Annotated in this window: 43 protein-coding genes and 1 tRNA gene (1 of these 44 cut by a window edge); 28 read left to right on the plus strand and 16 right to left on the minus strand. The window is 65.2% G+C overall.

From position 1 onward, the window contains the following. From ACUY1T_RS14310 to ACUY1T_RS14355, 10 genes are all read right to left on the minus strand, one after another. Nucleotides 1-160 carry the beginning of an ABC transporter ATP-binding protein gene (locus tag ACUY1T_RS14310; protein WP_446023892.1) on the minus strand. The gene continues 593 nt to the left of window position 1, outside the view, so 160 of the gene's 753 nt are visible here — the first part of the coding sequence; it begins with the start codon at nucleotides 158-160; its stop codon lies beyond the left edge, outside the window. Then, the gene (locus tag ACUY1T_RS14315; protein ID WP_446023893.1) at nucleotides 153-1,199 is read right to left on the minus strand and encodes a branched-chain amino acid ABC transporter permease; all 1,047 of its coding nucleotides are present in this window, start codon (nucleotides 1,197-1,199) and stop codon (nucleotides 153-155) included. The genes ACUY1T_RS14310 and ACUY1T_RS14315 overlap by 8 nt, the downstream gene beginning before the upstream one ends. Further along, on the minus strand, nucleotides 1,192-2,106 hold the full coding sequence (locus tag ACUY1T_RS14320; RefSeq protein WP_446023895.1) for a branched-chain amino acid ABC transporter permease: 915 nt from the start codon (nucleotides 2,104-2,106) through the stop codon (nucleotides 1,192-1,194). Before ACUY1T_RS14320 ends, ACUY1T_RS14315 begins: the two co-directional genes overlap by 8 nt. Before the next feature lie 63 nt (nucleotides 2,107-2,169). After that, nucleotides 2,170-3,312 carry an ABC transporter substrate-binding protein gene (locus tag ACUY1T_RS14325; protein WP_446023897.1) on the minus strand — a complete coding sequence of 381 codons (1,143 nt, stop codon included), beginning with the start codon at nucleotides 3,310-3,312 and terminating at the stop codon, nucleotides 2,170-2,172. A 72-nt stretch (nucleotides 3,313-3,384) separates the two neighbouring features. Next, nucleotides 3,385-5,022 carry a benzoate-CoA ligase family protein gene (locus ACUY1T_RS14330; protein ID WP_446023899.1) on the minus strand — a complete coding sequence of 546 codons (1,638 nt, stop codon included), beginning with the start codon at nucleotides 5,020-5,022 and terminating at the stop codon, nucleotides 3,385-3,387. A gap of 227 nt (nucleotides 5,023-5,249) precedes the next feature. Continuing rightward, nucleotides 5,250-6,401, minus strand: a complete 1,152-nt coding sequence (locus ACUY1T_RS14335) for an acyl-CoA dehydrogenase family protein (protein WP_446023901.1) — start codon at nucleotides 6,399-6,401, stop codon at nucleotides 5,250-5,252. Next, nucleotides 6,401-7,210 carry an enoyl-CoA hydratase family protein gene (locus ACUY1T_RS14340; protein WP_446023903.1) on the minus strand — a complete coding sequence of 270 codons (810 nt, stop codon included), beginning with the start codon at nucleotides 7,208-7,210 and terminating at the stop codon, nucleotides 6,401-6,403. The genes ACUY1T_RS14335 and ACUY1T_RS14340 overlap by 1 nt, the downstream gene beginning before the upstream one ends. Continuing rightward, entirely contained in the window at nucleotides 7,207-7,677 is a 471-nt protein-coding gene (locus ACUY1T_RS14345; protein WP_446023905.1) for a MarR family winged helix-turn-helix transcriptional regulator, read from the minus strand. The genes ACUY1T_RS14340 and ACUY1T_RS14345 overlap by 4 nt, the downstream gene beginning before the upstream one ends. Further along, on the minus strand, nucleotides 7,674-8,432 hold the full coding sequence (locus ACUY1T_RS14350) for an SDR family NAD(P)-dependent oxidoreductase (protein WP_446023907.1): 759 nt from the start codon (nucleotides 8,430-8,432) through the stop codon (nucleotides 7,674-7,676). Before ACUY1T_RS14350 ends, ACUY1T_RS14345 begins: the two co-directional genes overlap by 4 nt. Further along, nucleotides 8,429-10,714 (minus strand): bifunctional salicylyl-CoA 5-hydroxylase/oxidoreductase, encoded by a 2,286-nt coding sequence (locus ACUY1T_RS14355; protein WP_446023908.1) that lies wholly within the window; start codon nucleotides 10,712-10,714, stop codon nucleotides 8,429-8,431. Before ACUY1T_RS14355 ends, ACUY1T_RS14350 begins: the two co-directional genes overlap by 4 nt. Nucleotides 10,715-10,937: 223 nt before the next feature. Between ACUY1T_RS14355 and rsd the strand changes: the two genes are divergently transcribed. The 7 genes from rsd (at nucleotide 10,938) to ACUY1T_RS14390 (ending at nucleotide 15,645) form a co-directional block, all read left to right on the plus strand. Further along, nucleotides 10,938-11,426, plus strand: a complete 489-nt coding sequence (gene rsd, locus ACUY1T_RS14360; RefSeq protein ID WP_446023910.1) for a sigma D regulator — start codon at nucleotides 10,938-10,940, stop codon at nucleotides 11,424-11,426. Between the two features lie 264 nt (nucleotides 11,427-11,690). Beyond that, a complete protein-coding gene (locus tag ACUY1T_RS14365) occupies nucleotides 11,691-13,490 on the plus strand; it encodes a phospholipase effector Tle1 domain-containing protein (protein ID WP_446023912.1) in 1,800 nt (599 codons plus the stop codon). Beyond that, nucleotides 13,483-14,088 carry a DUF2931 family protein gene (locus ACUY1T_RS14370; protein ID WP_446023914.1) on the plus strand — a complete coding sequence of 202 codons (606 nt, stop codon included), beginning with the start codon at nucleotides 13,483-13,485 and terminating at the stop codon, nucleotides 14,086-14,088. Before ACUY1T_RS14365 ends, ACUY1T_RS14370 begins: the two co-directional genes overlap by 8 nt. Beyond that, nucleotides 14,082-14,264: a hypothetical protein gene (locus tag ACUY1T_RS14375; RefSeq protein ID WP_446023916.1), complete on the plus strand. Its 183-nt coding sequence runs from the start codon at nucleotides 14,082-14,084 to the stop codon at nucleotides 14,262-14,264. The genes ACUY1T_RS14370 and ACUY1T_RS14375 overlap by 7 nt, the downstream gene beginning before the upstream one ends. A 16-nt stretch (nucleotides 14,265-14,280) precedes the next feature. Continuing rightward, on the plus strand, nucleotides 14,281-14,862 hold the full coding sequence (locus ACUY1T_RS14380) for a DUF2931 family protein (RefSeq protein ID WP_446023918.1): 582 nt from the start codon (nucleotides 14,281-14,283) through the stop codon (nucleotides 14,860-14,862). Further along, nucleotides 14,856-15,038, plus strand: coding sequence for a hypothetical protein (locus ACUY1T_RS14385; protein ID WP_446023919.1), 183 nt, complete (start codon nucleotides 14,856-14,858; stop codon nucleotides 15,036-15,038). Before ACUY1T_RS14380 ends, ACUY1T_RS14385 begins: the two co-directional genes overlap by 7 nt. Then, nucleotides 15,031-15,645: a DUF2931 family protein gene (locus ACUY1T_RS14390; protein ID WP_446023921.1), complete on the plus strand. Its 615-nt coding sequence runs from the start codon at nucleotides 15,031-15,033 to the stop codon at nucleotides 15,643-15,645. The genes ACUY1T_RS14385 and ACUY1T_RS14390 overlap by 8 nt, the downstream gene beginning before the upstream one ends. 169 nt (nucleotides 15,646-15,814) lie before the next feature. Here ACUY1T_RS14390 and ACUY1T_RS14395 read toward each other — a convergent pair whose 3' ends face one another. Next, a complete protein-coding gene (locus ACUY1T_RS14395; RefSeq protein WP_446023923.1) occupies nucleotides 15,815-18,898 on the minus strand; it encodes an efflux RND transporter permease subunit in 3,084 nt (1,027 codons plus the stop codon). 2 nt (nucleotides 18,899-18,900) lie between these two features. Further along, nucleotides 18,901-20,007, minus strand: a complete 1,107-nt coding sequence (locus ACUY1T_RS14400) for an efflux RND transporter periplasmic adaptor subunit (protein WP_446023925.1) — start codon at nucleotides 20,005-20,007, stop codon at nucleotides 18,901-18,903. Nucleotides 20,008-20,237: 230 nt separating this feature from the next. Between ACUY1T_RS14400 and ACUY1T_RS14405 the strand changes: the two genes are divergently transcribed. Next, nucleotides 20,238-21,212: a malate dehydrogenase gene (locus tag ACUY1T_RS14405; RefSeq protein ID WP_446023927.1), complete on the plus strand. Its 975-nt coding sequence runs from the start codon at nucleotides 20,238-20,240 to the stop codon at nucleotides 21,210-21,212. Nucleotides 21,213-21,295: 83 nt separating this feature from the next. On the opposite strand, the gene ACUY1T_RS14410 is transcribed toward ACUY1T_RS14405, so the two are convergent. Further along, nucleotides 21,296-21,952, minus strand: coding sequence for a histidinol-phosphatase (locus tag ACUY1T_RS14410; RefSeq protein ID WP_446023929.1), 657 nt, complete (start codon nucleotides 21,950-21,952; stop codon nucleotides 21,296-21,298). 220 nt (nucleotides 21,953-22,172) lie between these two features. On the opposite strand from ACUY1T_RS14410, the gene ACUY1T_RS14415 reads away from it, so the two are divergent. From ACUY1T_RS14415 to ACUY1T_RS14470, 12 genes are all read left to right on the plus strand, one after another. Then, nucleotides 22,173-22,664: an RNA pyrophosphohydrolase gene (locus tag ACUY1T_RS14415; protein ID WP_197566048.1), complete on the plus strand. Its 492-nt coding sequence runs from the start codon at nucleotides 22,173-22,175 to the stop codon at nucleotides 22,662-22,664. A 156-nt stretch (nucleotides 22,665-22,820) separates the two neighbouring features. Continuing rightward, a complete protein-coding gene (ptsP, locus tag ACUY1T_RS14420) occupies nucleotides 22,821-25,082 on the plus strand; it encodes a phosphoenolpyruvate--protein phosphotransferase (RefSeq protein WP_446023981.1) in 2,262 nt (753 codons plus the stop codon). A gap of 10 nt (nucleotides 25,083-25,092) precedes the next feature. Next, entirely contained in the window at nucleotides 25,093-25,914 is an 822-nt protein-coding gene (locus ACUY1T_RS14425) for an NRDE family protein (RefSeq protein ID WP_446023932.1), read from the plus strand. A gap of 38 nt (nucleotides 25,915-25,952) precedes the next feature. Next, nucleotides 25,953-27,329, plus strand: coding sequence for a response regulator (locus tag ACUY1T_RS14430; protein WP_446023934.1), 1,377 nt, complete (start codon nucleotides 25,953-25,955; stop codon nucleotides 27,327-27,329). Next, nucleotides 27,326-28,120: a sulfite exporter TauE/SafE family protein gene (locus tag ACUY1T_RS14435; protein WP_446023936.1), complete on the plus strand. Its 795-nt coding sequence runs from the start codon at nucleotides 27,326-27,328 to the stop codon at nucleotides 28,118-28,120. Before ACUY1T_RS14430 ends, ACUY1T_RS14435 begins: the two co-directional genes overlap by 4 nt. 7 nt (nucleotides 28,121-28,127) lie before the next feature. Next, entirely contained in the window at nucleotides 28,128-28,922 is a 795-nt protein-coding gene (gene lgt / locus ACUY1T_RS14440; protein WP_446023937.1) for a prolipoprotein diacylglyceryl transferase, read from the plus strand. Nucleotides 28,923-29,002: 80 nt separating this feature from the next. Further along, a complete protein-coding gene (locus tag ACUY1T_RS14445; protein WP_446023939.1) occupies nucleotides 29,003-29,857 on the plus strand; it encodes a thymidylate synthase in 855 nt (284 codons plus the stop codon). Continuing rightward, nucleotides 29,854-30,372, plus strand: coding sequence for a dihydrofolate reductase (locus ACUY1T_RS14450; protein ID WP_446023941.1), 519 nt, complete (start codon nucleotides 29,854-29,856; stop codon nucleotides 30,370-30,372). Before ACUY1T_RS14445 ends, ACUY1T_RS14450 begins: the two co-directional genes overlap by 4 nt. A 114-nt stretch (nucleotides 30,373-30,486) precedes the next feature. After that, complete coding sequence (locus tag ACUY1T_RS14455; protein WP_446023943.1) at nucleotides 30,487-31,635, plus strand: ProQ/FINO family protein; 1,149 nt, start codon at nucleotides 30,487-30,489, stop codon at nucleotides 31,633-31,635. 681 nt (nucleotides 31,636-32,316) lie between these two features. Further along, nucleotides 32,317-33,489: a porin gene (locus tag ACUY1T_RS14460; protein WP_446023945.1), complete on the plus strand. Its 1,173-nt coding sequence runs from the start codon at nucleotides 32,317-32,319 to the stop codon at nucleotides 33,487-33,489. Nucleotides 33,490-33,725: 236 nt separating this feature from the next. Then, nucleotides 33,726-34,487: a fumarate/nitrate reduction transcriptional regulator Fnr gene (fnr, locus tag ACUY1T_RS14465; RefSeq protein WP_446023947.1), complete on the plus strand. Its 762-nt coding sequence runs from the start codon at nucleotides 33,726-33,728 to the stop codon at nucleotides 34,485-34,487. A 74-nt stretch (nucleotides 34,488-34,561) separates the two neighbouring features. After that, the gene (locus tag ACUY1T_RS14470; protein ID WP_446023949.1) at nucleotides 34,562-35,368 is read left to right on the plus strand and encodes a sulfite exporter TauE/SafE family protein; all 807 of its coding nucleotides are present in this window, start codon (nucleotides 34,562-34,564) and stop codon (nucleotides 35,366-35,368) included. Nucleotides 35,369-35,433: 65 nt separating this feature from the next. On the opposite strand, the gene ACUY1T_RS14475 is transcribed toward ACUY1T_RS14470, so the two are convergent. Both ACUY1T_RS14475 and ACUY1T_RS14480 read right to left on the minus strand, forming a co-directional pair. Continuing rightward, nucleotides 35,434-35,691 (minus strand): hypothetical protein, encoded by a 258-nt coding sequence (locus ACUY1T_RS14475; protein WP_446023951.1) that lies wholly within the window; start codon nucleotides 35,689-35,691, stop codon nucleotides 35,434-35,436. A 247-nt stretch (nucleotides 35,692-35,938) separates the two neighbouring features. Beyond that, nucleotides 35,939-36,015 (minus strand) — tRNA-Arg (locus ACUY1T_RS14480). Nucleotides 36,016-36,133: 118 nt separating this feature from the next. Here ACUY1T_RS14480 and ACUY1T_RS14485 point away from each other — a divergent pair. The 3 genes from ACUY1T_RS14485 to ACUY1T_RS14495 are packed head-to-tail and all read left to right on the plus strand — an operon-like array spanning nucleotide 36,134 to nucleotide 39,494. Next, nucleotides 36,134-37,642 carry an amidase gene (locus ACUY1T_RS14485; protein WP_446023952.1) on the plus strand — a complete coding sequence of 503 codons (1,509 nt, stop codon included), beginning with the start codon at nucleotides 36,134-36,136 and terminating at the stop codon, nucleotides 37,640-37,642. A 35-nt stretch (nucleotides 37,643-37,677) separates the two neighbouring features. Continuing rightward, entirely contained in the window at nucleotides 37,678-38,484 is an 807-nt protein-coding gene (locus ACUY1T_RS14490; protein ID WP_446023954.1) for a methyltransferase domain-containing protein, read from the plus strand. Beyond that, a complete protein-coding gene (locus tag ACUY1T_RS14495) occupies nucleotides 38,484-39,494 on the plus strand; it encodes a methyltransferase (protein ID WP_446023956.1) in 1,011 nt (336 codons plus the stop codon). The genes ACUY1T_RS14490 and ACUY1T_RS14495 overlap by 1 nt, the downstream gene beginning before the upstream one ends. Here ACUY1T_RS14495 and greB read toward each other — a convergent pair. Further along, the gene (gene greB, locus ACUY1T_RS14500) at nucleotides 39,464-40,012 is read right to left on the minus strand and encodes a transcription elongation factor GreB (RefSeq protein ID WP_446023958.1); all 549 of its coding nucleotides are present in this window, start codon (nucleotides 40,010-40,012) and stop codon (nucleotides 39,464-39,466) included. The two genes, ACUY1T_RS14495 and greB, sit on opposite strands and share 31 nt — an antisense overlap. Nucleotides 40,013-40,184: 172 nt before the next feature. Between greB and ACUY1T_RS14505 the strand changes: the two genes are divergently transcribed. The 5 genes from ACUY1T_RS14505 to cysD all read left to right on the plus strand — a co-directional run. Next, on the plus strand, nucleotides 40,185-40,820 hold the full coding sequence (locus ACUY1T_RS14505; protein ID WP_446023960.1) for a hypothetical protein: 636 nt from the start codon (nucleotides 40,185-40,187) through the stop codon (nucleotides 40,818-40,820). A gap of 112 nt (nucleotides 40,821-40,932) precedes the next feature. Further along, nucleotides 40,933-41,577, plus strand: a complete 645-nt coding sequence (locus tag ACUY1T_RS14510) for an NUDIX domain-containing protein (RefSeq protein WP_446023962.1) — start codon at nucleotides 40,933-40,935, stop codon at nucleotides 41,575-41,577. A gap of 1 nt (nucleotide 41,578) precedes the next feature. Beyond that, nucleotides 41,579-42,028 carry a DUF1249 domain-containing protein gene (locus ACUY1T_RS14515; RefSeq protein ID WP_446023964.1) on the plus strand — a complete coding sequence of 150 codons (450 nt, stop codon included), beginning with the start codon at nucleotides 41,579-41,581 and terminating at the stop codon, nucleotides 42,026-42,028. Beyond that, a complete protein-coding gene (locus tag ACUY1T_RS14520) occupies nucleotides 42,028-42,762 on the plus strand; it encodes a phosphodiesterase (RefSeq protein WP_446023982.1) in 735 nt (244 codons plus the stop codon). Before ACUY1T_RS14515 ends, ACUY1T_RS14520 begins: the two co-directional genes overlap by 1 nt. 119 nt (nucleotides 42,763-42,881) lie before the next feature. Further along, a partial coding sequence (gene cysD, locus ACUY1T_RS14525) for a sulfate adenylyltransferase subunit CysD (RefSeq protein ID WP_446023966.1) occupies nucleotides 42,882-43,394 on the plus strand: 513 nt, incomplete at its 3' end.

Raw genomic sequence — 43,394 nt, forward strand, 5'->3', positions numbered from 1 at the left:
CACCGGCGATCTGGCCGATCAGGGTCGACTTGCCGGCTCCGTTGGGGCCGATCAGCGCATGGATCTCGCCCGGGCGCAGGTCCAGCGACACGTCGCGGGTGGCCTGCAGGGCGCCGAAGCGCTTGTTGAGCTGGCTGAGGGTCAGCACGGCATCATTCATGGCGCTCCCTCCCGGCCAGCCAACCCATCACGCCATGCTTGGCGAACAGCACCACGAACAGCAGCACCAGGCCGAGGAACAGCTTCCAGTACTCGGTCATCCCGCCCAGCAGGGTCTCCATCATCACGAACAGGACGGCCCCGGCCAGCGGGCCGTAGAGCCGGCCCACGCCGCCGAGTATCACGATCACCATCAATTCGCCCGACATGTGCCAGCTGAACATGGTGGGGCTGACGAAGCCGTTGAGATCCGCATATAGCGCCCCGGCGAGCCCGGTGATCATGGCCGAGATGACGAAGGCGACCAGGCGGATGGGGTAGGGGGCGATGCCGGCGGTGGCGAGGCGGGTGTCGTTGAGCCGGGCCATGGTCAGGGCGGCACCGAAGCGCGACTTCATGATGCGTGACGTCAGGGCAAGCGACAGCGTAAGTCCGCCGAAGCAGATCAGAAAGAAGGTCAGGGCATTGTTCGTATCCACCAGGGGCAAGCTGTTGCGCAGGTAGATCGGCAGCCCGTCCTCGCCGCCGTAGGTGGGCCAGGAGTTGGCGAAGTAGTAGATCATCTGGGCGAAGGCCAGCGTGATCATGATGAAGTAGACCCCGGTGGTGCGCAGCGAGATGGCGCCGATGACCAGTGCCAGCAGACCGCACAGCACGATCGCCGCGAGCCAGATCGCCAGCATGCTGTCGCTGCCGGGGATCGCCATCGGCCAGCCGATTACCGGGGTGAAGTCGAAGGCGTGGTAGGCGCTGATACCGGCCACGTAGCCGCCCAGGCCGAAGTAGGCGGCATGGCCGAAGCTCACCATGCCGCCGTAGCCGATCGCCAGGTTCAGGCCCACCGCGGCCATGGCGATCAGCGTCATGCGCGAAGCCAGGTTGACGTAGTAGACGTGGCCCAGGAAATAGGCTGCCAGTGGTACCAGCAGCAGCGCGGCCAACAGGCCGATCTGTACCAGCCCCTTGCGGTCGTGCCAGCTGGTCGTCTGCGTCGGCAGCCCCGGCTGTGGCGCGAGAGTCGTGGTGTTGGACTTATTCATTGGCGGCAAACAGTCCCTTGGGTTTGAAGGCCAGAATGGTGGCCATCATGATGTAGATCAGCATCGCGGCAACGGCCGAACCGACCCCTGCAGCCTCCGAGGGGCTCATGAACTGGCGGAAGAAGGCTGGCATGAACACCCGCCCCAGGGTATCCACCACGCCGACCAGGATGGCGCCATACAGAGCCCCCTTGATCGAGCCGATACCGCCGATCACGATCACCACGAAGGCGAGTATCAGCACCGGCTCGCCCATGCCCACCTGCACCGACTGCAGGGCGCCGACCATGGCGCCGGCAAGGCCGGCCAGCGCCGCGCCCATGGCGAATACCAGGGTATAGAGCCGAGCGATGTTGACCCCCAGTGCGCCGATCATTTCGCGGTCGCTCTCGCCGGCGCGAATGCGCATGCCGAGTCGCGTGCGCGAAATCAGGAAATACATTCCCACGGCTACGGTGACCCCCACGGCGATGATCACCAGTCGATAAATGGGATAGCGCAGGCCGCCGGGCAACGCGACCGAGCCCGACAGGATTGCCGGCGGGTTGAGCCACAGCGGCGAGGAGCCGAACAGCCAGCGGGTGCCTTCCGAGAAGATCAGGATCAGGGCGAAGGTGGCCAGCACCTGGTCCAGGTGCGGGCGGTGATAGAGCCGGCGGATCACGATCAGCTCGACCAGCGCCCCGACCGCCGCGGCCGCGGTGATACCGGCCGCGAGGCCGACGAAGAACGAGCCCGTGGCAGCAGTGACCGCGGCCGTGGCGTAGGCGCCGACCATGTAGAAGGAGCCATGGGCCAGGTTGATCAGCCCCATCACGCCGAATACCAGCGTCAGGCCGCTTGCCATGAGAAACAGCATGGTGCCGAGCTGCAGGCCGTTGATGAGCTGTTCGATGAGTAGGGTCATGTCGTGGTCAACCGTAGAGCGTTGCAGAAGCGCCGCCGGGCCGAGTGGCCCGGCGGCGTAGGCTTACATCTCGCACTGGGTGTGGTAGACGTCCTGGATGTCCTCCACGGCGATACCGACCAGGCGGTTGGTGGGCTGGCCATCGTCGCCCTCGACCACTTCACGCACGAAGATGTCCTGGATCGGATGGTGGTTGGGGCCGAAGCGGAACTTGCCGCGAACCGAGTCGAAGTCGGCTTCGCGCAGTGCCTCGCGGAAGGCGTCCTGGTCGTCCGGGTGGGCCTTTTCCAACGCGCTGAGGATCAGGTTGGCGGTGTCGTAGCCCTGGGCCGCATAGAGGGTCGGGGTGCGGCCGTAGGTGTCGCGGAAGGCCTCGACGAAGGCGTGGTTGGCCTCGTTGTCGAGGTCGTAGGCCCACTGTGAGGTGTTCATGGCGCCGATGGCCGCGCTGCCCACCGCCTTGATGATGATCTCGTCGAAGGAGAAGGCGGCGCCGAACACCGGCATGTCCACGCCCGAGTTCTCCCACTGCTTCATGAACGAGATGCCCATGCCGCCCGGCAGGAAGAAGAACAGGCTGTCGGCATCGCTGGCACGGATCTGGGCGATCTCGGCGGCGTAGTCGGTCTGGCCCATCTGGGTGTAGATCTCGTCGGCGACTTCGCCCTCGTAGAGATGCTTGAAGCCGGCCAGGGCGTCGGTGCCGGCGGGGTAGTTCGGCGCCATGATGATGGGTTGCTCGTAGCCCTGCTCGCGCATGTAGGCGCCCATGGCGCCGTGCAGGTTGTCGTTCTGCCAGGCCACGTTGAAGTAGTTCTCGTGGCACATGCGTCCGGCCAGGTCCGACGGCCCGGCATTGGGCGAGATGTAGAAGGTGCCCTGACGCACGGCGGCCGGTACCACCGCCATGGCCAGGTTGGAGAAGATGATACCGGTGAGGATGTCGACGCTGTCGCGCTGCATGAACTCGTTGGACAGGCTGCGGGCCAGGTCGGGGCGGTTGCCGTCGTCCTGCACCAGCACCTCGACGTCGTTGCGGCCGGAGCGCTCGATGGCCAGCATGAAGCCATCACGCACGTCCACGCCCAGGTGCGAGCCGCCGCCGGAGAGCGTGGTGATCATGCCGATCTTGACCTCCTGGGCCTGGGCCGCCGCCATGGCGGTGGTCATCAACAGGCCGAGGCCAACGCTGACTAGTCTCTTCATGGATTTACCCTCTTCGTTTTCGTTTGTTGTATGCAGCAGCGCGGTATCCAGCGCTGGCCCTACGGTTGCCCGTCAGGTCGAGCCATCCGGGTAATGCTCCTGCCGCAGCCGGAAGCGCTGCACCTTGCCGGTAGCCGTCTTCGGCAGCGTCTCGACGAAGCGAATCGAGCGCGGATACTTGTAGGGCGCGATGCGCTGCTTGACGAACGCCTGCAGTCGCTCGACGCAGGCCGCGTCCGGTTCGACACCGGGAGACAGTACCACGAAGGCCTCGACGATCTGCCCACGCTCACCATTCGGTGCGCCGATCACGGCACACTCGGCTACCGCCTCGTGGGCCAGCAGGGCGGCCTCCACCTCGGGGCCGGCGATGTTGTAGCCGGCCGAGACGATCATATCGTCGTTGCGGGCGGCGAAGTGAAAATAGCCCTCGTCGTCCTGGGTGAAGGCGTCGCCGGTGATGTTCCAGCCGTCGTGTACGTACCTGCTCTGGCGGGCGTCATCCAGATAGCGACATCCCGTCGGTCCACGCACCGCCAGGCGACCCACTTCGCCGCAGGGCAGCTCGTTCATCTCGGCATCGACGATCTTCGCCTCGTAGCCGGTCACCGGCTTGCCGGTACAGGCCGGGCGATGGTCGTCGAGGCGATTGGAAATGAAGATGTGCAGCATCTCGGTGGCGCCGATGCCGTCGAGGATCGGCTTGCCGGTCTTCTCCATCCACTCGTGGTAGATCGGCGCCGGCAACGTCTCGCCGGCCGATACCGCCAGGCGCAGGCTGTCGAATTCGCGGCCGCTTTCCAGCGAGGCGAGCATGGTGCGGTACGCGGTAGGCGCGGTAAATACCACGGTGGCACGATGCTCGCGGATGATTTGCATCATGTTGGGCGGCGTGGCTTTCTCCAGCAGCACGGCACTGGCGCCGAAGCGCAGCGGGAAGATGGCGAGCCCACCTAGGCCGAAGGTGAAGGCCAGCGGTGGCGAACCGACGAAGACGTCGTCGGGCGTGACCTGGAGCACCTCACGGGCGTAGCCGTCAGCAATGATCAGCAGGTCGCGGTGGAAGTGCATGGTCGCCTTGGGCATGCCGGTGGTGCCGGAGGTGAAGCCAAGCAGGGCCACGTCGTCGGCGGCGGTGGCCACCGCCTCGAACTCGGTCGGCTTGCCGAGTGCCAGGCGGTCGAGTTCGGCATCGTGGTTGGCGGTGCCGTCGAAGCCCACCACGCGCTTCAGGAAGGCGCTGTCGGCGGCGCAGGCGTCGAGTTCGTCGAGCAGGCGCGTATCGCACAGGGCCAGGGCGATCTCGGCCTTGTCAACCACCTGGGCCAGCTCGCCCGCGCGCAGCATGGGCATGGTATTGACCACTACCGCACCGGCCTTGGTGGCGGCGAGCCAGCAGGCGACCATCGCCGGGTTGTTGGCCGAACGAATCAGCACCCGGTGGCCGGGGCGCACGCCGAGGTCTTCCACCAGCGCATGGGCGAGACGGTTGGTCCACTCGGCGAGCTCGCGATAGGTGCGCTGGCGGCCGTTGCCGACCAGCGCCACGTGCTCGCCGTGGCCACGCTCGACCCAGCGGTCGGTCAGCTCCACCGCGGCGTTGAGGCGCTCGGGGTAATCGAAGCCGTCCAGCTTCAGGTCTGGCCACTCCTGTGCGGGCGGCAGGCGATCCCGCGTGAAGGTATCGGCATGGGCCGATGGTGTGTTCATGACCATTCTCCGTACATCGTTGTTGTTGTGCGGCGCGGAAGCGTCGACAGGGGATACGGGTCTGGCGTGTCTTGGGAAACGCTGCACAAATGCCTGCGCGAGCGAATCGCTGCGTTGCGCGGTGCTCGGAATCCTCACATATACCCCATATGCTCCGGTTCCTGTGCTCCGTGCGCCTTGCGCTTCATCTCGCTCGGCGATTTGTACAGCGTCTCCCCCTTACTGTTTTATTCATGTCGGGTGTTGTTCTGTTGTGCCAAGCAACTGCGGGCGATAACTACTTTCTGCACGTCCGAGGCGCCCTCGTAGATGCGCAGCGCGCGGATCTCGCGATACAGGCTCTCGACGATGTGGCCCTTGCGTACGCCATCGCCGCCGTGCAGCTGCACCGCCTTGTCGATCACGTCCTGGGCGCGGTCGGTGGCGTAGAGCTTGGCCATGGCCGCTTCGCGGGTGACGCGTTCGGCGCCCATGTCCTTGGTCCAGGCGGCGCGATAGACCAGCAGTGCCGCGGCGTCCACGTCCAACGCCATCTCGGCCAGGTGGCCCTGCACCATCTGCAGGTCGGCCAGGCTGGCGCCGAACAGCTCGCGGTTGCGGGCGCGGTCGAGGGATTCGTCCAGCGCGCGGCGGGCGAAACCCAGGGCGGCGGCACCCACCGTGGAGCGGAACACGTCGAGCACGGACATGGCGATGCGAAAGCCCTGGCCGGGCTGGCCGATCATGGCGCTGGCCGGCAGGCGCATGTCGCGGAAGCCGAGCCGCGCCAGCGGGTGCGGCGAGATCGTCTCCAGCCGCTCGCGAATATCGAGCCCCGGCGTATCGGCGGGTACCAGGAAGCAGGAGAGCCCCTTGGCCCCCGGCCCCTCGCCGGTGCGCGCGAACAGGGTATAGAGATCGGCGATGCCGCCGTTGGAGATCCAGGTCTTCTCGCCGTTGAGGCGATAGTCGTCGCCGTCGCGCTCGGCCAGGGTGTCGAGCTGGGCCACGTCGGAGCCCGAGCGCGGCTCGCTCAGGGCGAAGGCCGCGAGCGCCTCGCCGCGGCGGGTCTTGTCCAGCCACTGCTTCTGCTCGGCACTGCCGAACAGGCTGATCGCCCCGGTGCCCAGCCCCTGCATGGCGAAAGCGAAGTCGGCCAGGCCGTCGTGACGGGCCAGGGTTTCGCGAATCAGGCATAGACTGCGCACGTCGATGGCGTCGCCCGCGGTGCCCTCGAGAAAGCCGGCCTGGCCCAGGTCGCGCACCAGCTGGACGCAGGTGGCGTCGACGTCGCTATGGTCGCGGGGCAGCTCGCGCTGGCACCAGGCCTCCAGGCGCTTGGCCAGGTCGCGGTGTTTTGCCTCGAGGAACGGCCAATTAAGAAAGCTCGTGTCGCTCATCAATCCCCCTCGAAGACCGGCTTCTGCTTGGCGGCGAAGGCGCGGTAGGCGCGCTCGAAGTCGCGGGTCTGCATGCAGATCGCCTGGGCCTGGGCTTCGGCCTCGATGGCCTGCTCCAGGCTCATCGACCACTCCTGGTTGAGCTGGGTCTTGGTGATGCCGTGAGCGAAGGTGGGCCCCTGGGCCAGGCGGGTGGCGTAGGCGATGGCCTCGGCCTCCAGCGTGTCCGCTTCCACCAGGCGGTTGTAGAACCCCCATTGATGGCCCTCTTCCGCACTCATGCTGCGACCGCTGTAGAGCAGGTCGGCGGCACGGCCCTGGCCGATGATGCGTGGCAGCATGGCGCAGGCGCCCATGTCGCAGCCGGCCAGACCCACCCGGGTGAAGAGGAAGGCGGTGCTGGCTTGTGGCGTGGCGAAGCGGATGTCCGAGGCCATGGCGATGATGGCGCCGGCGCCGACGCAGACGCCGTCGACGGCGCTGATCACCGGCTTGGTACAGTGGATCATCGCCTTGACCAGATCGCCGGTCATGCGGGTGAATTCGAGCAGCCCCTTCATGTCGCGCCCGACCAGCGGGGCGATGATTTCGTGCACGTCGCCGCCGGAGCAGAAGTTGCCACCGTTGGAGGCGAACACCACCGCCTTGACGTCCTCGGCGTAGACCAGGTCGCGGAAGGTGTCGCGCAGCTCGGCGTAGCTGTCGAAGGTGAGCGGGTTCTTGCGCTCGGGGCGGTCGAGGCGGATCACCGCCACCTCGCCCTCCATGCGCCACTGGAAATGACGCGGCGTCAGCTTGGCCAGTTTCATCGTTGTTGTGCTCCCGTGTCGGCCGGCAAGCGGTGCAGCAGCTCGCCGATATGATGGGCATCCTCTGCGCTGACACCTTCCAGCAGCTCGTCGACCCAGCCCTCGTGGGCCGCCGCCATGATGGTGAAGGCGTCGCGCCCGGCAGAGGTCAGGCGTACCAGCGTGGCGCGGCGGTCGCCCTCGATAGCGATGCGCTCGACCAGGCCGTCGTCGGCCAGGCGGTCGACGATGCCGGTGACGTTGCCGTTGGAAACGCGCAGTCGCTTGGAGAGTTCATTCATCTTCAGCCCGTCGCGGTCGCGAAGGAGGGCAGCCATGACGTCGAAGCGCGGCAGGGTGGAATCGAACTCTACGCGCAGCCTCTCACGCAGCGCCGCCTCCACCTGGCGCGTTACCCGCAGCATGCGCAGCCACAGGCGCAGGCGCTCCTTGCTCAGGGTTTCCTGCTTCGAGAGCGGGGCGGTCATATTTCGCCTCCCGAGATCGAAATGGCCTGGCCGTGGATGGCGCCGCTATGGGGGCCGCACAGCCACAGCGCCGTGGCGGTGACCTCGGCGGGCTGGATCAGGCGCCCCGTGGGATTGGTCGACTGCAAGTGAGCCCTGGCCTGCTCCGGGCTCTGGCCGGTCTTGGCTACGATATTGGCAACGCTGGCTTCGAGCAGCGGGGTTTCGGTGAAGCCGGGGCACAACGCATTGACGGTGATATCGCGGCCCGACACCTCCTGGGCCAGGGCGCGCACCAGTCCCACCACGCCGTGCTTGGCGGCGCAGTAGGGCGCCACGTAGGCGTAGCCCTTGAGCCCGGCAGTGGAGGCCACGGCGATCAGTCGCCCACCGTCGCGCAGGTGCTTCAGCCCTTCGCGCAGGGTGAGGAATACGCCGGTCAGGTTGACCTCCAGCATGCGCCGCCACTGGTCGAGCTCGGTCCTGGCCAGCGGTGAACTCTCCGCCGCCCCGGCGTTGGCGATCACGACATCGACCTGGCCGAGATGGTCGAACAGCGATGCCATGTCATCTTCCTGGGTGACGTCGGCGACAGCGAAGGAGATCGCCGGGTGGCGAGCAGCCACCTCTTCGAGCGGCCCGGCCCGACGCCCGGTAATGACGACATTGGCACCGGCCTCGGCGAAGGCCTGTGCCATATCGGCACCGATACCGCTGCCGCCGCCGGTGATCACTACGTGCTTGCCCTGCATCGTGACGTTCCCATTCATGCTCATGTCCAGCCCTCGCCGCGCTCGGCCAGGCGCTGCAATTGGTCGCGTCCGGCGCGGTAGGGTGCCGGCCAGTCGCACTCGCCGTCGCCGATGCCGGCGGCGGCGTGCAGCGTCCAGTAGGGATCGGCCAAGTGCGGCCGGGCCAGGCACACCAGGTCGGCACGGCCGGCCATCAGGATCGAATTGACGTGATCGGCCTGGTAGATGTTGCCCACCGCCATGGTCGGCATGCCGGTCTCATTGCGGATACGATCCGAGAAGGGGGTCTGGAACATGCGGCCGTACATCGGCTTGGCGCGGGTCGAGGTTTGCCCGGCGGAGACGTCGACGATGTCGACCTCGGCGGCCTTCAACAGGCGCGCGATTTCCACCGCTTCGTCAGGCGTCACGCCTTCGTCGCCGACCCAGTCGTTGGCCGAGATGCGCACCGACAGCGGCTTGTGGGCGGGCCATGCCTGGCGCACCGCGCGGATCACCTCCAGGGGGTAGCGCATGCGGTTCGAAAGCGAGCCGCCGTATTCGTCTTCGCGACGGTTGGTCAGCGGCGTGATGAACGACGACAGCAGGTAGCCGTGGGCGGCGTGCACCTCGAGCATGTCGAAGCCGGCGCACTCGGCCATGTGTGCGGCGGCGACGAACTCGTCGCGCACCCGGTCCATGTCGGCGCGATCCATCGCCTTGGGCACCTGGTTGCGCTCCGACCAGGGCACGGCGGAGGCCGCCATGATCGGCCAGTTGCCCTCGGCCAGCGGCGCGTCCATCTCCTGCCAGCCGAGCTGGGTCGAACCCTTGGGCCCGGAATGGCCGATCTGGGCACAGAGCTTGGCCGACGTCTCGGCGTGGACGAAATCGCACAGCCGCTTCCACGCCGCCTCGTGTTCGGGCGCATAGAGCCCTGGGCAGCCCGGCGTGATGCGGCCCTCGGGCGAGACGCAGGTCATCTCGATATAGACCAGCCCGGCACCGCCCTTGGCGCGCTCGGCATAGTGCACGAAGTGCCAGTCTGTGGGCCGTCCGTCCACGGCCTTGTACTGGGCCATGGGCGAGACCACCACCCGATTGGCCAGCGTCATCTCGCGCAGCTTGAAAGGGGCGAACATGGGCGCCCGGCGGGAGCCTTCGTTGCCAGCCTGGGCCTGGAACCAACGCTCGGCGCTTTCCAGCCACTGTGGGTCGCGCAGGCGCAGGTTCTCATGGCTGATGCGCTGGGAGCGGGTCAGCAGCGAGTAGTTGAACTGCACCGGGTCGAGGTCGAGGTAGCGCTCCACCTGCTCGAACCACTCGGTGGAGTTGCGCGCCGCCGACTGCAGGCGCAGTACCTCGGTGCGGCGCTCCTCCTCGTAGCGGGCGAAGGCGCTGGCCATGTCGGGCTCGCTGTGCAGGTATTCGGCGAGCGCGATGGCGCTCTCCAGCGCCAGCTTGGTGCCCGAGCCGATGGAGAAGTGTGCGGTGGCCGCGGCATCGCCCATCAGCACCACGTTGTCGAAGCTCCAGCGCTCGCACAGTACGCGGGGGAAGTTGATCCAGGCCGAGCCGCGGATATGGTGGGCGTTGGTCATCAGCGCATGGCCATCCAGATGCCGGGCGAAGATTCGCTCGCACACGGCAATGGATTCCTGCTGGCTCATCTCGCCGAAGCCGAAGGCCTGCCAGGTGGCTTCGCTGCATTCGACGATGAAGGTCGCGGTATCGGCATCGAACTGATAGGCGTGGGCCCACACCCAGCCGTGCTCGGTCTTCTCGAAGATGAAGGTGAAGGCGTCGTTGAAGGTCTGGTGGGTGCCGAGCCAGACGAACTTGCAGGCGCGCACCTCGATGTCGGGCAGGAAATGCTCGGCGTAGCGCTGGCGGGTACGTGAGTTGAGCCCATCGGCGGCCAGCACCAGGTCGAACTCGCGGCGCAGGTCGTCGATGCGCTCCTCGGGAATGTCGCTCTCGAAGCGCAGCTCTATGTCGAGTTCCTGGGCGCGCTGCTGCAGCAGAATGAGCAGCTGGTGGCGGCCGATGCCGCAGAAGCCGTGGCCGGTGGAGACCGTCTTCACGCCGTCGTGGATCACGGCGATGTCGTCCCAGTAGGCGAAGTGCTCGCGTATGCGCGCCGCGCTCACGGCGTCGTTTGCGGCCAGGTTGTCGAGCGTCTCGTCGGAGAGCACCACGCCCCAGCCGAAGGTGTCGTCGGGGCGGTTGCGTTCGATCACCACGATCTGATGGGCAGGGTCGTGCAGCTTCATGCTGATGGCGAAGTAGAGCCCCGCAGGGCCGCCGCCGAGGCAGGCGATTCTCATGGCTTGGAACCGTGTCGTTGTTGTACTGAGTCTCAGGCTAGACCCTGGAATAAATTACTTCAAGCTTAAAATTTCAAGCTTGAACATTATCGGCATGAAGTGAAATTTTTCGCTCGCCTAAGGATTGACACGCAGGGTAGCAACGGCGAGTCTGGGTCTTCAGGCTCGAGGCTCGGCGGGTCCGACGAGCTGCAACAGGCTTCAAAAGGGAAGGAGGCTCACGATGCTGGAAGAGTGCAAGACAGCCAGGGAGCGCTGGGGTGGCGTGCATCAGTTGATCGACCGATGGCTCGATGAGCGCCGTGAACTGCTGGTCAGTTTCCTTGAACTCAAGGAGGCCTGCGATACCGAGCTGGAGGCTGTAAGCAAGTCGCAGATCGATCGCTTCAGCGAGTTGCTGATGGACTATATCAGCGCTGGCCACTTCGAGATCTACCCGCAGTTGCGTGAGGAGGCCAACGCCTTCGAGGATCATGACGCGCTGGAAATAGCCGGTAAGCTGCTGGAGCGACTGGAACTCTCCACCGAGCTTGTCCTGTCGTTCGATGCCGACTATTCCACCCCCGTGCGCTGTCAGCACTTCCTGCCGCGCCTGCCCGCCTGGCTCGATCGCCTGGCCAAGGGTCTGACCGAGCGCTTTGCCCTGGAAGACCAACTGATTGCCCGCCTGCACGCGGCGCATACGCCACAGAAGGAAGTCCAGGCCGAATAGCCGCCTGGTCTTCTGGCCGATTCCTCAGGCGCCGCGCCGGATCGAGTTCCGGGGCGGCGTTTTTCATTCATGCGTCGATGCGGCTCATTCCTCGGTGGGCTTGGCCGCCTGACGTGTCGGGTGTTGCCGGCGGGCGATATTCGTACACTGAATTAAGCCTTTGACCATGGCTTTTGTAGGAAATCGGCCATAGCGTCGCCCTTCACCAGCCCGATACCCTAATTCACTTTCCGTTTTAGGGAAGCCAGGAAGGGGGAGAGGGCAGTGTTCTGGAAACTCATTCGACGCCATGACGTCAGGGATATCGATCTTCCCTTCATCGAGTTGCCCACCTTCGCTGCGAGCAAGGTCGAAAGCAAGCTATCGAGGGAGCACGGCGGCGAAAGTCTCTCCCAATTGTATAAAAGGGCAGGCGGCTACGATCTGTTTCCGGACAAGGAAAAGGCGATCCGAACGATCGTCAAGGCGGTCCGGGACGGTGACCTGCTGCTGGTCCTGAACGACGGTTTCGACCGCCCCTTCTGCCCATTGGTCGAGTGGAACGGCGAGCAGTGGCGCGCGAGTCTATCCGGGGCATTCCTGCGGGGCTCCACGAGCCTGATCGAATGGAACCTCCCGCGCCTGAACGCCCGGGGGCTGGGACCGCAGGCCATAGCCTCGCTGCAACGCTTCGGTGACGTTGGCGTGGCGCGCCCCACCCCCACGCCCGAGCCGAGGCCCTCCCCGCCGCCACCGGTGCCGGAAACGCCTCCCGCTCAGCCGCGCCACCTGCAGATCGGCGTGTTCTTCGATGGCACCGGCAACAACATGCACAACGATCGCCACCTGCCCGACCGCGATATCACCAACGTGGCGAAGCTGCATGATCTGTATCGGTACGACGGTGACGATGGCGATTACCATCGAGTCTATATCCAGGGTGTAGGCACCATTACCGGTCAAGAAAGCGAGGATGGCTTCGTGGCCCCCGAGGATGCCATCGGCATGGGCAGCGGCGTCGGCCCGGCGGGCGGCCATGCGCGTATCGAGCAGGCGTTGAACGAGGTCCGCGAGATTCTGGAGGCCAACCCTCGCGATTCGCTGGTGACCTTCGACGTGTTCGGCTTCAGCCGCGGCGCGGCCCTGGCCCGGCACTTCGTCAACCTGATCCATCGCTGGCCGGAAACCCTGCTGGTGCCGGACTTCCAGCTCAGCGGGCCGGAAAGCGTGACGGTGCCGGATTTCCGCATCGGCGAGTATCGGCCGCCGTTGCGCCTCATTCCGGCCTTTCCGCCCTCGCCGATCCCCTTCGCACAGGTGCGCTTCGTGGGGCTGTTCGATACCGTGGGCAGCTTCTACTGGCCCGGCAACGCCGAAAACCTCGACTTCGATCTCTACCTCGCCTCGGGCAGCGCCGCGCGGGTGGTGCAGCTTACTGCCCATCACGAGATCCGCCGCAACTTCCCGCTCAACAGCATTGCCGATGCCCAGGGCAGCCATCCCGGCAACTTCGCCGAGATCGCCCTGCCGGGAGTGCACGCCGACATCGGCGGCGGCTATGAGAACCCCAGGCACGAGGCGGACTTCGCCAATCTTGAGGAACTAATCGTGCGCCGCCGGGGTGGGCTGGGGGCCAATGGGGAGACGATTCGCCGGGCCCAGGCGGAGGCGCAGGCAAGGGGGCTCGACATCCGCGTGGATGGCATGGACGTACTCGAGGTCGAGCGGCGCGCCACACGCAAGGAGCTGGCCATCTATGCCCTGCACCAGATGCATGACGAAGCAAAGCGAGCCTGGGTGCCTTTGCGTGATCTGGACGACACCGATCCGGATCATGCCATTCCCGCCGAGCTGCAAACCCTGATCGATGACTGGTGGCAAAGCGGCCGACGACGCGGGCGACAGTGGATGCTGGACATGTCGCACGAACACTTTGCCGGCTACATCCATACCTCTCACCGCCAGCAGTCGTATAGCCTGAGAGACCACTTCGCCCACGCCCCGGAGCCCAGTGGCAAGCGCCGGATATTTCCCAATCTTCACGGCGTGCCGAAGGTGGCCCAGCAGGAGCCGCAGGATGCCTAGGTTATGGACGACTCGCTTGCTCACTGCGCTGCTGCTGGCACTGCTGCTATTGACCGCCGCCTGCGAGGCGGAGCCTGAGCCGCGACGTTATGACTTTGCGATACAGCTCAATGGTGGTCCCACGGGTTGGCCAGTGTGGGTGGAAGAGTTGACCTTCGACCATACGTGGTGGTCGCCAGGGGGGAATCTGGGCGGCGGCTTCGACAAGCGGCCTCCCTCGGGGGGGGCGACCGCCGTTTTGTCTCGGCCCATGCCCGCTCCGTCTTCAGTGCAGGCACGCTGGTTCTCCTACCGCACCCAGACCTTCTACGAGATCGACCTGGAACTGCCAAATACGGATGCCCTGCTGCAACAGTGGTACCGGGACTATCCGCCGCCGGATTACCGCCATTACCTTATGGCCGGCTTCTCCGGTGAGGGCGAGGTCTACGTCTGGTGGCGAGCTCGCTGTACTGTCTGCGGCCGCGACCGCAGCCGGGATTTCCATGCACCCATCGTGGAATCGGCGTGGGCCGAGGAGGCGGAAGGGGATCCGGGACGGTATCGCAACCGAACCCAGGAATACGTCAACGAGGGTGTGATCCCTTCGCCGTGGTAATAGCTGACGTCTCGGACGAACACTTTGCCGGCTACATCCATACGTCTCACCGGCAGCACCCGTACAGCCTGAGAGAGCGCTTCGCCCATGCGCCGGAGCCTCGTGGCAAGCGCCGGGTATTTCCCAATCTTCACGGCGTGCCGATGGTGGCCCAGCAGGAGCCGCAGGATGTCTAGGCCATGGACGACTCGCTTGCTCACTGCGCTGCTGCTGGCGCTGCTGCTATTGACCGCCGCCTGCGAGGCGGAGCCAGAACCGCGGCGCTACGAGTTTATGCTTCAGACCGTAGGTGGGCCTCGTGGTTGGCCGGTATGGGTAGAAGATTTGACTTTCAACCATGCCTGGGGAGCCCCGGTTGGCGGTTTGAGTGAAGGATTTGATCGCGACCCGCCAAGAGGGAACAGAACCGCTGTTTTTGGAACTCATCTTCCTGTTCCACAATCGATGCAGGCACGCTGGTTCTCCTACCGCACCCAGGCCTTTTACGAAATCGACCTGGCACTGCCGGGAACGGATGTCCGTATGCAACAGTGGTATCGGGACTATCCACCACCTAATTATCGACATTATCTTATAGTCGGGTTCTCCGGTGAGGGCGAAGTCTACGTCTGGTGGCAGGCTTACTGCAGCACCTGCGGCCGCGACCGCAGCCGGGATTTCCATGCGCCCATCGTAGAGTCGGCGTGGGCCGAGGAAGTCGAAGGCGACCCCTCCACCTTTCGCAGCCAAACTCAGCGACGAGTAGAGGAAGGGATAATACCTTCGCCATGGTAATAGCTGACGTCTCGGACGAACACTTTGCCGGCTACATCCATACTTCCCACCGCCAGCACCCGTACACCGTTAGAGAGCGCTTCGCCCATGCGCCGGAGCCTCGTGGCAAGCGCCGGGTATTTCCCAATCTTCACGGCGTGCCGATGGTGGCCCAGCAGGAGTCCCAGGATGCCTAGGCCATGGATGGCCCGCCTGCGCCCTGCGCTGCTGCTAGCTCTGCTGCTATTAATCGCCGCCTGCGAGGCGGAGCCCCAGCCGGAGCTACGGCGCTACGAATTCATGCTCCAGACCGTGGGTGGGCCTCGTGGTTGGCCGGTATGGGTGGAAGATTTGTCTTTCAACCATGCCTGGGGAGGGCCGGTTGGAGGTCTGAGTGAAGGGTTCGAGCGCCGTCCTCCTAGCCCTAACTCAACTGTTATCTTCGGAACGCCTCTTCCCGCAGCGCAGTCGATGCAGGCGCGCTGGTTCTCCTACCGCACCCAGACCTTCTACGAGATCGACCTGGAACTGCCAAATACGGATGCCCTGCTGCAACAGTGGTACCGGGATTATCCTCCACCCGATTACCGCCATTACCTTATGGCCGGCTTCTCCGGTGAGGGCGAGGTCTACGTCTGGTGGCGCGCCAGCTGCAACGTCTGCGGCCGCGATCGCAGCCGGGATTTCCATGCGCCCATCGTGGAATCGGCGTGGGCTGAGGAGGTGGAGGGCGATCCGGCCACCTTTCGCAGCCAGACTCAGCGACGAATTGATGAGGGGATCATTCCCTCGCCCTGGGAATGATATGACCTGCGCGTCGAAGCCAGCCAGTGCCTCACCTACCGCATACTCTCAGGAGATCCTGGGCTATACCCCGGAGCCCAGCGGTGTGCGCCGGGTGTTCCCCAATCGCCACGGTGCGCCAGTGGCTGGGTTTCCTTGATGAACCCCAACCCATTTGGGTCGTGCTTCGTCACGCCTCGGCGGGCTCGGCCGCTTCACGTGCCGGGCGGCGCTGCCACAGCACCAGCATGCAAGGCGTCAGTAGCAGCGTCAGGCCAGTGGCGAATACAAGCCCGCCGGCAATCGCGCTCGAGAGCTGTGTCCACCATTGGGTCGAGGGGGCGCCGATGCCCAGGCTCGGGGCGAACAGGTTGACGTTGATTTCCAGCACCATCGGCATCAGGCCCAGCACGGTGGTGATGGCGGTGAGCAGCACCGGGCGCAGGCGCAGGCCGCCGGCTTCCAGCGCGGCATCGACGGGAGCCAGTCCCGCCTGGCGCAGCTCGTTATAGGTGTCGATCAATACGATGTTGTTGTTCACCACGATGCCCGCCAGGGCGATGATGCCCATGCCCACCATGACGATGCCGAACGGCTGGCCGTTGATCAGCAGCCCCATGAGCACCCCCGCGGTGGAGAATACGATCGCCGAGAGCACCAGCAGCGCCTGGTAGAGGCTGTTGAACTGGGTGACGAGTATCAGCAGCATCAGCCCGATCGCGACGAAGAAAGCCGTCATCAGGAAACGGCTGGCCTCCTCCTGATCCTCCTGTTCGCCGGCGACATTGACTCGTACGCCCTCGGGGGGCGGGCCCAATGCCGCCAGCAGTGCGCGAAGGCGTTCGTCGGGCTGGTAGCCGGTGGCCACGTCCGCTTCCAGGGTGATGGCCCGCTGGCCGTCGATCCGGTGCAGCGTGCCCACCCTGGGCGCAGGCTCCAGGCTGGCGAAATGAGAAACCGGTACCTGGCCGCGGGAGGTATTGAGCGTCAACCGATCCAACTGATCGAGATGGCGCCAGGAATGCGGGAAGCGGACGCGGATGTCGACCTCGTCGGGGGCGTGGGCGGGGCGATAGGTGGCCACCTGCAGCCCGTTGGTGACCAGTTGCACGGCGCTGCCCACCGCGGCCACGTCGGCGCCCATACGAGCAGCGGCGGCGCGGTCCACGTTGAGCCGCCACTCGACGCCGGGGAGGCTGCGGTTGTCCTCGATGTCACGGAAGCCACCGAGCCGCTCCATCTCCTGGCGAATGGCCTCCACGGCTGCCTCGCTGGCAGCGTTCTGCTGCGCGCTGACCTCGAGCACGATGGGCTTGCCGCCTCCCGGCCCCTGCTCCTGCTCGCGGAACTCCAGCACCACGCCGGGCAGGTCGGCGGTGCGTTCGGCCATCTCGCTCATGATCACCCGGGCCGGGCGACGCTCCTGCCAGTCGATCAACTGGAACTGCACCACGCCGATCACGTCGCTGCCCAGCTGTTCGTTGGGGATGGCGTAGGAGCGGGCATAGAGCGCCTGCACCTCGCTCATGCCGGTCAGGCGCGCCTCGACCCGGCGCACGATGGCGTCCTTCTCCAGGGCGGAGAAGTCGCCCCGCGAGCGGATCACGACCTGGGCATTCTCCGGCTCGACGTCGGGGAAGAACTCCACGCCGTGGTTGAAGCGGCCATAGCCGACGAAGATCAACGCCATCAGCAGCAGGGCGATCAGCAGCGTCATGCCGGGGTGGGCCAGCAGTCGGGCGAGGGTGGCGCGATACAGGCGCCCGCCGGCGGTGATCATCTCCTCCCCGTGCACGGCCCTGCTGGCGCGTACGCTGAACACGCTGCCCAGGGTGGGCAGGAAGATCAGCGCCATGGCCAGTGAAGCGAGCAGGCACAGGATCACCGTGGCCGGCAGGTACTTCATGAACTCTCCCACTACACCGGGCCAGAACAGCAGCGGGATGAAAACCGCGAGGGTGGTAGCGGTAGAAGCGATCACCGGCCAGCTCATGCGGGCGGCAGCATTGATCCAGGCTTGCCGGGGTGGCTGGCCTTCGCGCAGGTGACGGTCGGCCAGCTCGCTGACCACGATGGCGCCGTCCACCAGCATGCCGGCCACCAGGATCAATGCGAACAGCACCACGATGTTGAGCGTGTAGCCGACCGCCCAGATCAGCAGGATGCCGGTGAGAAAGGCGCCGGGGATGGTCAGGCCCACCATCAGCGCCGAGCGCACGCCCATCGCTGCCAGGATCACGATCAGTACCAGCACCACGGCAGTGACCACGTTGTTGAGCAGCTCCGAGAGCATCTGCTCCACGGTGACCGACTGGTCCATGATCGTGGTGATGGAGAGTTCGTCGGGCAGCAGCGGGGCGGCTTCGGCGAGAATGTTGCGTACGCCTTCGATGGTGGCGATCAGGTTGGCGCCGGCGCGCTTGGAGATCTCCAGCACCAGGGCCGGCTCGTCGTCGATGCGGGCGAAGCCCTCTGGCTCCTTGAAGGTGGGGTGGATCCAGCCCACGTCGGCGAAGGTCACCACCCGGTCGCCATCGACCTTGACCGGCATGCTGAGCACGTCGTCGAGGGACTCGATCACGCCGGGTACCTTCACCGGGGTGCGGCCGGCGCCGGTGTCCAGGCTACCGGCCGCGACCAGGCGGTTGTTGCGCGTGATCAGGTTGAACAGGGTGTCGAAGTCCACGCCGTAGCTGTCGAGCACCAGCGGGTCGATGACGATCTCCATCAGCTCCTCGCGCTCGCCGCCGATCTCGACCTCGAGTACTTCGGGTACGCCTTCGAAGGCGTCCTGCAACTGACGGGCGATGGCCAGTCTGCGATTCTCTTCGATAGGTCCCGAGAGCCCCAGCGTCAGTACCGGAAACAGGCCGACGTTGACCTCGAATACCCGCGGCTCCTCGGCCTCGTCGGGCAGCGCAGCATTGGCGATGTCGACCCGCTCGCGCACGTCGGCCAGCGCCTGGCGCGGGTCGAAGCCGGCGTCGAACTCCAGGGTGACGGCGGCATGGCCTTCGCTTGCCTGGGCGGTCATCTTGCGCACGCCCTCGATGGTGCGCAGCTCCTGCTCCATGGGGCGCACCAGCAAACGTTCGCCATCCTCGGGGCTCACCCCTTCCAGCGCCAGCGAGACGTAGATGATGGGAATGGGAACGTCCGGGTTGGCCTCCTTGGGCACTGCCTGCCAGGCAGCCAGGCCCGCCATCAACAGGGCGAACAGCAGCAGCAAGGTGGTGCGCGACCGGCCCAGGGCGGCTTCGATCAGGGTACGCATGATCAGGGTGACTCCGCGCTGCCGTCATGCTCGGTGGGGTTTGCCGCAGGCATGGCGATGACACCGTCACCGGGCGCGACGAAGCCACTGCCCAGGGTGATCAGCCGGATCGTCTCGGGCAGCCCGGCAACGCGGGCCTCCGTAGCATCGGCGGCAACCAGGCTGATGGGCGTGGTTACCACGCGATCGTCGTCATCCAGATGCTTGACCCGCAGCCGCCCCTCGGTGTCCAGTTCGAGCAGGGCGGGGGAGAGGCGATGTACCTCGCGCTCGGGCAGGTTGATTGCTAGGGTGGCGCTGGCGCCGGCCAGACGGCGGCGCTCCGGATTGTCGAACTCGGCTTCGACATAGAAGGAGCGTGTGGCCTCGTCGGCACGACTGGACACGTGGGTCAGTTCGCCGGAGAGGCGGCTGCCGTCCAGCAGCCGGACTTCGGCGGGCAGGCCGGGGCGCAGATCGTGGGCATCGCGCTGGGCCACCCAGGCGATGGCCGTCAGGCGACGATCATCGACCAGGCGGGCATAGGCGTCGCCGATCTGGAGTACTTCACCCAACTCCACGTAGAGACGATCGAGCACGCCGTCGAAGGGGGCCGCAGGGCGGGTTTCGTCGAGCGCCTGGCGCAGCTCGGCCAGTTCCGCTGCGGCCACGCTGACACTGCTTTGCAGTCGCAGCAATTCGGGCTGGGAGATCAGGTCGCGCTGGCGCAGATTGTTGGCCCCGGTGAGCTCGGCTCGGGCCAGCTCGAGCTGAGCTTCGGCGCGTTCCAGCTGGGCCTCCAGCGCGTCGCGTGACAGGGTCAGCAGCGCCGTGCCGGCTTCCACCGCCGTGCCCTGGGCCACCGGCAGTTCGACGACGCGCCCGGCATGACGGCTGCGCAGCTCGACCTCGCGAAAGGCTTCCAACTGGCCCTGGACCACCCGCTGCGGCATGTAGGGCGTGGCCTGGCTAATGCGGTACTCGACCCGCGGCAGTATTTCGCCGGGAGGTGCTTCGACGCTGGGTGCCTGCTGCTGGAAGCGCTGGAAGTCACCGAGCGCCAGCCACAGCAGGAGTACCAGCAGCATCAGGGCGGCCAGCAGGGTGGAAATGGGGGGGCGTTTCGACATGCGGCCTTCCCTGATTGAATTCGGCATTAGCTTATTCGGCAAAGCATGATAGCGCATGTGCCTTAGGGTATCAGTCACCTCGAAGAGCTATTGTGTTAGGGGGGGGCTAACCAGAGGTCGGATTGAGTTTTGTGCAGTGCAGGCATACCATCTTGGCGGTCCGGATTTCGGCCTGGGTGGATATGCATCTGCCAGGCTCGTCCTCAGGTGGCTCAACCGAAGGAGCAACAATGAAAGATCCCGTACGTATTGCCATTACCGGCGGTGCTGGCCAGATCAGCTACTCCCTTATCTTCCGTATCGCGGCAGGCGACATGCTGGGTCCGGATCAGCCCGTCATTCTCCAACTGCTCGAAATTCCCCAGGCGATGGACGCGCTCAGCGGCGTGGTGATGGAAGTCAACGATTGCGCCTTCCCGCTGGTGCAGGACATCGTCGCCACCGACGACCCCAACGTGGCCTTCAAGGATGTCGACTTCGCCCTGCTGGTCGGTGCCCGTCCGCGCGGCCCGGGCATGGAGCGCAAGGATCTGCTGGAGGCCAACGCAGCGATCTTCTCCGTCCAGGGCAAGGCGCTCAACGACAACGCCAGCCGCAACGTGCGTGTGCTGGTGGTGGGCAACCCGGCCAACACCAACGCCCTGATCGCTTCCTGCAACGCACCCGACCTCAGCCCGCGCCAGTTCACGGCGATGACCCGCCTGGACCACAACCGCGCCCTGACCCAGCTGGCGCAGAAGACCGGCAAGCGTGTCACCGACGTCGAGAGCATGATCATCTGGGGTAACCACAGCGCCACCCAGTACCCGGATCTGGCCCACACCAAGGTGGCCGGCAAGCCGGCCTTCGACCTGGTCGAGCGCGACTGGTATGAGAACGACTTCATCCCCACCGTGCAGCAGCGCGGCGCGGCGATCATCAAGGCGCGCGGTGCCTCTTCCGCCGCCTCTGCCGCTTCCTCCGCCATCGACCACATGCGCGACTGGGCGCTGGGTACCGACCAGGTGGTGAGCATGGCGATCCCCTCCGACGGTAGCTACGGCATCGAGGAAGGCATCATCTACTCCTACCCGGTGCGTTGTCAGAACGGCGACTACGAGATCGTCCAGGGCCTGGAGATCGACGAGTTCAGCCGCGCCAAGATGAAGGCCACGGAAGACGAGCTGAGAGAAGAGCGCGCCGCCGTCGAGCATTTGCTGGGCTAAGAAATAAGACGTAAGAGATAAGAAAACCCCGAAGGGTCGCCTTCGGGGTTTTTCGTCTACGATTCATGAACCGGCGAAGCCGTTCAGTCCCTCAGGCTCATGATCCGCCAGCCGCGCTTTTCGGCTTCTTCGCGCAGGGTGGGGTCGGGGTCCACCGCCACCGGGTGCTCCACCAGTTGCAGCAGCGGCAGGTCGTTGTGCGAGTCGCTGTAGAACCAGGCGTCGTCCAGGGTCAGGTCCTTGTCCGCCAGCCACTCTTCCAGCCGCTTCACCTTGCCTTCGCGATAGCTCGGGGTGCCGCTGACGTTGCCGGTATAGCGGCCGTCGCGAACCTCCGGTTCCACGGCGATCAGGTGGTCCACGCCCAGCCGTTGTGCAATGGGGCCGGTAATGAAGCGGTTGGTGGCGGTGATGATCAGCAGGGTGTCGCCCCGGCTGCGATGGCGTGCGAGCAGCTCCTCGCCCTTGGGCAGGATGCTGGGCTCGACCTTGCTCGCCATGAACTGTTGGTGCCAGGCCGCGAGCTGCTCCGGGCTGTTCTCGGCCAGCGGCCTGAGTGCCACGGCCAGGAAGGCGTGGATATCCAGCGTACCCGCTTCGTAGTCGGCCATGAAGCGGTCGTTGGCTTCACGGTAGGCCTCGGCATCCACCGCGCCCTGTTCGAGCAGGAATTCGCCCCAGGCGTGGTCGCTGTCGATGGAGAGCAGGGTGTTGTCCAGATCGAAGATGGCCAGACTCACGGCTTACCCCTTGCGATGTGGTGAGTTGTCGTAATGTCATGCTGCATTGCGTGAAAGCTGGCGATTATGTCAGACAACGCCCCGTGCTGCTAAGCCTGGCAGTGCTTTTTCTCTCGTCTGGCGCCGCCAGGCGAGAGCGTCCTGCCTGAAGCTTGTATTGATGCGCTTCGCGCCATTGTGGAAGAATGCTCTCAATGACGTATTTCACAAGGTGACGTCCGTGATCGACGCTGACGGCTTTCGCCCCAACGTTGGCATCATCATTGCCAACGCCAGAGGGCAACTGCTTTGGGCGCGTCGGGTTGGACAGAATGCGTGGCAGTTTCCCCAGGGAGGCATCAAGTCAACCGAAACACCGCAACAGGCGCTCTATCGTGAGCTGGAGGAGGAAATCGGCCTGACCGCCGATGACGTCGAGCTACTGGCCTGTACCCGGGGATGGCTGCGCTATCGCCTGCCGCGACGCATGGTGCGCATGAATTCCAGGCCGGTCTGTATCGGCCAGAAGCAGAAGTGGTTCCTGCTGCGGATTCGCTGCCAGGAGAACCGCATCTGCATGGATGGCTCGGAAAAGCCCGAGTTCGATAATTGGCGCTGGGTCAGCTATTGGTATCCGCTGGGCCAAGTGGTGCCATTCAAGCGCGAGGTGTATCGCCGCGCGCTGAGCGAGCTTTCCCCGCGAGCGCAGCGGCTGGCCCTCGAAGGTCGCTGAGCGAAGGCATCCGCTGGTCGAAGGCAGCAGCGGGTAGGCACGACATGAGGGGCGACGCAGGGCCCCGTTACGAAGCTTCGTCCTCCTCGGGTGACGGTGCTTGGTCTTGATTCCTCAGCCAGGCGAGGGAAGACAACAATGGAAAGCAAGACGCCGATGCTGGAGGTGCTGCGCCGGGTCATACAGGAAGTCAATGGGGCTCGCAATCTCGATGCGGCACTGGCGACCATGGTTCGTCGTATCCGCAAGGCCATGCACACCGACGTGTGCTCCTTTTATCTTCATGATGGCGAGACCCAGGAACTCGTGCTGATGGAAACCATCGGTCTGCACAGCCAGGCAGTGGGGCACGTGAGCCTGAGGGTGGGCGAGGGCCTGGTCGGCCTGGTGGCCGAACGTGAGGAGCCGCTCAATCTCGAGGATGCTCCCTCACATCCGCGCTTTCGCTACTTCAAAGCCACCGGCGAGGAGCGCTACTCCAGTTTCCTCGGTGTGCCGATCATCCATCAGCGCCGCATGCTCGGGGTGCTTGTCGTGCAGCAGGCGGAGAAGCGCCGCTACGACGAAGAAGACGAAGCCTTCCTCATCACCATGGGGGCGCAGCTTGCCGGCGTACTGGCGCATGCCCTGGCGACCGGTAGCCTCAGTCGGCCCGCCTTGCCAGGGGGGCAGGCACTGTTTATCGGCGTTGCCGCCTCGCCCGGCATGGCCATCGGTGAGGTGGTGGTGGTGGCGCCGCTGGCCGACCTGGACAGCGTGCCCGACCTGATCCCGACCGATGTCGAATACGAGATCGTGCGCCTCAAGGAGGCCATCGAGCGCGTGCGCGAGGAGATTCGCGCAGCGGGCGAGCGCCTGGCCAGCCGCATCTCGGCCCAGGAGCTGGCCCTGTTCGAGGTCTACCAGCAGATGCTCAGCGAGGCGGCGCTCTCCCAGGAAGTGGAGAAGCGCATTCGTGAAGGGCAGTGGGCGCCCGGTGCCCTGGCCGACGTGGTACGCCGCCACGTGCAGTATCTGGAGCGGGTCGATGACGACTACCTGCGCGAACGGGCCGCCGACGTGCGCGATCTGGGTCGACGGGTGCTGGCCCACCTCCAGGAAGAGACGCCGCAGATCCCCGGTAACTTCCCCGAGAGCACCATCCTGGTGGGCGACGAGATCAGCGTCGCCACGCTGGGAGAGGTGCCGAGGGAGCGGCTTGCCGGGCTGGTGTCGGTGCGTGGCTCGAGCACTTCCCACGTGGCGATCGTCGCGCGCGCCATGGGGGTTCCCACCGTGCTGGGCATGGTCGACCTGCCGTTGCCGCGCCTCTCCGGGGCCGAGGTGGTGCTCGATGGACACCGTGGGCGCCTGTTCGTGCGGCCAACGGACGAACTCAAGACCCGCTATCGGAGTTTGATCGCCGAAGAGGCGGCGCTGGTCGAAGTGCTCGAGCACGAGCAGGACCTGCCCAGCGAAACCCCGGATGGCCACGTCATGCCGCTGATGGTCAATACCGGCCTGGCCATCGATACCACGGTATCGCTCAAGAAGCGTATCAGCGGCGTAGGGCTGTATCGCACCGAAGTGCCCTTCATGATCGCCGAGCGCTTCCCGGGCGAGCAGGAGCAGGCGCGACTCTATCGCGATCAGTTGGAGAGCTTCGCGCCGCTGCCGGTGGTGATGCGCACGCTGGATATCGGCGGCGACAAGGACCTGCCCTATTTCCCAATCGAGGAGGCCAACCCCTTCCTCGGCTGGCGTGGCATCCGTGTCACCCTCGATCACCCCGAAGTGTTGATGGTGCAATTGCGTGCCATGCTGCGCGCCTCCCAGGGGCTCGACAACCTGCAGGTCCTGCTGCCCATGGTGACCAACGTCGACGAGGTCGACGATGCGCTGCGCCTGCTCGATCGTGCCATTCGCGAGCTGGGCGAGGAGGGCATCGTGACGCCGCGACCCAAGGTCGGCGTCATGCTGGAAGTACCGGCCACGCTTTATCAACTGGACGCCCTGGCCGAGCGTGCCGACTTCTTCTCCGTCGGCAGCAACGACCTGACTCAGTACCTGCTGGCAGTGGATCGCAACAACCCCCGCGTGGCGAGTCTCTACGACGCCTGTCATCCGGCCGTGCTGTGCGCCATGGCGCGCCTGGCCGAGGAGTCGGCACGGCTGAAGAAGCCTATCTCGGTGTGCGGTGAGCTGGCCGGCGACCCGGCCGGGGCGCTGCTGCTGATGGGCATGGGCTTCGACTCGCTCTCCATGAATGCCCCCAGCCTGCCGCGTGTCAGGGCGGCGATACGCCGGGTCTCCCTCGATGCCGCCAAGGCGCTGGTGCGTGAAACCCTTGCCCTGAACACGCCAGCTGCGGTGCGCAGCCATCTGTTCACGCGGCTGAGCGAATGGCAGCTGGCGCATCTGTTGCCACCGCGGGACTGAACGTCACCCCATGTGTCTCATCGCCTTCGACTTCCGTCCGGGAACGTCCGTGCCGCTGCGGCTGATAGCCAACCGCGACGAATTCCATCAGCGGCCGACGGCACCGCTCGAGATCTGGAAGGGGGCGCCCGACATCGTCGGTGGCCGTGACCTCGAGGCTGGCGGCGGCTGGCTGGCGGTGCATCGCCGTGGGCGTGTGGCAGCGGTCACCAACGTGCGCGATCCTGCGCTCAAGGTGACGGCCGATACCCCGAGTAGGGGGCATCTCGTACGCGAAGCGCTTGAGTGCCCTGACTTGACCGAGTGGCTGGCCAGGCTGGCCGAGGGCGAGGGCTGGCGCTACGCCGGCTTCAACCTGCTGGCCAGCGATGGTCACCGGCTCTGGCATCTTCACCGCAGCCGGGAGCGGCTGCTGCTCTCGGAGGTGATGCCCGGCATTCATGGTCTTTCGAACGCCAGCCTCGACACCCCCTGGCCCAAGCTGATCGCCGCCCGACAGGGGCTAGCGACGGCGCTGCGACGGCGCTGGCCGGAGGATGCGCTGAGCGCGCTGTCGGATAGCCGGCCGGTCGACGACCACCACTTGCCGGACACCGGCGTCGGCCTGGAATTGGAGCGACGCCTGTCGCCCCCGTTCATCGTTGGCGAGCAGTACGGTACCCGTGCCACGACTTGGCTGGAGTGGAACGCCGACGCGAGCATCATCATGCTCGAGGAGCATCGCTACGGCCCAGGGGGCACGTCGCTTGGCACGACTCGGGAGAGAATTGCTCTACAATGCATGCACTTACGCGCCTCTGGCTGCCATGACAGCCGAGGCCCGTCGGCGTAAACTCACAGCCACTGCTTGGCACAGGGACGCAAATGCCCGTGGGAACACGCAAGGACCGCTTCTGGTCGTACCTGATCTGGCCGCTGCTCTGGCCGCTGCTGTTGGCCCAGGCAGCCCTGGTATTGCTCTGCCTGTTGGTGGGGGTGGTGCTGTGGGTGGCTACCCCCGACCCGACGTCCTGGGCCGAGTCCGCCTGGCTGCTGTTGGCCTTGCTGGTGGGCACCGCCCTGACCGTTTCGGCGTTCCTCCTGCAGCTGCGTCACAGGATGTATGAGTGCGAGAACCAGATCGAATCCCGGCTCGGCCGCATCGAGCGGTTGCTGCAGGAGACCGAACAGCTGTTGCCGCGTTGGCTGGGGTTGCCCAGGCAGCTTTCGTACTACGAAGGCTCGGTCACTGGGCGGCTGGAGAAGCTGCATGATGGCATGGTCGAGTTGCAGTCCAGGCTCGGGCTGGTGCCAAGCCTGGATGGCCTGCTGATGACCAGCCAGCGCCCGGTCATGCTGCTTTATCACGGGCGAATCGTGGGCGCCAATCTGGCCATGGAACAGCTTCTTGGAGATAGTCAGGAGGCACTGGAGGGGCAGGACCCCGCGACTCGCTTGATCGCTACCGAGGCGGCGGGAAGCAAGCCGGCCGAGGTGCAGGTACTGGATGGCGAAAGCCGCTGGCGCACCTTTCAGGTGGAGTGGCTGGATGCATCCCCCTATCAGCTGTTGCTCTTCGAGCGCGCCAGTACGCATGAGCTCGGGGGGCTGCTGGCCGCCAGGGAACGTGCCCGTGAGGACTCACGGCTGAAATCGCGTTACCTGACCTTGCTGCAGCGTGAGCTGGAGCCGCTGTTGTCCGAACTGTCCCAAGAGATGAAGGGCGCCAGTGATCGAGTCGATCCGCACCGCCACGCTCAGTTGAGGGAGCGCATCGCCGACATCCTGCTGCTGATAAGCAGCCTGGCGGGTGAGCAGGGCGAAGAGACGCTGCGCGATGCGCGGCTTTCGTCCGATCAGGCTGGCCCGCTGCGCGTGCTGGTCGTCGACGACGGCCCGGTCAATCGCATGCTGGCGAGCCAGGTGCTGGAGCGGCAGGGGCTACGGGTCGATAGCGTTGCCAGCGGCCTGGAGGCGCTGGAGCGCCAGCGGCAGCATACCTACGACCTAGTGTTGATGGACATCTTCATGCCGGAAATGGACGGCGTCGAAGCCGCCAGGCGCTGGCGCGAGCAGGAAGTACAGCCGCCCGATGCCGGCCGCAGCATTCTGGTGGCCTTGACGGCCAATGCCACCGAGAGCGACTGGCGGCGCTTTCACGATGCTGGCATGGACGACTACCTGGCCAAGCCCTACGGGCCACGGGAACTGATCGAGCTGCTGCAGCGTTGGCGACCCGACGCATTCGAGGAATCTTCATCGACATGACCGTGGCTCTCACGCTTCTCGGCTACCTGGTGCTGGGTGCGGCGGCCGGTACCATGGCTGGGTTGTTCGGCGTTGGCGGTGGCTTGATCATGGTGCCGGCCCTGGCCTTCGCCTTTGGCCTGCAGAGCGTGGATGCCGGCATCGCCATGCACTTGGCGATCGGCACCTCGCTGGCCACCATTTTCGTTACCGGGGCCTCCTCGGCCTGGGCGCACTACCAGCGAGGCAGCATCCGTCGCGAGTGGTTCATGTCCCTGCTCCCCGGGCTGGTGCTGGGTGCGGTGGTCGGTGTGTTCGTGGCCGGTGCACTGTCGGGCGGACTGTTGGGCACCCTGTTCGGCGTCTTCGTGGTGCTGGTGGCTCTCAGGATGGCGCTGGGAATAGGTCCCAGGGCAGGTCGTGCGGCACCGGGGCGGCTGGGCATGGGGGTTGCCGGTTTGGTCATCGGAGGCGTCTCGGCGCTGTTCGGTATCGGCGGGGGAACACTCAGCGTGCCCTGGCTCTCCCGCTGCGGCGCCAGCATGACCCAGGCGGTGGGCACCTCCGCCGCCTGTGGCCTGCCCATCGCGCTGTTCGGCGCGCTGACTTTCATCGTGGTGGGTTGGAACCGTCCCTCGTTGCCGGTGGGCGCCACCGGCTTCGTGATGTGGCCCGCTTTCCTCGGTATCGTGCTCGCCAGCGTACCGTTCGCCAGGCTCGGCGTGCGCTTGGCCCATGTGCTTTCGGCCCGCACGCTGCGGCTCGCCTTTGCCGCGCTACTGTTGATCGTGGGGCTCCGCTTCCTGTTCTGAGGTAACCATGAACTATCCCGATATCGATCCCGTCGCTATCTCCCTTGGCCCCTTCCAGGTGCACTGGTACGGCCTGATGTACGTCGTCGGCTTCGTTGGCGCCTGGTGGCTCGGCCGGCTACGGGCCGAGCGCTTCGGCTTGACCCGGGACGACGTCGGCGACCTGCTGTTCTACGCCGCCGTTGGCGTGGTGGTGGGCGGCCGCCTGGGCTATGTGCTGTTCTACGGCCTGGGCCAGTGGGCCGCCGATCCGCTGTGGGTGTTTCGCGTGTGGGATGGCGGCATGAGCTTCCACGGCGGCCTGATCGGCGTGCTGCTGGCGGCGCTGTGGTTCGCACGCAAGAAGCGCATGGCCTTCTTCACGCTGACCGACTTCTTCGCTCCCATGGTGCCCATTGGCCTGGGCGCGGGGCGTATCGGCAACTTCATCAATCGTGAATTGCCGGGGCGGGTCACCGAGCTGCCCTGGGGCATGCCGTTTCCCGGCATGGGGCCGGAGCTTCGCCATCCCACGTCGCTCTATGAGGCCTTGCTCGAAGGTCTCGTGCTGTTCGTCATCCTGTGGTGGGTGTCGGCCAGGCCGCGTCGGCGCGGACTGGTTTCCGGCCTGTTCCTGCTGCTCTACGGCGTGTTCCGTTTCATGGTGGAGTTCTTCCGCCTGCCGGATGCCCATATCGGCTATCTCGCCTTTGGCTGGTTCACCATGGGCATGCTGCTGACGCTGCCGATGATCGCCTTCGGCATCGTGTTGATCGCCTGGTCACGGCGCCAGCCGGTGGATGAAGCGCAGGTCACGCAGTGATACCGAACGGGAGTAGGACGCCAGGCCGAGAGGCGATAGACTCTCGGCCTATCGAACATTCCATGCAGAGTCCGTCAACGATGCCAGATGACAACCCCCAGTTCGCTCTCGAACAGCCTGCCCTCGAAAAGCCCGCTCTTGAGCAACCCTACCTGGACCTGATGCGGCAGGTGCTGGAGCATGGCGTCGAGCGTTCGGACCGTACCGGGGTCGGCACGCGCTCGGTCTTCGGCCACCAGATGCGCTTCGATCTCTCCCGTGGCTTTCCGCTGGTGACTACCAAGAAGCTCCACCTGCGCTCGATCATCCACGAACTGCTGTGGTTCCTGCGCGGCGATACCAACGTCGCCTATCTCAAGGAAAACGGGGTCAGTATCTGGGACGAGTGGGCCGACGAAAACGGCGACCTGGGGCCCGTCTATGGTTACCAGTGGCGCAGCTGGCCCGACCCCCGCGGCGGCCACGTCGACCAGATCGCCAAGCTGCTGGAGCAGATTCGCACCAATCCCCGCTCACGGCGACTGATCGTTTCCGCCTGGAACCCGGCGCTGGTCGACGAGATGGCGCTGCCGCCGTGCCACTGCCTGTTCCAGTTCCACGTGGCCGAGGGGCGGCTCTCCTGCCAGCTCTACCAGCGCAGCGCCGACATCTTCCTCGGCGTGCCGTTCAATATCGCCAGCTATGCGCTGCTGACCCAGATGATCGCTCAGGTCTCGGGGCTCGAGCCGGGTGATTTCGTGCACACCCTAGGCGATGCGCACCTCTATCTCAACCACCTGGAGCAGGCCGAGCTGCAGCTGTCACGCACGCCGCGCCCGGCGCCCCGGCTGGTGCTCGACCCCAGCGTCGACTCCCTGTTCGATTTCCGCTTCGAGCACATCGCCATCGACGGCTACGACCCCCATCCCCATATCAAGGCCGAGGTGGCGGTATGACGGACGAGACCCTGGTGCCGGTGGCGATGATCGCCGCGGTGTCGCGTAACGGCGTGATCGGCGTCGACAACAAGCTGCCCTGGCACCTGCCCGAAGACCTCAAGTTCTTCAAGCGCATGACCCAGGCCAAGCCGCTGATCATGGGGCGCAAGACCTTCGCTTCCATTGGCCGGCCGCTGCCGGGCCGGCTCAATATCGTGGTGACCCGGGACGAAACCTTCCGGCACGATGGCGTGCGCGTCTGCCACGACCTCGAGTCGGCGCTATTCCTGGCCGACCAACAGGCCACCATCGACGCCGTCGAGGAGATCATGGTGATGGGCGGCGGCGAGATCTACGCCCAGGCGCTGCCCCATGCCAGCCGTATCTACCTGACCGAGGTGGATGTCGAGGTGGAGGGCGACACCCGTTTCCCCGAACTGGACGCGAGCGAGTGGCAAGAGGTGCAGCGGGTGCCGGGCACGCCCCACCCGGGCCAGCCGAACTACAACTTCGTGCAATACGAGCGCCGTTGAACTGCACATTGTCAGCGCCTCGCTTGTGGCACACACTTGCTGGATCATGGAAGCTTGCCCAACCGATATCCATCGCTGTGTCGTCAACGTGAGCCTGCCAGGAGGATGCTGGTTTTGATTGAACAAAGTTCACGTCACCTATTCAGTGCTCTGGAGGCTCGCGCCGCCGATGTGCTCGAGAAGCTGCATGGCTGCCACACGAAGATAGAGCAGCTGGAAGCCCGGCTCGCCGAAGCCGAAGCGGCGAAGCAGGAGCTGGAGGCAGCCCGCCTCGAATTGATGGAAGAAAACCGCGAGCTCGATGAGCAGAATCGCGAGCTCGAGGAGGACAACGCCCGCCTGCGCGAGCGGTTGCGCAAGGGCGAGCCGGCGCCCGTCTTCCCCGGCCCGGGGCGCCGTGCCCAAGGGCTCGCGGCGCTGATGGGCCAGCGCCCACGTGAGGATTCAACGCTGGAGAGCGCCGAACGCGAGGCGAGTGACGGCACCGAGCGCGGGCAGGCACAGCCACCAAACGAGCCATCGGCAGGCGCAGCGTCCGAACCTTCAAGCCCCTTCGCAGCTTCTCGGCCGCCAGCGCCCGCCGCGACAGTGAGCGAGCCTGGGGCCGGGCAAGGCCAAGCGGAAACGCAAGAATCGGAACAAGCGCGGGATCAAGCGCAGGAAGGGGACGCTTCGGCTGCTCAGGATGAGCGCCAGGGGCGGCTTGCCATCGAACAGGCGCCTTCCGCCGATGCACTGCTGAAGCAGTGGTACCAGCGCTACCCCAATACCTTCTTCAAGGGCCATACCCGGCCGCTCAAGGTGGGCATCCATCACGACCTCGCCGCCCGCGAACCCTGGCCCGAGAAACTGGTGCGCCGGGCCCTGGCGGGCTACGTCAACCTGCCGCGCTACCTCAAGGCCGTGCGTGAAGGCGCCGAACGCATCGACCTCGATGGCGCCCCCGCCGGCAACGTCGATGCCCAGGCCGCCGAATATGCCAAGCGCAAGCTGGAACGCCTGCAGAGCGAGCGGCGTGAGCGTGGCCGCACGTCGGGCGGAGCGCTTCAGCGCGACGGCAAGAGTACCCGCAGCGGCGAAGGCGCCGAAGGCCAGCCGCGCAAGGCCAAGCCCAGGCCGGCGGCACATGGCGCCAAGTCTGGCCCGGCAGGAAAAGAGGCTCCAACCGATACGCCCGCCACCCCGGCCGACCCCGAGGCTCGCCTCGAGGCCAAACTCTCCGCCCTGCTGGCCAAGCACAATGGCCAGGCGAAAGGGCATTGAGGACCCAGGCCTGGCCAGGCTTCGTCTGAAAGATCGGCGAGCGCAGGCCAGGGCTAGGCCCGTTCCCTACGGGCCAACGCACTTCCCATATCCTCATATCCTTGTGGGTCGCAAGGCAAAAGTCAGCGACAAATCGGCAGGAAAGCCGATTTGGGCAGCTCCGCTGCTCGAAGAGCGAGCGATAGGGATGTCGTGAGCCCAAGGGCGGAGTTACTGGGTGTAAATGAGTACCTTGAGCTGACTTTTAACGCCGTATGGCCAAGCGCAGCCAGCTTTCGGCCGAAGCCTAGCGTTAAAGACCGCTCTTGCCTCTCCTCTATCAGCGGGGCATGATGTGCGGGCTCATCGCTGCCAGGCATACTGACTGCCATTGCCTGCGGCACGCGGCCCCGGGCGGGAGCGCCCAAGACCGCATCAGCAGGGAAAAGTTCCGTCGGGGAGGCGGGCGTCGAAGGAAAACAGTGTTTTTTCTTATTGCGTTCCCATTTTCCCCGGTATAGAGTTCTACCTGCGAGCATTGGACTATAACAAGGCTTCGCTGAGGTCATGACCGGCCCTGGCGCTTCCTGAGAAGGAACCGAGCCACGTACGGCGGGACCCATGCCCGGCAAGCTACCTGCACCGATCACCGATCCGTGTAGTAACGATCGAAACAGTAAGCTAGTGAAAGGAACTATCGCGATGAAAAAGACACTGTTAGCGACTGCCATTGCCGGTGCCATGGTTTACGGCGCCACTGCTGCACAGGCCGCCACCGTTTACGACCAGGACGGCACTCAGCTGATCATCAACGGCCGTATCGCCATGGGCATCTCCGGTGGTGGTCATGAGGACGACCAGCTCGACCCGAAAGCCGGTGGTACTGAGTTCAAGGATGTCTACTCGCGTCTTGGCATCAGCATGAGCCATGACATCAGCCGTGACCTGCGCGCCTTCGGCCGCGTCGAGTGGCGCTTCAAGGGCGACGAGCGTGACCAGTCCGGCGGTTTTGCCGAAGTGCGTCACAGCTATATCGGCCTCGAGAGCCAGCCGTTCGGTACCGTGATGGCGGGTAACTTCGACAGCTTCTACAACAGCCATGTCATGGCGCCGTTCGACGTCTACATCGACCGTGGCTTCGAGTTCTCCAAGGGCGGTGCTGGCGGCGACCTGCAGGCTCGTGGTGACTCCCTCGGTTACATCACCCCTGACCTCGCTGGCTTCCAGGCTTTCCTGATGGGCAAGCACTACACCGGTAACGGCCTGGATTACGTGGACGGCGAAGATCGCTCCTCCGTGATCAACGTCCAGGGTGGCGTCAAGTACCAGTGGGAAGGTCTGCGTCTGGCCGTTGGTTTTGCCCAGGATCGCGACGACAACAACCTGATTTCTACCGGTTACACCAATCGTGATCGTCGCGGCGCCGACGAGAACATCTACGGCGCGACTGCTTCCTACGCCTTCAATGACAACTTCTCTGCGCGTCTGGGTTACGAGACTCAGGACTCTAACAGCGCAGGTCGTCAAGCTGCGGCCGATGCCTTTGATGCTGCTACTACCGAGGCTGAGGAAGAAGCGGCGCGTGCCGAATACAACCGTTATTCCGGTTACGATGTCTGGGGTCTGGGTGCCACCTACTCCCTGGGTCAGTGGGCCTTCAACGCCGACGTCTACCGCGTAAGCCCGGACAACGCTGACAGCCGCACTGCCTGGGCTCTTGGCAGCTACTACAAGGTGTCCAGCAACTTCGACGTCTTTGCCGAGCTGAACCGTCGTGATCAGGGCGACATCACTATCAGCACTGACTCTGGCGTCGATGTTGATGAGAATAACGACAACCTGTACTGGCTGGTTGGCGCTCGCTACCACTTCTAATCGCCCTGCCTAACGGCAAGCGATCGATAGAAGACACGTCGCTTCCAGCGACGACAGAACCGGCCCTTCGGGGCCGGTTTTCTTTTTTCTGCCATTCAGCGATGCCTTCTCTCTCTTGATGCAAGTCAATAAAGCTTTCGTTTCGCTGCCGTGAGTGTCGCCCATGCGGGACAGCCGCGGCGGAGCGGGTCAGAATCGAAGCCTGCCGATTCGTCAACGAGGAGAGGAGTCCGCTGATGAAGCCCCAGCCCCTGTTGCGGCCTTCGGCCGGTGCGGCCCGCTGCAAGCGCTGTGCCTTGCATGCTCGCTGCCTGCCCTTGGGGCTCGAGCACGATGCGCTGCAATCCTTTGATACCATCCTCAAGCTGCCGCAGGTCCTCAAGCGCGGCGAGGCCTTGGTGCGCCAGGGCGGGCGCTTCACCAGCCTCTACGTGGTGCGCTCCGGTAGCCTGAAGCAGAGTGTGGGTGCCCAGCCCGGCCAGCGCGGGCAGGTAATGAACTTCTACCTGCCGGGAGAGATCGTCGGCCTGGACGGTATCGGTGAGCCGCGCTACCACAGCAGCGTGGTGGCGCTGGAATCAACCTTCGTCTGCGAGCTGCCGTTCACCCGGCTGGAGGATCTCGCCGAGCAATTGCCGGAGCTGCGCGGGCAGCTCTACCGCTGCATGAGTCGCGAGCTGCGCAACGACCAGCGCACGCTGTGCCTGCTCTCGGGGCGCTCCGCCGACCAGCGCCTGGCGAGCTTCCTGTTGGGGCTCTCCGAGCGTTTCCGCAGCCGTGGTTACTCGCCCTACTGTTTCCGCCTCTCCATGTCCCGCTCCGACATCGCCAGTTATCTCGGCCTGGCACTGGAAACCGTCAGCCGCATGCTGGCCCGCTTTCAGGAACAGGACGTGCTCAGCGTCAGCGGCCGTGAGTTGACCATTCACGACCGGGAGGCGCTCGTGGCTCTGGCACAGGAAGGCATGGGCGCAGGGTGCCGGCTCAGCCCAGCCTAGCCTCCCCGTCCGATTGTTGCTTTTCTGATAGACTGGCTCGCCTGTTCAACCCTGATCCTGCGCGAGGAGCGGCTTTGGACCTTATCTGGTGGTTGGCCTACGTGGCCTTGGGGGGGCTGGTCGGTATCATGGCCGGCCTGTTGGGCATTGGCGGTGGCGGCATCATGGTCCCGATCCTGACCACCCTATTCGTCATCCAGGGCGTGCCGCATGAGCATCTGGCCCACCTGGCGCTGGGTACGGCGATGGCCGCCATCATTCCCGCTTCCACGGCAAGCCTTCTGTCGCATCAACGTCACCGCGCCGTGCGCTGGGAGATCGTTCGCTACCTGACACCCGGCATATTGGTGGGGACTTTCCTGGCCACGTTCATTGCCGCCCTGGTACCGACCCGGGGCCTGGCGGTCTTCTTTGCCTGCTTCATGATCCTGATGTCGCTGCAGATGTTGGCCAATCTCAAGCCCAAGCCGACGCGAAGCCTTCCTGGCGCGCTCGGCCTCGGCGGTGCAGGGCTGGGTATCGGTGGGGTGTCGGCTCTAGTGGCCATCGGCGGTGGCTCGTTGACCGTGCCGTTCCTGACCTGGTGCAACGTCAAGTTGCCCAAGGCCATCGGCACCTCTGCTGCCGCTGGCTTGCCCATTGCACTCGCTGGTGCCCTTGGCTATGTGATCAACGGCTGGGGGGTGCCCGGCCTGCCTGGCGCCGCGCTGGGCTTCGTCTACCTGCCGGCGCTGCTGTTGATGGCGCCGTTCAGCATCCTGATGGCGCCGGTCGGGGCAAAGCTGGCGCATCGCCTGCCCGTGGCCATGCTCAAGCGAATCTTTGCGTTCATGCTGATGGGGTTGGCGTTGCAGATGGTGTATGCCGTCTTCACGGCCTAGGCAGTCAATGCCGGGAAAAATGAAACGGCCACCCTGTACCGGGTGGCCGCGCCGGCCGAGGGACCTCAGGGGCTTGTCCGCCGGTCGGGAGTTGCCAATACGGCCTTGAGGTGAGCGAGATCGCGTGAAACGTCGGTTTCGACGAATTCCGCGAGCAGCCGCTCGGCCTCACGCTTGGCCGTCTGTTCCACGTATTCGGTATAGCTGATGACGATGGCATCGCAATAGCGACAGTGCAGCACGTCCGTTGGCTTCGGGTTGCCGTTCCAGAAATTGCTGCCGTTGCATTCGGGACACGCGACTTTCCTTGTGCGTTGAAACATCCTGGCCTCCTGCCTGAAAGTTCACCATTATTGCCAGCATCATCCTAGCACGAAACGGATGACCGTCATGTTACCGCTTATGAGCGATATGTAGCCGCACGCAGATCCTTCGGCCGCTGTATGCGACATACCGGACCTGCAGAGTCTGCATCTGAAGAATGGCAAGGCGGCTTGAGATTCTCTCACTTTCTATCAGTCAGAGTTGACGACGGGCACGGACAGAAAAAGAGGTAGCAAGGGGCTTGATTGGCGCCCCCATCAGGATTCGAACCTGAGACCTTCCCCTTAGGAGGGGGACGCTCTATCCAGCTGAGCTATGGGGGCAGCACGGCTGCGCATTATAAGGGCTTGTGGCGTCAAGTTAAACCGCTTGCCTGGCACGGGTTGCCAAGTACGGAGCCGACCCGCCATCATCGTGCTGTCTGGGAAGCCTGGAAAGCAAATGGAGATCGAGGAGTATCGACGCCACGATGCATTGGGGTTGGCCGAGCTGATTCGCCGTCGGCAGGTGAGTCGCGAGGAGGTATTCGAGGTCGCCTGCCGTGCCATCGAGCAAGGCAATCCACGCCTCGGGGCAGTGGTTCGCACGCGCTTCGAGCGTGCCCGGACCGAAGCCGATGCTATCGATGCCGGGTTGCCGTTTGCCGGCGTACCGACCCTGACCAAGGATCTGCTGATGGCCATCGAGGGCGAGCCACTGGCCTTCGGCAGCGCGGCCTTGGCGGAGTGGAAGCCGCCAATGGACTCGACCCTGGTTTCACGCCTGCGTCAGGCGGGGTTCGTCATCCTTGGCCAGACGGCCACCCCCGAGCTGGGACTGATGGGTATCACCGAGCCGCGGGCCTTCCCGCATCCCGTCAATCCCTGGAACAGCGGACACTCGCCGGGCGGCTCCAGCGGTGGCGCGGCCACGGCGGTTGCCGCAGGGTTGGTGCCGCTGGCGATGGCCGGCGACGGTGGCGGCTCGATCCGGATTCCCGCCAGCTACTGCGGACTGTTCGGGCTCAAGCCCTCGCGTGGGCGGGTGCCGCTGGGTCCCTTGCACGCCGAGGTGTGGCAGGGCGCCGTGGTGGAACATGCCGTGACTCGCTCGGTGCGGGACAGTGCCGCGCTGCTCGACGCCACCAACGGCATGGACGAGGGCGGCCCTTACCCTGTAAAGCGCGAACAGAGCTTCCTGGCGGCGCTCGAGCGCCCGCCCGAGCCGTTGCGCGTGGCAGTTTCGCTGGGAGAGCCCTTGGGCAGGCCGCTCGGTACCGTGCTCGACCCCGAGGTGCGCCAGGCGGTGCAAGCGGCGGCAAGAACGCTCGAAGGGCTCGGTCACCACGTCGAGTGGGCTGATCCGCCGGTGGATGGCCAGCGCCTCGCCACTGCCTATCTGACGCTCTATCTCGGTCATCTCAGCGCCGACCTTGCCTGGATTGCCCGCGAGACCGGCGTTCCCGTCTCACGCCTGGACATCGAACCTTCGACTCGCGCCATCGCTCGACTGGGGCGTAGCCTGCCGGTACGCGACTACGAGCTGGCCAAGCGCGACTGGAATGCGGCGGCGCGGGCCATGGGGGTGTTTCATCGCCGCCATGACGTACTGCTGATGCCGGTTGCCGCGGCACCGGCGCCGCGGCTAGGAGAACTCTACCCTCCGCCTGCGCATGAACGCTTGATGTCGCTGCTGGGGATTCCCGGCCTGCCGGCACTGGCACTCAAGGCGAACATGCTGCGCCATCTGGCGCGTGACGCCCTGGCTCGCACGCCCTATACCCAACTGGCCAATCTCACCGGGCAGCCGGCCATGTCGCTGCCGTTGCACATTACCGCGCAGGGCCTGCCGGTCGGCGTGCAAGTGGTCGGCGCCATGGGCGACGAGTGCCGTTTGCTGGCGCTGGCGGCACAGGTCGAGGCCGAGGTGCGCTGGGGGCAACACCTGCCCAGACTCCTGCAAGACAGGTAGAATGCGCGCCACACCCGCTTTTGCCAGGCTCTGCCATGAATGATTCCGCACCGCTTTCGCCTGCCGGCGACCGTCACTTCGACGGCCTGGCCAATAAGTTCGCCGGCAGCCTCTATGGCGGTCCGCGCGGCGCGCTGCGCCTGGCCATGCTCGACGAGCTGCTGCCGGCCATGCTCGAACTCGACGGCCAGCCGGTACTGGACGTGGGCGGCGGGCTGGGGCAGCTCTCCGCCTGGTTCGCCCAGCATGGCCACCCTGTCACGCTACTGGAGCCGGCCGGCGATATGCTCGAGCAAGCCCGGGAGGTGCTGTGCGGACTGCCGGTGAGCTTCGTTCAGGCCCCGCTGCAGGCGATACCGGAGCGTGCCAGCGGTCCGTGGCCGCTGATAGCCTGCCATGCCGTGCTGGAGTGGCTCAGCGATCCACGTGCTGCCTTCGCCACGCTGGCGGATGGGCTCGCACCCGGCGGCCAGCTGTCGCTGATGGTGTTCAATCGCGATGCGCTGCGCCTGTCCAACGTGGTCAAGGGCAACCTGCAGAAGGCGCTGGACGACCGCCTCGAGGGCACCGGCAGGCGCCAGCGGTTGACGCCCATTTCACCGCTGTGTCATGACCAGATATTCTCCTGGAGCCAGGAATGCGGGCTTTCGATTCGCTCGGTGGCGGGGATTCGCATCTTTCACGATTACCTGCGCCATCCTCCGGCGAGCGAGGACGACTGGCAGCGGCTAGTGGCACTGGAGCTGCGCTACTGCCAGGCCGAGCCGCACTGGCGGCTGGGACGCTACTTGCTCTATACGCTGGTGAAGGAGAGCGAACGGTCGTGCAAGGAGGACGCTTGATGAGTGCCGAAACGCCGGTATGTCAGCTGCTGGAACGCCAGGAGGCCGACTATCGCGGCTGGCTGTGGGTGGCGCCGCCGCGCGATGCCTGGCTCGAGGCGGGGCAGGGGAGTGTCGTCAGCGCCGACCATGGCGTGCTGCAGGCTTGGCGCGAACGCGACCGCACGGCCTGCTCGCCGTTCGCTGCCGGCTCCGTTGGTGAACCGTCCGGTGCAGTTCTGTTCTGGCCCAAGAGTCATGCGCTCGGTGAGTGGTGGTTGCTGTGGCTGTGCGCCAACCTGCCGCCGGGCACGCCGCTGCAACTGGTCGGCGAGAACCAGGGCGGCATCAAGCGCGTACTCAAGGTGCTGGCGGCATTGGGGCTGGGCTGCCGCAAGCGCGACAGCGCTCGGCGCTGCATCCTGTTCGAGACGCGCCTCGGCAATGTCGGCATCGATCCGGATGCGGCCTGGACCACTTTCGAAGCCGAGGGGCTGTGGCTTGCCAGCCACCCCGGCGTATTCGGCCACGGCAAGCTCGACGACGGCACTCGTCTGTTGCTCGACCAGCTCGAGCGTCATCTGCCAGGGCCTGAACGGGCGCAGGACGTACTCGACATGGGCTGTGGTGACGGTATTCTCGCCGCCTGGCTGGCGCGCCGTGGCCACACCGTGACGGCAGTCGACGTCAACGCCTTCGCGGTGGAGGCGACCCGGCGCACCCTTGCCGCCAATGGGCTCGAAGGGCAGGCCCTGGCCAGCGACGTCTACTCGGCGCTCGCCGGGCAACGCTTTGGCACCATCGTCAGCAATCCACCGTTTCACCAGGAGCGCAGCATCGACTATGGACCCGCTGGGCGCCTGATCCGCGAGGCGTCTGGGCATCTCCTGCCCGGTGGGGAGATATGGCTGGTGGCTAATGCCTTCCTGCCCTATCCGGACCTGCTGCAGAATGCCTTCGGTAGCTTCGAGATCCAGGCCGATGACCGGCGCTTTCGGGTCTATCGGGCGGGGGTGGTGGGGTCCCGGTAGGCGATATCCGTGATGACGTAGGTCGTATCGCCGGCCGGTGCCTTCACCGTGACGTCGTCGTCCAGCGACTTGCCCAGCAGCGCCTTGGCCAGCGGCGCATCGACGCTGATCCAGCGCTTGGCGGTATCGGTCTCGTCGTGGCCCACGATGCGGATATGAATCTCCTCGCCTTCCTCGTCCTCGAGAGTGACGAAGGCGCCGAAGTACACTTTTTCGGTATCTGCCGGCAGGCGGTCCACCACCTGCAGTTCGTCGAGCCGCTTGGTCAGGTAGCGGATGCGCGAGATGACCCGGTTGAGTTCCTTCTTGTTGTAGGTGTAGTCGGCGTTCTCGCTACGGTCGCCCAGTGCCGCGGCTTCACCCACCTTGGCCGAGAGGGCGGGGCGCTTGACCCGCGAGAGGTGGTCGAGAATGCCGCGCAGGCGCGCCGCCCCCTCGGCGGTGATCAGGTTGCTCTTGGGTTCCTGGCGCGGATCCTTGGCCGGGTCGCGCCAGCGCGTCATGTTGCGGCCCTTCATGCCTTTGCTTCCTCTTTCTGGCGAGACTGGCAACATACGCCATTGATCCCCGGTGAGCCAGGCCCACCTGATTATCGGACTGGCGTATCATTCAAACGTTCGTTACATTCTGGAAGGTCGGCAACGCCGTATCCAAGAACAAATCCTCACTAGGTAAGAAAGGAGTCTGGACATGCTACGACGTCAACTACTCGCCGCCGCCCTGGGCGCTGGCCTTCTGCTCGCACCGTTATCAGGTGCCCTGGCCTGGGAGAGTGAGGTCGAGGCGCTCAAGCAGCGCTGGGAGCAGGTCACCACCCGGCAGGCCGAAGGTCAGCGCCGCGGCTCGCTCAAGTCGCTCTCCGAGGAAGCGGAGCGATTGGTACAAGCGAACCCTGGTGCCGCCCAGCCGCTGATCTGGTACGGCATCATCGAGGCCTCGCATGCCCGTGAGCGCAGCGGCTTGGGGGCGCTCGGCAGCGCCCGTTCCGCTCGCGATGCCCTGGAACGCGCCATCGAGATCGATCCCCAGGGAGGCAACGGCTCGGCCTACGTCACGCTGGGCGCCCTGTACGATCGTGCGCCGGGCAGGCCCATTGGATTCGGCAACAGCGACACCGCCGAGCGCATGTTTCAGCGCGCCCTCGAGATTCGCCCCGACGGTATCGACGTCAACTATTACTATGCCGCCTTCCTCGAGGACGAGGGGCGCCGGGCGGAAGCGCGGGAGCATGCCCAGCGTGCCGTCGACGGCACCGCCCGCGAGGATCGTCAGGCCTCGGACGAGGCGCTGCGCGAGCAGGCCCGGGCGCTGCTCGCTCGGCTCTGACACGACTTGCCCATGCGCCTCGTTCGTGGGGCGCGTGGATTCGGCATGTGGCGGTTGGCATAGCCGGCTCCGGTCATGATAATGGTCGCCATTCGCAGACTCGGAGGTTTGCATGACCGATAATCATGATTGTGGCCGGGATGCCGACAGCCTGCCCAGCTTCAGCGGTGCCGACGTCGAGCTGATCGAGCGTCGCTGCCTGCATCAGGGCTTCTTTCGCCTGGACGAGGTGCACTTGCGCCATCGCCTGTTCGAGGGCGGCTGGAGCGGTGAGATGGTGCGTGAAGTGCATGTGCGCCACGATGCCGTGGGCGTGCTGCTCTATGATGTCGAACGGGACTGCGTGGTGCTGGTCGAGCAGATCCGTGCCGGTGCCCTGGACGATCCCGAGTCGCCGTGGAAACTCGAGATCGTCGCCGGTCTGATCGAGGCGGGCGAGAGCGCGGCCGAAGTGGCCCGACGAGAAGCCATGGAAGAAGCCGGCTGCGAGGTCTGTGATCTGATCGAGCTGCACACCTACTATCCGAGCCCCGGCGCCTGCTCCGAGCGAGTGACGCTGTTCTGTGCCCTGGTCGATTGTGACGGGCTGGGAGGCGTGCATGGCCTCGACGAAGAGCATGAGGATATCCGCGTCCACGTGTTACCGTTTAAGCAGGCCTGGGAACTCTTGCAGGCTGGGCGACTCGACAATGCCATGTGTCTGATCGCCTTCTACTGGTTGGCGGCCGAACGAGCATCACTACGTGCAAGGGGGTAGCGTGGCGAGAACCGCCTATGTCACCGATCTGAAGAGCCTGCAGGGTGAATGCAGCGCCAATTACCTGCGCCTGGTACGGCTGCTGGGCGACCTGGGGGCAGGCGAGACGCGCGAGTTCGAGTTGACCGGCGGACGTGGCCGGTTCGGCACCCTATGGCTGTCGGTGCTGGAGCAGGCGCCCTATACCACCATCGCTCGTGTGAGCCAGAGCAGCCTGATGGATGCCGTCATCGAGCCGCCCCGCATGCGCGTGCATCTCTACCACGACGTGCGCATGGCCGAGGTCACTGACTTCCAGCGCGAGCGTCATTTCAACGGTCGCTACCGCTATCCCAACGTGCGCATGTTCCAGCCCGACGAGAAGCTTCAGCTCAACCGCTTCCTGGGTGAATGGCTCGCCCATGGCCTGGCTCACGGGCACCCGACCAACGTCACGGAGCAGCCCGGATGATGCGGCTGGTCCAGATCAGCGACTGCCACCTGCATGCCGACCCCGGCGCCCGTTCCCGCGCCGGCTTCCCGATGCGTCAGCTCGAATCGGTGGTGGCGGCCGTGCGGGCCGAGCGCCCGGATATGGTCATCGTCAGCGGCGACATCAGCCAGGACGAGACGGCGGCTTCCTACCAGCATGCTCACCGGATCCTCTCGACGCTGGAGTGTCCCTGGTTCTGGCTGGGTGGCAACCATGATCAGCAGGAGCTGATGAGGGACATCAAGGCCATCCACGACGACATCGACCTGGCCAACTGGCGGCTGGTGGTCGCGGATACCTGCGTCAAGGGCCATGCCCATGGTGAACTGGGCGAGGAGCGGATCGGCGAACTGATCGGACGCCTGGAGCAGGATGAGCGTCCTACGCTGCTGGTCATGCACCATCCGCCGCTCACGGTCGGCTCGGCATGGCTCGACGAGATAGGCCTCCGGGATCGCGACGCCCTGTGGCAGGCGCTGGCGCCATTCCCGCAGGTCAAGGCCATCCTCTGCGGACATATCCACCAGGCCTTTGCCGGCCGCCAGCGACTCGAGCACGGCGAGGTCATGGTCTACGGTTGCCCCTCGACCACCGACCAGTTCCTGGGCGGCTCCGACGGCTTCGCGATCGACGAGGCGTCGCGACCGGGCTACCGGGTCTTCGATCTGAGCGGCGAAGCGTGGCTGACCTGGGTCGAGCGCGTCGATCTGTGATGTTCGATTCGTTTTTGATCTAAAAAGATAGGTAATCATTCTTTTACGTTATTATCGACCCGGCGTTACCCTGTGCGCATGATCCTTACTGCCCATCGTCATGCGAGGTACCCGGGCCGATGACCAGTCTCAAAGCTCCCGAGCAACAGCCGGTATCCCAGGTTGCCGGCTCGCAGGCATCCCTGTCACCGCGCCGGCTGACCCATCTTCAGCAGCTGGAAGCCGAGTCGATCCACATCATCCGCGAGGTGGCGGCCGAGTTCCGCAACCCGGTCATGATGTACTCCATCGGCAAGGACTCCTCGGTGATGCTGCATCTGGCGCGCAAGGCCTTCTATCCCGGGCCGCCGCCGTTCCCGCTGCTGCACGTCGACACCACCTGGAAGTTCCGCGAGATGATCGCCTTCCGCGACCGCATGGCCGCCGAGGTGGGCATGGAGCTGCTGGTGCACACCAACGAGGAGGGGCGTGCCGCCGGCATCAACCCCTTCGATCACGGCTCAAGCGGCTATACCGACGTAATGAAGACCCAGGCGCTCAAGCAGGCGCTGGACAAGTACGGCTTCGACGCCGCCTTCGGCGGTGCCCGCCGCGACGAGGAAGCCAGCCGTGCCAAGGAGCGGGTGTTTTCG

The organism is Billgrantia sp. Q4P2 (assembly GCF_052806135.1).

Excerpts from the sequence above, each read along its gene's own strand:
- ACUY1T_RS14315 (WP_446023893.1), bottom strand. The coding sequence starts at position 1,199 with ATGAATAAGTCCAACACCACGACTCTCGCGCCACAGCCGGGGCTGCCG.
- fnr (WP_446023947.1), top strand. The coding sequence starts at position 33,726 with ATGAAGCCCCAGCCCCTGTTGCGGCCTTCGGCCGGTGCGGCCCGCTGC.
- ptsP (WP_446023981.1), top strand. The coding sequence starts at position 22,821 with ATGCTGGAGGTGCTGCGCCGGGTCATACAGGAAGTCAATGGGGCTCGC.
- ACUY1T_RS14330 (WP_446023899.1), bottom strand. The coding sequence starts at position 5,022 with ATGAACACACCATCGGCCCATGCCGATACCTTCACGCGGGATCGCCTG.
- ACUY1T_RS14435 (WP_446023936.1), top strand. The coding sequence starts at position 27,326 with ATGACCGTGGCTCTCACGCTTCTCGGCTACCTGGTGCTGGGTGCGGCG.
- ACUY1T_RS14335 (WP_446023901.1), bottom strand. The coding sequence starts at position 6,401 with ATGAGCGACACGAGCTTTCTTAATTGGCCGTTCCTCGAGGCAAAACAC.
- ACUY1T_RS14505 (WP_446023960.1), top strand. The coding sequence starts at position 40,185 with ATGCTACGACGTCAACTACTCGCCGCCGCCCTGGGCGCTGGCCTTCTG.
- ACUY1T_RS14485 (WP_446023952.1), top strand. The coding sequence starts at position 36,134 with ATGGAGATCGAGGAGTATCGACGCCACGATGCATTGGGGTTGGCCGAG.
- ACUY1T_RS14395 (WP_446023923.1), bottom strand. The coding sequence starts at position 18,898 with ATGCGTACCCTGATCGAAGCCGCCCTGGGCCGGTCGCGCACCACCTTG.
- ACUY1T_RS14345 (WP_446023905.1), bottom strand. The coding sequence starts at position 7,677 with ATGACCGCCCCGCTCTCGAAGCAGGAAACCCTGAGCAAGGAGCGCCTG.
- lgt (WP_446023937.1), top strand. The coding sequence starts at position 28,128 with ATGAACTATCCCGATATCGATCCCGTCGCTATCTCCCTTGGCCCCTTC.
- ACUY1T_RS14495 (WP_446023956.1), top strand. The coding sequence starts at position 38,484 with ATGAGTGCCGAAACGCCGGTATGTCAGCTGCTGGAACGCCAGGAGGCC.
- ACUY1T_RS14400 (WP_446023925.1), bottom strand. The coding sequence starts at position 20,007 with ATGTCGAAACGCCCCCCCATTTCCACCCTGCTGGCCGCCCTGATGCTG.
- ACUY1T_RS14370 (WP_446023914.1), top strand. The coding sequence starts at position 13,483 with ATGCCTAGGTTATGGACGACTCGCTTGCTCACTGCGCTGCTGCTGGCA.
- ACUY1T_RS14475 (WP_446023951.1), bottom strand. The coding sequence starts at position 35,691 with ATGTTTCAACGCACAAGGAAAGTCGCGTGTCCCGAATGCAACGGCAGC.
- ACUY1T_RS14450 (WP_446023941.1), top strand. The coding sequence starts at position 29,854 with ATGACGGACGAGACCCTGGTGCCGGTGGCGATGATCGCCGCGGTGTCG.
- ACUY1T_RS14340 (WP_446023903.1), bottom strand. The coding sequence starts at position 7,210 with ATGAAACTGGCCAAGCTGACGCCGCGTCATTTCCAGTGGCGCATGGAG.
- ACUY1T_RS14445 (WP_446023939.1), top strand. The coding sequence starts at position 29,003 with ATGCCAGATGACAACCCCCAGTTCGCTCTCGAACAGCCTGCCCTCGAA.
- ACUY1T_RS14325 (WP_446023897.1), bottom strand. The coding sequence starts at position 3,312 with ATGAAGAGACTAGTCAGCGTTGGCCTCGGCCTGTTGATGACCACCGCC.
- greB (WP_446023958.1), bottom strand. The coding sequence starts at position 40,012 with ATGAAGGGCCGCAACATGACGCGCTGGCGCGACCCGGCCAAGGATCCG.
- ACUY1T_RS14350 (WP_446023907.1), bottom strand. The coding sequence starts at position 8,432 with ATGAGCATGAATGGGAACGTCACGATGCAGGGCAAGCACGTAGTGATC.
- ACUY1T_RS14490 (WP_446023954.1), top strand. The coding sequence starts at position 37,678 with ATGAATGATTCCGCACCGCTTTCGCCTGCCGGCGACCGTCACTTCGAC.
- ACUY1T_RS14460 (WP_446023945.1), top strand. The coding sequence starts at position 32,317 with ATGAAAAAGACACTGTTAGCGACTGCCATTGCCGGTGCCATGGTTTAC.
- ACUY1T_RS14390 (WP_446023921.1), top strand. The coding sequence starts at position 15,031 with ATGCCTAGGCCATGGATGGCCCGCCTGCGCCCTGCGCTGCTGCTAGCT.
- ACUY1T_RS14355 (WP_446023908.1), bottom strand. The coding sequence starts at position 10,714 with ATGAGAATCGCCTGCCTCGGCGGCGGCCCTGCGGGGCTCTACTTCGCC.
- ACUY1T_RS14425 (WP_446023932.1), top strand. The coding sequence starts at position 25,093 with ATGTGTCTCATCGCCTTCGACTTCCGTCCGGGAACGTCCGTGCCGCTG.
- ACUY1T_RS14510 (WP_446023962.1), top strand. The coding sequence starts at position 40,933 with ATGACCGATAATCATGATTGTGGCCGGGATGCCGACAGCCTGCCCAGC.
- ACUY1T_RS14320 (WP_446023895.1), bottom strand. The coding sequence starts at position 2,106 with ATGACCCTACTCATCGAACAGCTCATCAACGGCCTGCAGCTCGGCACC.
- ACUY1T_RS14520 (WP_446023982.1), top strand. The coding sequence starts at position 42,028 with ATGCGGCTGGTCCAGATCAGCGACTGCCACCTGCATGCCGACCCCGGC.
- ACUY1T_RS14385 (WP_446023919.1), top strand. The coding sequence starts at position 14,856 with ATGGTAATAGCTGACGTCTCGGACGAACACTTTGCCGGCTACATCCAT.
- ACUY1T_RS14405 (WP_446023927.1), top strand. The coding sequence starts at position 20,238 with ATGAAAGATCCCGTACGTATTGCCATTACCGGCGGTGCTGGCCAGATC.
- rsd (WP_446023910.1), top strand. The coding sequence starts at position 10,938 with ATGCTGGAAGAGTGCAAGACAGCCAGGGAGCGCTGGGGTGGCGTGCAT.